Annotated in this window: 57 protein-coding genes and 1 other RNA gene (1 of these 58 only partly in view); 25 read left to right on the top strand and 33 right to left on the bottom strand. The window is 65.2% G+C overall.

Annotated features, from left to right (window positions below):
• The 3 genes in view from AC3WOS_RS14065 to AC3WOS_RS14055 are tightly spaced (at most 50 nt apart) and all read right to left on the bottom strand, a layout consistent with a single transcriptional unit that may run on beyond the window.
• Positions 1–472: the 5' end (the start) of an efflux transporter outer membrane subunit gene (locus tag AC3WOS_RS14065; RefSeq protein WP_492716637.1), read on the bottom strand. 1001 nt of this gene lie to the left of the window's left edge; 472 of the gene's 1473 nt are visible here — the first part of the coding sequence; it begins with the start codon at positions 470–472; its stop codon lies off the left edge, out of view.
• 50 nt (positions 473–522) lie between these two features.
• Positions 523–2136 (bottom strand): DHA2 family efflux MFS transporter permease subunit, encoded by a 1614-nt coding sequence (locus AC3WOS_RS14060; protein ID WP_492716635.1) that lies wholly within the window; start codon positions 2134–2136, stop codon positions 523–525.
• Positions 2137–2148: 12 nt separating this feature from the next.
• A complete protein-coding gene (locus AC3WOS_RS14055) occupies positions 2149–3300 on the bottom strand; it encodes an HlyD family secretion protein (RefSeq protein WP_492716634.1) in 1152 nt (383 codons plus the stop codon).
• Between the two features lie 128 nt (positions 3301–3428).
• Between AC3WOS_RS14055 and AC3WOS_RS14050 the strand changes: the two genes are divergently transcribed.
• The 4 genes from AC3WOS_RS14050 to AC3WOS_RS14035 all read left to right on the top strand — a co-directional run bounded on the left by AC3WOS_RS14050 (position 3429) and on the right by AC3WOS_RS14035 (position 8770).
• Positions 3429–4151, top strand: coding sequence for a TetR/AcrR family transcriptional regulator (locus tag AC3WOS_RS14050; protein WP_492716633.1), 723 nt, complete (start codon positions 3429–3431; stop codon positions 4149–4151).
• Between the two features lie 84 nt (positions 4152–4235).
• Positions 4236–4418, top strand: a complete 183-nt coding sequence (locus AC3WOS_RS14045) for a hypothetical protein (RefSeq protein ID WP_492716631.1) — start codon at positions 4236–4238, stop codon at positions 4416–4418.
• 243 nt (positions 4419–4661) lie between these two features.
• Complete coding sequence (locus AC3WOS_RS14040; protein WP_492716629.1) at positions 4662–6578, top strand: methyl-accepting chemotaxis protein; 1917 nt, start codon at positions 4662–4664, stop codon at positions 6576–6578.
• Positions 6579–6925: 347 nt separating this feature from the next.
• Positions 6926–8770 (top strand): methyl-accepting chemotaxis protein, encoded by a 1845-nt coding sequence (locus AC3WOS_RS14035; protein ID WP_492716627.1) that lies wholly within the window; start codon positions 6926–6928, stop codon positions 8768–8770.
• 66 nt (positions 8771–8836) lie between these two features.
• Here AC3WOS_RS14035 and lpdA read toward each other — a convergent pair whose 3' ends face one another.
• From lpdA to aceE, 3 genes are read right to left on the bottom strand one after another with little or no spacing between them, the layout of a single operon-like run.
• Positions 8837–10627, bottom strand: a complete 1791-nt coding sequence (gene lpdA / locus AC3WOS_RS14030) for a dihydrolipoyl dehydrogenase (RefSeq protein ID WP_492716626.1) — start codon at positions 10625–10627, stop codon at positions 8837–8839.
• A 12-nt stretch (positions 10628–10639) separates the two neighbouring features.
• Positions 10640–12298, bottom strand: a complete 1659-nt coding sequence (aceF, locus tag AC3WOS_RS14025) for a dihydrolipoyllysine-residue acetyltransferase (RefSeq protein ID WP_492716624.1) — start codon at positions 12296–12298, stop codon at positions 10640–10642.
• 21 nt (positions 12299–12319) lie between these two features.
• On the bottom strand, positions 12320–15016 hold the full coding sequence (aceE, locus tag AC3WOS_RS14020) for a pyruvate dehydrogenase (acetyl-transferring), homodimeric type (protein WP_492716622.1): 2697 nt from the start codon (positions 15014–15016) through the stop codon (positions 12320–12322).
• 345 nt (positions 15017–15361) lie between these two features.
• On the opposite strand from aceE, the gene AC3WOS_RS14015 reads away from it, so the two are divergent.
• The 8 genes from AC3WOS_RS14015 (at position 15362) to AC3WOS_RS13980 (ending at position 22237) form a co-directional block, all read left to right on the top strand.
• Entirely contained in the window at positions 15362–15640 is a 279-nt protein-coding gene (locus AC3WOS_RS14015; protein ID WP_492716621.1) for a type II toxin-antitoxin system Phd/YefM family antitoxin, read from the top strand.
• Positions 15637–16056: a type II toxin-antitoxin system VapC family toxin gene (locus AC3WOS_RS14010; RefSeq protein ID WP_492716619.1), complete on the top strand. Its 420-nt coding sequence runs from the start codon at positions 15637–15639 to the stop codon at positions 16054–16056. Before AC3WOS_RS14015 ends, AC3WOS_RS14010 begins: the two co-directional genes overlap by 4 nt.
• Positions 16057–16195: 139 nt before the next feature.
• Positions 16196–17041 (top strand): bifunctional methylenetetrahydrofolate dehydrogenase/methenyltetrahydrofolate cyclohydrolase FolD, encoded by an 846-nt coding sequence (gene folD / locus AC3WOS_RS14005; protein ID WP_492716617.1) that lies wholly within the window; start codon positions 16196–16198, stop codon positions 17039–17041.
• A gap of 123 nt (positions 17042–17164) precedes the next feature.
• Positions 17165–19249, top strand: a complete 2085-nt coding sequence (locus AC3WOS_RS14000) for a M3 family metallopeptidase (RefSeq protein ID WP_492716615.1) — start codon at positions 17165–17167, stop codon at positions 19247–19249.
• Positions 19250–19276: 27 nt separating this feature from the next.
• A complete protein-coding gene (locus tag AC3WOS_RS13995) occupies positions 19277–19957 on the top strand; it encodes a DUF4124 domain-containing protein (RefSeq protein ID WP_492716614.1) in 681 nt (226 codons plus the stop codon).
• A 62-nt stretch (positions 19958–20019) separates the two neighbouring features.
• Entirely contained in the window at positions 20020–20445 is a 426-nt protein-coding gene (locus AC3WOS_RS13990) for a DNA polymerase III subunit chi (protein ID WP_492716612.1), read from the top strand.
• Complete coding sequence (locus AC3WOS_RS13985; protein ID WP_492716611.1) at positions 20442–20822, top strand: DUF2486 family protein; 381 nt, start codon at positions 20442–20444, stop codon at positions 20820–20822. The genes AC3WOS_RS13990 and AC3WOS_RS13985 overlap by 4 nt, the downstream gene beginning before the upstream one ends.
• 272 nt (positions 20823–21094) lie before the next feature.
• Complete coding sequence (locus AC3WOS_RS13980; RefSeq protein ID WP_492716609.1) at positions 21095–22237, top strand: branched-chain amino acid ABC transporter substrate-binding protein; 1143 nt, start codon at positions 21095–21097, stop codon at positions 22235–22237.
• A 120-nt stretch (positions 22238–22357) separates the two neighbouring features.
• On the opposite strand, the gene AC3WOS_RS13975 is transcribed toward AC3WOS_RS13980, so the two are convergent.
• Entirely contained in the window at positions 22358–22678 is a 321-nt protein-coding gene (locus AC3WOS_RS13975) for a c-type cytochrome (protein ID WP_492716607.1), read from the bottom strand.
• Between the two features lie 167 nt (positions 22679–22845).
• On the opposite strand from AC3WOS_RS13975, the gene AC3WOS_RS13970 reads away from it, so the two are divergent.
• Positions 22846–23073 (top strand): TIGR04438 family Trp-rich protein, encoded by a 228-nt coding sequence (locus tag AC3WOS_RS13970; protein WP_492716606.1) that lies wholly within the window; start codon positions 22846–22848, stop codon positions 23071–23073.
• A 143-nt stretch (positions 23074–23216) separates the two neighbouring features.
• Here the strand turns inward: AC3WOS_RS13970 and ilvD are convergent, their stop codons facing one another.
• Positions 23217–25079, bottom strand: a complete 1863-nt coding sequence (ilvD, locus tag AC3WOS_RS13965; RefSeq protein WP_492716605.1) for a dihydroxy-acid dehydratase — start codon at positions 25077–25079, stop codon at positions 23217–23219.
• Positions 25080–25301: 222 nt separating this feature from the next.
• On the opposite strand from ilvD, the gene AC3WOS_RS13960 reads away from it, so the two are divergent.
• Entirely contained in the window at positions 25302–26204 is a 903-nt protein-coding gene (locus tag AC3WOS_RS13960; RefSeq protein ID WP_492716604.1) for a LysR substrate-binding domain-containing protein, read from the top strand.
• Complete coding sequence (gene lgt / locus AC3WOS_RS13955; RefSeq protein WP_492716602.1) at positions 26198–27058, top strand: prolipoprotein diacylglyceryl transferase; 861 nt, start codon at positions 26198–26200, stop codon at positions 27056–27058. Before AC3WOS_RS13960 ends, lgt begins: the two co-directional genes overlap by 7 nt.
• 70 nt (positions 27059–27128) lie before the next feature.
• Here the strand turns inward: lgt and AC3WOS_RS13950 are convergent, their stop codons facing one another.
• The 21 genes from AC3WOS_RS13950 to AC3WOS_RS13850 all read right to left on the bottom strand — a co-directional run bounded on the left by AC3WOS_RS13950 (position 27129) and on the right by AC3WOS_RS13850 (position 43359).
• Positions 27129–27932, bottom strand: a complete 804-nt coding sequence (locus AC3WOS_RS13950; protein WP_492716654.1) for a sulfite exporter TauE/SafE family protein — start codon at positions 27930–27932, stop codon at positions 27129–27131.
• On the bottom strand, positions 27932–28399 hold the full coding sequence (locus AC3WOS_RS13945; protein WP_492716601.1) for an EVE domain-containing protein: 468 nt from the start codon (positions 28397–28399) through the stop codon (positions 27932–27934). Before AC3WOS_RS13945 ends, AC3WOS_RS13950 begins: the two co-directional genes overlap by 1 nt.
• Positions 28400–28476: 77 nt before the next feature.
• Positions 28477–28656, bottom strand: a non-coding RNA gene (gene ssrS, locus AC3WOS_RS13940) — 6S RNA.
• Positions 28657–28702: 46 nt separating this feature from the next.
• Positions 28703–29014 carry a cell division protein ZapA gene (locus AC3WOS_RS13935; protein ID WP_492716600.1) on the bottom strand — a complete coding sequence of 104 codons (312 nt, stop codon included), beginning with the start codon at positions 29012–29014 and terminating at the stop codon, positions 28703–28705.
• Entirely contained in the window at positions 29011–29250 is a 240-nt protein-coding gene (locus AC3WOS_RS13930; RefSeq protein WP_492716599.1) for a hypothetical protein, read from the bottom strand. The genes AC3WOS_RS13935 and AC3WOS_RS13930 overlap by 4 nt, the downstream gene beginning before the upstream one ends.
• Positions 29251–29582: 332 nt before the next feature.
• On the bottom strand, positions 29583–30521 hold the full coding sequence (locus AC3WOS_RS13925) for an alpha/beta fold hydrolase (protein WP_492716598.1): 939 nt from the start codon (positions 30519–30521) through the stop codon (positions 29583–29585).
• Between the two features lie 138 nt (positions 30522–30659).
• Positions 30660–31622: a helix-turn-helix domain-containing protein gene (locus tag AC3WOS_RS13920; RefSeq protein WP_492716597.1), complete on the bottom strand. Its 963-nt coding sequence runs from the start codon at positions 31620–31622 to the stop codon at positions 30660–30662.
• Positions 31623–31625: 3 nt separating this feature from the next.
• On the bottom strand, positions 31626–32093 hold the full coding sequence (locus AC3WOS_RS13915; RefSeq protein WP_492716596.1) for a cache domain-containing protein: 468 nt from the start codon (positions 32091–32093) through the stop codon (positions 31626–31628).
• Positions 32094–32105: 12 nt separating this feature from the next.
• Positions 32106–33206, bottom strand: coding sequence for a porin (locus AC3WOS_RS13910; protein ID WP_492716594.1), 1101 nt, complete (start codon positions 33204–33206; stop codon positions 32106–32108).
• Between the two features lie 48 nt (positions 33207–33254).
• Positions 33255–33920 (bottom strand): maleylacetoacetate isomerase, encoded by a 666-nt coding sequence (gene maiA, locus AC3WOS_RS13905; protein WP_492716592.1) that lies wholly within the window; start codon positions 33918–33920, stop codon positions 33255–33257.
• Positions 33920–34642 carry an ABC transporter ATP-binding protein gene (locus AC3WOS_RS13900; RefSeq protein WP_492716591.1) on the bottom strand — a complete coding sequence of 241 codons (723 nt, stop codon included), beginning with the start codon at positions 34640–34642 and terminating at the stop codon, positions 33920–33922. Before AC3WOS_RS13900 ends, maiA begins: the two co-directional genes overlap by 1 nt.
• Positions 34639–35391, bottom strand: a complete 753-nt coding sequence (locus AC3WOS_RS13895) for an ABC transporter ATP-binding protein (protein WP_492716590.1) — start codon at positions 35389–35391, stop codon at positions 34639–34641. Before AC3WOS_RS13895 ends, AC3WOS_RS13900 begins: the two co-directional genes overlap by 4 nt.
• On the bottom strand, positions 35388–36401 hold the full coding sequence (locus AC3WOS_RS13890; protein WP_492716589.1) for a branched-chain amino acid ABC transporter permease: 1014 nt from the start codon (positions 36399–36401) through the stop codon (positions 35388–35390). Before AC3WOS_RS13890 ends, AC3WOS_RS13895 begins: the two co-directional genes overlap by 4 nt.
• Entirely contained in the window at positions 36398–37321 is a 924-nt protein-coding gene (locus AC3WOS_RS13885) for a branched-chain amino acid ABC transporter permease (protein WP_492716588.1), read from the bottom strand. The genes AC3WOS_RS13890 and AC3WOS_RS13885 overlap by 4 nt, the downstream gene beginning before the upstream one ends.
• Positions 37322–37332: 11 nt before the next feature.
• Positions 37333–38493: an ABC transporter substrate-binding protein gene (locus tag AC3WOS_RS13880; RefSeq protein ID WP_492716587.1), complete on the bottom strand. Its 1161-nt coding sequence runs from the start codon at positions 38491–38493 to the stop codon at positions 37333–37335.
• A gap of 24 nt (positions 38494–38517) precedes the next feature.
• Positions 38518–38832, bottom strand: coding sequence for a non-heme iron oxygenase ferredoxin subunit (locus tag AC3WOS_RS13875; RefSeq protein ID WP_492716586.1), 315 nt, complete (start codon positions 38830–38832; stop codon positions 38518–38520).
• Positions 38833–38842: 10 nt separating this feature from the next.
• Entirely contained in the window at positions 38843–39334 is a 492-nt protein-coding gene (locus AC3WOS_RS13870) for an aromatic-ring-hydroxylating dioxygenase subunit beta (RefSeq protein WP_492716585.1), read from the bottom strand.
• Entirely contained in the window at positions 39331–40584 is a 1254-nt protein-coding gene (locus tag AC3WOS_RS13865) for an aromatic ring-hydroxylating dioxygenase subunit alpha (RefSeq protein WP_492716583.1), read from the bottom strand. The genes AC3WOS_RS13870 and AC3WOS_RS13865 overlap by 4 nt, the downstream gene beginning before the upstream one ends.
• Before the next feature lie 2 nt (positions 40585–40586).
• Positions 40587–41288 (bottom strand): fumarylacetoacetate hydrolase family protein, encoded by a 702-nt coding sequence (locus tag AC3WOS_RS13860; RefSeq protein ID WP_492716582.1) that lies wholly within the window; start codon positions 41286–41288, stop codon positions 40587–40589.
• Positions 41289–41320: 32 nt separating this feature from the next.
• A complete protein-coding gene (gene gtdA, locus AC3WOS_RS13855) occupies positions 41321–42349 on the bottom strand; it encodes a gentisate 1,2-dioxygenase (RefSeq protein ID WP_492716581.1) in 1029 nt (342 codons plus the stop codon).
• A gap of 23 nt (positions 42350–42372) precedes the next feature.
• Complete coding sequence (locus AC3WOS_RS13850) at positions 42373–43359, bottom strand: 2Fe-2S iron-sulfur cluster-binding protein (protein WP_492716580.1); 987 nt, start codon at positions 43357–43359, stop codon at positions 42373–42375.
• A 116-nt stretch (positions 43360–43475) separates the two neighbouring features.
• Here AC3WOS_RS13850 and AC3WOS_RS13845 point away from each other — a divergent pair, with 116 nt between their 5' ends.
• The 5 genes from AC3WOS_RS13845 (at position 43476) to AC3WOS_RS13825 (ending at position 47264) form a co-directional block, all read left to right on the top strand.
• On the top strand, positions 43476–44399 hold the full coding sequence (locus tag AC3WOS_RS13845; RefSeq protein ID WP_492716653.1) for a LysR family transcriptional regulator: 924 nt from the start codon (positions 43476–43478) through the stop codon (positions 44397–44399).
• On the top strand, positions 44399–44668 hold the full coding sequence (locus AC3WOS_RS13840; RefSeq protein ID WP_492716579.1) for a hypothetical protein: 270 nt from the start codon (positions 44399–44401) through the stop codon (positions 44666–44668). The genes AC3WOS_RS13845 and AC3WOS_RS13840 overlap by 1 nt, the downstream gene beginning before the upstream one ends.
• Positions 44669–44834: 166 nt before the next feature.
• Positions 44835–45125: a co-chaperone GroES gene (gene groES / locus AC3WOS_RS13835; protein ID WP_026637491.1), complete on the top strand. Its 291-nt coding sequence runs from the start codon at positions 44835–44837 to the stop codon at positions 45123–45125.
• Positions 45126–45170: 45 nt separating this feature from the next.
• A complete protein-coding gene (groL, locus tag AC3WOS_RS13830) occupies positions 45171–46817 on the top strand; it encodes a chaperonin GroEL (RefSeq protein WP_492716578.1) in 1647 nt (548 codons plus the stop codon).
• 210 nt (positions 46818–47027) lie between these two features.
• Positions 47028–47264 carry a hypothetical protein gene (locus AC3WOS_RS13825; protein ID WP_492716577.1) on the top strand — a complete coding sequence of 79 codons (237 nt, stop codon included), beginning with the start codon at positions 47028–47030 and terminating at the stop codon, positions 47262–47264.
• 13 nt (positions 47265–47277) lie between these two features.
• Here AC3WOS_RS13825 and AC3WOS_RS13820 read toward each other — a convergent pair whose 3' ends face one another.
• Positions 47278–47754 carry a MarR family winged helix-turn-helix transcriptional regulator gene (locus tag AC3WOS_RS13820; protein ID WP_492716576.1) on the bottom strand — a complete coding sequence of 159 codons (477 nt, stop codon included), beginning with the start codon at positions 47752–47754 and terminating at the stop codon, positions 47278–47280.
• Between the two features lie 157 nt (positions 47755–47911).
• On the opposite strand from AC3WOS_RS13820, the gene AC3WOS_RS13815 reads away from it, so the two are divergent.
• The 4 genes from AC3WOS_RS13815 (at position 47912) to AC3WOS_RS13800 (ending at position 52018) form a co-directional block, all read left to right on the top strand.
• Positions 47912–48961, top strand: a complete 1050-nt coding sequence (locus tag AC3WOS_RS13815) for an alpha/beta fold hydrolase (RefSeq protein WP_492716575.1) — start codon at positions 47912–47914, stop codon at positions 48959–48961.
• Positions 48962–49027: 66 nt separating this feature from the next.
• On the top strand, positions 49028–49840 hold the full coding sequence (locus AC3WOS_RS13810) for an alpha/beta fold hydrolase (RefSeq protein ID WP_492716574.1): 813 nt from the start codon (positions 49028–49030) through the stop codon (positions 49838–49840).
• Between the two features lie 148 nt (positions 49841–49988).
• Positions 49989–51107, top strand: a complete 1119-nt coding sequence (locus AC3WOS_RS13805; RefSeq protein WP_492716573.1) for a thioredoxin family protein — start codon at positions 49989–49991, stop codon at positions 51105–51107.
• A 95-nt stretch (positions 51108–51202) separates the two neighbouring features.
• The gene (locus AC3WOS_RS13800; RefSeq protein WP_492716572.1) at positions 51203–52018 is read left to right on the top strand and encodes a class I SAM-dependent methyltransferase; all 816 of its coding nucleotides are present in this window, start codon (positions 51203–51205) and stop codon (positions 52016–52018) included.
• A gap of 157 nt (positions 52019–52175) precedes the next feature.
• On the opposite strand, the gene AC3WOS_RS13795 is transcribed toward AC3WOS_RS13800, so the two are convergent.
• Positions 52176–52361 carry a hypothetical protein gene (locus AC3WOS_RS13795; RefSeq protein ID WP_492716571.1) on the bottom strand — a complete coding sequence of 62 codons (186 nt, stop codon included), beginning with the start codon at positions 52359–52361 and terminating at the stop codon, positions 52176–52178.
• Between AC3WOS_RS13795 and AC3WOS_RS13790 the strand changes: the two genes are divergently transcribed.
• Complete coding sequence (locus AC3WOS_RS13790) at positions 52339–52698, top strand: hypothetical protein (RefSeq protein ID WP_492716570.1); 360 nt, start codon at positions 52339–52341, stop codon at positions 52696–52698. The two genes, AC3WOS_RS13795 and AC3WOS_RS13790, sit on opposite strands and share 23 nt — an antisense overlap.
• A 130-nt stretch (positions 52699–52828) precedes the next feature.
• Here AC3WOS_RS13790 and AC3WOS_RS13785 read toward each other — a convergent pair whose 3' ends face one another.
• Both AC3WOS_RS13785 and AC3WOS_RS13780 read right to left on the bottom strand, forming a co-directional pair.
• Positions 52829–54058: an MFS transporter gene (locus tag AC3WOS_RS13785; protein WP_492716569.1), complete on the bottom strand. Its 1230-nt coding sequence runs from the start codon at positions 54056–54058 to the stop codon at positions 52829–52831.
• A 47-nt stretch (positions 54059–54105) separates the two neighbouring features.
• Positions 54106–54633 carry a PadR family transcriptional regulator gene (locus AC3WOS_RS13780; RefSeq protein ID WP_492716568.1) on the bottom strand — a complete coding sequence of 176 codons (528 nt, stop codon included), beginning with the start codon at positions 54631–54633 and terminating at the stop codon, positions 54106–54108.
• Positions 54634–54750 lie beyond the last annotated feature (117 nt).

Here is a 54750-nt window from a genome sequence, read left to right as displayed (position 1 = left end):
ACGCTTCCACCAGGCGCCGCACGCGGCCCAGCAAGTCCACTTCATACGACAGCGAAGCGCCTACCGTGTACTGGTTGCCCTTGATGGCGCGCCCGCCCAGCGCCAGCGCCTGCGACGTTTCAGCCGAGGTGCGCGAGTTGGCGGCCGAGGTGCTCAGGTTGACCGACGGCGACTGGTTGGCGCGCGTCACATCCGACTGCGCCTGCACCTGCAGCAGGCGCTGGGCGGCGGCCTTCACGCCGGGGTTGTCGCGCAGGGCCGTCTGCTCCAGGCGGTCGAGCGTGGCGTCGCCGAACACGGTCCACCACTGGGCCGGCAGGTGCGCTTCGCTGGCGCTGCCGGCGGCCTGGTGGCGGAAGCTGCTGTCGGCCACGTTCTTCGGCGCGGCGAAGTCGCTGCCCACGGTGGCGCAGCCGGTTACTGCCAGCGCAACGGATGCGGCCAGGGTCAGGCGTTTGAATGCTGTGTACATGGCATTACCTCGGAATCAGTATAAATAGTATGGTTTGTTCTTGATTGTTCTTAATGCGCGCCGCCGCCACCGCCGCTGGACGGGGCCTTGACCTTGTCGGAGAACCACAGCACGAAGATGCAGCCGATCAGCACCGCGCCGACCAGGAAGAAGCCGTCGTTGTAGGCCATCACGTAGGCTTCGCGCCGCACGATGCCGTCCACCGCCTTGAGCGCCATGTCGGACGCCGTATTGGCATCGAAACCCTTGCCGATGAAGGACTGGGTCAGCTGGTCCAGGCGCAGCTGGGTGGCGCTCGAGAAGCTGTTGACCGCTTCGCCCAGGCGCTGCGAGTGGAAGTGCTCGCGCGCGCTGAGCGCCGTGGCCAGCAGGGCGATGCCGATCGAGCCACCCAGGTTGCGGGTCATGTTGATCAGGCTCGAGGCGGACGGCGTGTCCTTGGGCGAGATGCCGTTCATGGCGAAATTCGACAGCGTCAGCATCACGAACGGCTGGCCCGCGGCGCGCACGATCTGCGAGATCAGCAGCTGGTCGTAGCCGGTGGTGGCGTCCATGTAGGCGTTCATCAGGCACGAGCCGCCGAACAGCAGCAGGCCGAAGGTGCACAGGATGCGGTTGTCGACCTTGGACGACAGCTTGGCCACGAACGGCATGATGAACAGTTGCGGCAGGCCGGCCCACATGATCACTTCACCGATCTGCATCGGCGAATAGCCGGCGATCTGGCCCAGGTACAGCGGCAGCAGGAACGAGGAACCGTACAGGCCCATGCCCATGCAGGCCGACAGCGCCGTGGCGGCCACGAAGTTGCGCTGGCCGTACAGACCCAGGTTGACGAAGGGCTGGGCGCGCATGGTGCTGGTGACCACCCAGCCCAGCAGGCCGATGATGGCCAGCGCGGCGAAGGTGACGATGAAGGCCGAATCGAACCAGTCCTTGGAGTTGCCCTCTTCCAGGAACACGGTCAGGCTGCCCAGGCCCACGGCCATGAAGGCGATGCCCAGCCAGTCGGCGTTGAACAGCTGGTCGAGCCGGACCGGTTCGCGGTCCAGGCCATAGGAGATGCCGGCGATCAGCAGCAGGCCGGGCACCCAGTTGATGTAGAAGATGGAAGGCCAGCCGTAGATTTCGCTCAGGTAGCCGCCCAGGGTCGGGCCCATGGACGGGGCCAGCGTGGCCGTCAGGCCGAAGATGGCCATGCCGGTGGCGCGCTTGGAGGCGGGCAGCTTGGCCATCACCAGCGTCATGGCCATGGGGATCAGGGCGCCGCCCGTGAAGCCCTGCAGCATGCGGAAGCCGATCATGCTGGGCAGGTTCCAGGCCGAGCCGCACAGGGTGGAGAACACCAGGAACAATGCCGTGGTGCCCATCATGTAGGCGCGCATGCCGAACACGCGCACCAGCAGCGCCGTCATGGGAATGATGATGATTTCCGCCACCAGGTAGGCGGTGGAAATCCACGAGCCCTCTTCCTGGGTGGCCGACAGCGTGCCGAGGATGTCCTTGAGCGAGGAGTTGGTGATCTGGATGTCGAGCACGGCCATGAAGGCGCCCAGCATGCCGGCCGCGACGGCCATCCAGGTGCGCGCCGAAACGTGCTCGCCCACCATGGGCGGGCCGAGCGGCTTGGCGCCGGGCGGCAGGGTTTGCGTGCTGCTCGTCATGGCCAGTGCTCCTTATTGCTGCGCGACTTTGACGGCCTTGGCGGGCTCGCCCTGGTTCACTTCCACTTCCGCCAGGGCCGACATGCCCGGCACCAGGCGGCCGCTGAGGGCCTTGATGTCTTCCGGCTTGAGCACGATCTTGACCGGCACCCGCTGCACGATCTTGGTGAAGTTGCCGGTGGCGTTATCGGCCGGCAGCAGCGCGAACTGGGCGCCGGAGGCAGGCGAGAAGCTTTCCACCTGGCCCACCAGGCGCTTGCCGGGGATGGCGTCGATGGTGACCTTGACGGGCTGGCCGGCGCGCAGCTCGGCCAGCTGGGTTTCCTTGAAGTTGGCCGTGATCCACACGTTGTCTTGCACGATGGCCGTCAGCTGCTGGCCGGGCTGGACCCGCTGGCCCACTTCCACGGCGCGCTTGCCGATGCGGCCCGTGACGGGCGCCACGATGGTGTTGTAGGCCAGCTGCTGCTGGGCGTCCTTGAGCTGCACGCGCAGCACCTTGACCTGGGCCTTGAGCACGTCGCGCGCGGCCGTGGCGGCGCCGATCTGGGCCTTGGCGGCGGCGGCGCTGTCGCGGCGCGCGGCCAGGTCGGCCACGGCGCTGGAACGGCCGGCGTTGGCCGCGTCCAGTTCGGCCTTGGAGACGGCCTTCATCTGGCTGTTATAGAGCTGGCCGTAACGCTCGGCGTCCTGTTTGGCGCGCAGCAGCTGGGCTTCCGACTGGGCCACCTGGGCCGTGGCGGCGCTGGCCTGGGCTTGCACCTGGGCGATCTGGGCTTCCGACTGGGCCACTTGCTGCTCGGCCGTGTCGATCTGGGCCTGGATCTGCTCGGCCTTGACGCGCTGGTCGAACGGATCGAGTTCGGCGATCACGTCGCCCTCGTGCACCAGCTGGTTGTCCTCGATCAGCACGCGGCTGACCACGCCCGAAATACGGGACGACACCGGGTGCACATGCCCCGTCACATAGGCGTTTTCCGTTTCGACGAAATAATGGCTGCGATACCACATGCGGCCGCCGGCCAGCAAGGCGGCCAGGGCGACCACACCGGCCACCACCAGCACGCGGCGGTTGGGCTGGGGAGCGGCCGGGGTAACGGCCGGGGTAGCACCGGGTATGGCGCTGAGCACTTTTTGTTCTGCTTCGCTGTGCAAGTTGGACATGTGATGCTCCAGAAATGAAATTGGGTAGGAGCATTATTGGCCAGCTTTTCGGCAAAGTCAAGAAATGAAACGATTGCATTTCATTTTAATTTGGACTACATTACAGGCATCGACTACCATAACGCCCCATGAAGATCTCAGCCCCCACCGCCCTGGAACCGGACAGCGTCCAGCCCGACCGTGCCGCCAACGACGCCACCGATGCGCCCTGCGGCGGCAAGGCCGCCGGCCGGCCGCGCGCGGCCGACAAGGAAGCGCGCCTGAAAAGCCTGCTGCAAACGGCCGCCTGCCTGTTCCTGGAAAAAGGTTACAGCAAGGTCAGCCTGGAAATGATCGCCCGCGAAGCCCACGTGGCCGTGCGCACCATTTACGTCAAGTTCGGCGGCAAGGCCGGGCTGCTGAACGCCATCATCGCCGAGGGCCGGGCCCGCTTCTTCGCCGGCATGAGCAGCATGGACACGGACACCCGGCCCATGGAGGAAGTGCTGACCGATTTCTGCCTGCGCTTCCTGGACCTGGTGTCGGCCCCCGCCTTCATCAAGCTGCACCGCATGGTGATCGCGGAAGCGAAGACCACGCCGGAACTGGCCATCACCTTCAACCAGGCCGGGCCGAAGCAGACCCGCGAACAGCTGTCGCGCTTTTTCGCCCGTCCCGAAATCAAGGCCCAGCTGCGCACGCAAGTACCGCACGACGCGCTGGCCGTGCACCTGATTAACTGCCTGCTGGGCGACCAGCTGAGCCGCGCCCTGTTCGGCACCGACGAGCAGCCCACGGCCGAGGAGAACCTGCGCCGCGTGCAACAGGGGCTGGACCTGTTCTTCCATGGCGTGCTGCGTCCGCGCAACTGATACGCGCCCGCCGCGCGCTTGACACAATCCGCTGCACAACATTGCAATTTAGGCCATACTATCTCTTTACCGACAGGAGGCAGCATGAGCAAGTCGAATCGTCTTGAGTGGAGCAGGCAGGTGGCGCAATTGAACGAGCGCATCAAGGGATTCCAGGCCAACCCCGGCCAGGAGCAACTGGAAGCGGCCATCGCCGAACTGCGTGCCTACGCCGAGGCCGCCCGCAGCGGCGGCATCGAGATCCCCACCCGCTTCGTCGCCAACTGACATCCCCCCAACGGCAGTGCCCGCCTTACCCCGCCCCGCGCGGGGTGGGGGCGTTGCCGCGCGCTAAAAACAACACCGCCCCCGCTTCCCCGACCGCCGCACCACCCTAAACTTCAAGCAGTGTAAAAGCGGCCAACGACATATTGAAGACCGTCAAATATGAGCGTATAAAAGTAACATTCACACCGCCTACCCGGTTGTCCGGGGCGCCCCGGCAACCATTTCCCCCGGAAGGACCAGTACATGTATTTCTTGCAGCGTATGCGTCTGTGGCAACGGTTTGCCCTGCTCGGTATCATCGGTATCCTGCTGGTGGCGCCGCCGCTCTACCTCTACCTGCAAGGCGCCAACAAGGACATCGCCTTTTCCGGCACCGAGCAGGAGGGCTTGCAGCCGGGCAGCGCCGTGCTGGCGCTGCTGCAAAAGACCCAGCAGCACCGGGGCCTGTCGGCCGCCTACCTGGGCAACGGCCAGCTGGCAGGCGAACGCGGCAGCAAGGAGGCGGAAGTGAACGCGGCGCTGGCCGCCGTCGTCAAGGCGCTCAAGGGCAGCGACCACGACATCGACGCTGCGCTGGCCGGCGTCAGCCAGGCCTGGGACAGCCTGGCCAAGGGCGTGGCCGCGCGCAGCATCACGCCGGCGGAAAGCCTGCAGCGCCACGCCGCCCAGTCCGACCGCCTGCTGCTGCTGATCGAGCAGGTGGCCGACCGCTACGGCCTGTCACTCGACCCCGACCCCGATACCTACTACCTGATGCGGGCCGTCTACTTCGACCTGCCGCAGGTGACCGAATACCTGGGCCGCATCCGCGCCAAGGCCACCAGCCACCTGGCCGCGCGCCAGATCGACACGGAAGGCCGCTCCACCCTGTACAGCCTGATGGGGCAAAGCGAGCTCTACACCAGCAACACCGGCCGCACCCTGGGCAAGGCCTATGCCGCCAACCAGGCGCTGCGCCAGGCGCTGGACCAGGACGTGACGGCCGCCAGCAGCATGGCCAGCAGCGCCCTCGCCCTCACGCGGACCAAGGTGGCGGCGGCCGATCCGCTCACGCTGGCGCCGGCCGAATACCTCGACACCATGACGCGCACCATCGACCAGCAGTTCAAGGCCGCGTTCGCCGCCAAGCACCAGCTCGACGCGCTGGTGGCGGCCCGCGGCGCCCAGCTGCGCAGCACCCGCAACCTGCTGGCCGGCGTGGTGGCGGCCATCGCCGTGCTGGCCGCCTTGGCCGGCTGGGCCGTCAGCTTCAGCCTGATCCGCCAGCTGGGCGGCGAGCCGGCCTATGTGGCCGACATGCTGGCCCAGGTGGCCGGCGGCGACCTGCGCGCGCAGATCCACGTCAAGCAGCACGACCGCGACAGCGTCGTCCATTGCCTGAAGACCATGGTCGACCGGCTGTCGGCCGTGGTGACGGAAGTGCGCGGCGGGGCCGAGCAGCTGGCCAACGCCTCCAACCAGGTCAGCAGCACGGCCCAGGCCCTGTCGCAATCGACCAGCGAGCAGGCGGCCGGGGTGGAACAGACCAGCGCCTCGGTGGAACAGATGACAGCCTCCATCGCCCAGAACACGGAAAACGCCAAGGTCACGGACGCCATCGCGGCCCAGGCGGCCACCGAGGCTGGTGAAGGGGGCGCGGCCGTGCGGTCGACGGTGACGGCCATGCAGCAGATCGCCAGGAAGATCGCCATCATCGACGACATCGCCTACCAGACCAATCTGCTGGCCTTGAACGCGGCCATCGAAGCGGCCCGTGCCGGCAGCCATGGCAAGGGCTTTGCCGTGGTGGCGGCCGAGGTGCGCAAGCTGGCCGAGCGCAGCCAGGTGGCGGCGCAGGAGATCGAGCAAGTGGCCAGCGGCAGCGTGGCCCTGGCGGAACGGGCCGGCGGCCTGCTGAACCGGATCGTGCCCAACATCAGCAAGACGTCCGAATTGGTGCAGCAGATCACCATGGCCTCGGCCGAGCAGAGTTCGGGCGTACGCCAGATCAACGTGGCCATCAGCCAGCTGAGCCAGACCACCCAGCAGAATTCGGCCAGCTCCGAGGAACTGGCTTCCACGGCCGAGGAAATGAGCAGCCAGGCCGAGGAATTGCAGCAGACCATGTCGTTCTTCAAGGTGATGCCGGAGGCGCACCAGGGACGGCAGGCGGCCGGCTGAGGCGCCGCGGCCGGCCGCGGGCCGGCACTGCCTTGCGCCGAAGGCAACACTGTGCCCGCGGCACAACAGCGCCCCTGCGCGCCCGCCCCATCCGGACCGGCTGGCAGTGAAAATGCGCGACAAGATATATTGAATGCCGTCAAGTTTAAGCGTATAAAAGTGATAGTCACCTCGCCCAACGGGATGGCTGATGGATGACCGGGCAGCCCGCTACTCGGAAGGACTTGCCCCTGTTTCGATTACCGCGCATGGGTCTGCGGCAACGGTCCGCCCCGCTGGCGGCACGGGCCGCGGGCCTTGAGCGACAGCGGGCCCTGCCCTGGCCCACGCATCATCGGGAGAGCATCATGCGCAGCACATTGTCCATCAAGCAGATCTTCGCCGGCTTCTTCATCATTACCCTGACCTTGTCCGCCCTCAGCCTGTGGGCCCTGTTCCAGATCGCGACGCGCCAGGCCGAGTCGACGCGCGCCAGCGAGGCGCGCTACCACTCCTACCTGCTGGCCGACGAACTGCGCCAGAGTTCGGACGACCTGACCCGGCTGGCGCGCACCTACGTAGTGTCGGGCGATCCCCGCTATGAGCAGCAATACATGGACATCCTGGCCATCCGCAACGGCGCCAAGCCGCGCCCCCAGCACTACGAGCGCATTTACTGGGACTTCATCGCGGCCGGCATGGACAAGCCCACGCCCGACGGCGAAACGGTGCCGCTGGCCGACCTGATGCGCAAGGCCGGCTTCACGGACACGGAATTTGACAAGCTCAAGCAAGCGCAAGCCAATTCGGACGGCCTGGTCAAGACCGAAGTGATCGCCATGAACGCCGTCAAGGGCCTGTTCGACGACGGCAGCGGCAAGTTCACCAAGCACGGCGACCCGGACCCGGAACTGGCGCGGCGCATCATGCACGACGCCGAGTATCACAAGAACAAGGCCAAGATCATGCAGCCGGTGAATGAATTCCTCACCATCCTGGACCAGCGCACGGGCGAGGCGGTGACGGCGGCGGCGGCCGGCGCGCGCAACGCCTACCTGCTGGCCATCAGCCTGCTGGTGCTGTCGGTGGTGGCCTCGCTGGTGGGCCTGTACTTCGTGTACCGCCACATCCGCGACAGTATCCGCAACGCCGTGGGCTGCGCGGAAATGATCGCCGCCGGCGACCTGACGGGCCATATCGAAGTCCATGACGGCGACGAGGTGGGCCTGCTGATGCGGGCCATGGACACCATCAACACCAACCTGGCGCGCATGATCGGCAACATCCGCAGCAGCACGGACGAGATGACGACGGCCACCCATGAAATCGCCATGGGCAACGCCGACCTGTCGGCCCGCACCGAGTCGCAGGCCAGTTCGCTCGAGGAGACGGCCAGTTCGATGGAGGCGCTGACGGGCACCGTGGCGCAGAACGCCGGCCACGCGCGCGAAGCGAACCAGCTGGCCGCCAGCGCCTCGAACGTAGCGGCCCAGGGCGGCGAAGTGGTGGCCCAAGTGGTGCAGACGATGGGGGCCATCAAGGACAGTTCAGGCAAGATCGTCGACATCATCGGCGTGATCGACGGCATCGCGTTCCAGACCAATATCCTGGCCTTGAACGCGGCGGTGGAAGCGGCGCGCGCCGGCGAGCAGGGGCGCGGCTTTGCCGTGGTGGCGTCCGAAGTGCGCAACCTGGCCCAGCGCAGCGCGGCGGCGGCCAAGGAAATCAAAGCCCTGATCAACGACTCGGTGGAGCGGGTGGACACGGGCAGCAAGCTGGTCAACGACGCCGGCCAGACCATGGACCAGATCGTGCAATCGGTGCGCCAGGTGGCCGACATCCTGGTCGAGATCACGGCCGCCAGCCAGGAGCAGAGTACCGGCATCACGGAAGTGAACGCGGCCATCACGCAGATGGATGCCATCACCCAGCAGAACGCGGCCCTGGTGGAACAGGCGGCGGCGGCGGCCGAGAGCTTGCAGGAACAGGCGCAGGCGCTGGCCCAGGCGGTCAGCATCTTCCATGTACCGGACGCCTACCATGCGGCGCCGGCCAGGGCGCCGGCGGCCAGGGTCGCCCCGCCCAGCCCCGCGCCGCGCCCGGCCGCGCGTCCCGTGCTGAAGGCGGTCCCGCGCGCCGTCGCGCAGCAGCTGGCTGCCAAGCCGGCCAAGGCGGCCGAGAAAGTGAGCGCGGACCAGTGGGAGGAGTTCTGACCCAATTCCAATAAAAAAACCGGGAACAAGTCCCGGTTTTGTGCCGATACTGCTGGCGCCTGATGCTTAGCGCTTGCGCGGCGGCGGCAGGTCGGTGCAGACGCCTTCGTACACTTCGGCGGCCATGCCGATCGACTCGCCCAGCGTCGGGTGCGGGTGGATGGTCTTGCCGATGTCGGTGCCGTCACAACCCATCTCGATCGCCAGCGCGATCTCGCCGATCATGTCGCCGGCGTGCGTGCCGACCATGGTGCCGCCGATGATGCGGTGCGTCTCGGCGTCGAACAGCAGCTTGGTGAAGCCTTCGGCGCGGCCATTGGCCACGGCGCGCCCGCTCGCGGCCCACGGGAAGTGGCCCTTCTCGACCTTGATGCCCTTGGCTTTCGCTTCGTCTTCGGTGATGCCGGCCCATGCCACTTCCGGATCGGTGTAGGCCACCGATGGAATCACCTTGACGTCGAAGTGCGACTTCTGGCCGGCGGCAGCTTCCGCCGCCACATGGCCTTCATGCACCGCCTTGTGCGCCAGCATGGGCTGGCCCACCAGGTCGCCGATGGCGAAGATGTTGGGCACGTTGGTGCGCATCTGGCTGTCGACCGGAATGAAACCGCGGTCGCTCACCACCACGCCGGCCTTGTCGGCGGCGATCTTCTTGCCGTTCGGGCTGCGGCCCACGGCCACCAGCACCAGGTCGTAGACCTGCGGCGCAGGCGCGGCAGCGCCGGCTTCGGCCGCTTCGAAGGTGACCTTGATCCCTTCCGGCAGCGCTTCCACACCCACCGTCTTGGTCTTGGTCATGATGTTGTCGAAGCGCGCTTCGTTGTACTTCTGCCAGACCTTGACCGCATCGCGGTCGGCGCCCTGCATCAGGCCGTCCATCATTTCGACCACGTCGATGCGCGCGCCGAACGTCGAGTAGACGGTCGCCATTTCCAGGCCGATGATGCCGCCGCCAATGACCAGCATGCGTTTCGGGATCTGGCGCAGTTCCAGCGCGCCGGTCGAGTCGACGATGCGCGGATCTTCCGGCACGAACGGCAGCTTCACCACCGACGAACCGGCGGCGATGATGGCCTGCTTGAACTGCACCACCTTCTTGCTGCCATCCTTGGCCGTCACTTCGATATGGTTCGCGCTCAGGAACTGGCCGACGCCGACCACCACCTGCGTCTTGCGGGCCTTGGCCATGCCGGCCAGGCCGCCGGTCATGTTCTTGATCACGCCTTCCTTGTACTTGCGCACTTCATCGATGTCGATGGTCGGCTTGGCGAAGGTGACGCCGGTCTTGGCCATGTGCGCCGTCTCGTCGATCACCGACGCCACATGCAGCAGCGCCTTGGACGGGATGCAGCCCACGTTCAGGCACACGCCGCCCAGCGTTTCGTAACGCTCGACGATCACGGTGTTCAGGCCCAGATCGGCGGCGCGGAAGGCGGCCGAGTAGCCGCCAGGGCCGCCGCCCAGCACCATCATGTCGCAGTCGATGTCGACGGCGCCGCTGTAGCTGCCGCCGATCGGCGCCACGGCCGGGGTGGCGCTCGGCACTGGTGCTGGTGCCGGCGCTGCCGCTGCCGCTGCCGCGGGTGCAGGTGCGGCTGCGACAGGCGCAGCGGCCGCGCCGCTCGCTTCCACCACCAGCAGCAGGCTGCCTTCCTTGACCTTGTCGCCCACCTTGACCTTGAGTTCCTTGACCACGCCGGCGTGGGTCGAAGGGATCTCCATGCTGGCCTTGTCCGATTCCACCGTCACCAGCGACTGGTCGACCTTGATGGTATCGCCCACCTTGACCATCACCTCGATCACTTCCACTTCGCTGAAGTCGCCGATGTTCGGTACTTTCACTTCCACTGTGCTCATAGATCGCTCCTCTTACAGCAGAATTTTGCGCATGTCGGCCAGCACTTCGCCCAGGTACACGGCAAAGCGCGCACCCATGGCGCCGTCGATCACGCGGTGATCGTAGGACAGCGAGGTACCCATCATCAGGCGCGGCTGGAAGGCCTTGCCGTCCCACACCGGCTTGATCGACGCCTTGGACAGGCCCAGGATCGCCACTTCCGGCGCGTTCACGATAGGCGTGAAGTGCGTGCCGCCGATGCCGCCCAGCGAGGAGATGGTGAAGCTGGCGCCCTGCATGTCGGTCGGTTTGAGCTTGCCTTCGCGCGCCTGTGCCGACAGTTCGCCCATTTCCTTGGCGATCTGCGCCACGCCCTTCTTGTCGGCGTCCTTGATCACGGGGACCACCAGGCCGTTCGGCGTGTCGGCGGCGAAGCCGATGTTGTAGTACTGCTTGAGGATCAGGTTCTCGCCCTTCGCATCCAGCGAAGCGTTAAAGGCCGGGAACTTCTTCAGCGCGGCGACCGACGCCTTGATGACGAAGGCCAGCATGGTCAGCTTGACCGCGTCCTTGTTCTTGGCGTTGGCGGCGTTGGAGTCGACGCGGAATGCTTCCAGGTCGGTCACGTCGGCTTCGTCGAACTGCGTCACGTGCGGGATCATCACCCAGTTGCGGTGCAGGTTGGGACCGCTGATCTTCTTGATGCGCGACAGCGGCAGCAGTTCGGTGGCGCCGAATTTGCTGAAGTCGAGCGACGGCCATGGCAGCAGGTCCAGGCCCACGCCGGTGCCGGCAGGCTTGGCGGCGCCGGCCGGAGCGGCCACGGTGCCGGCCATCACGCCCTTGACGTAGTTCTGCACGTCGAGCTGGGTGATGCGGCCCTTGGGACCGGAGCCGGGCACCAGGCCCAGGTCCACGCCCAGTTCGCGGGCGAACTTGCGGATCGACGGCGAGGCGTGCGACAGCTTGCCGGTCGCGACCGAGCCGGCCGATGCGGCAGGCGCGGCGGCGGCAGCGGACGTTGCAGCGGCGGCGGCAGGTGCGCTGGCGGCCGGCGCGGCAGCGGCGGCAGGAGCCGATGCTGGTGCCGATGCGGCAGGCGCCGCGCCGCCGGTCGCTTCGACCACCAGCACCAGCGAGCCTTCAGCGACCTTGTCGCCGACCTTGACCTTGATTTCCTTGACCACGCCGGCGTGGCTGGACGGGATCTCCATGCTGGCCTTGTCCGATTCGACGGTGATCAGCGACTGGTCGACCTTGACGGTATCGCCCACCTTGACCATCACTTCGATCACTTCCACTTCCTTGAAGTCGCCGATATCGGGCACCTTCACGTCGACCGGGCCGGCCGATGCGGCAGGGGCGGCGGCAGCGGCGGGCGCCGGGGCAGCAGCTGCGGCGGGCGCAGGTGCGGCAGCGGCGGCCGGGGCCGCGGCGGGTGCGGCGGCGGCGCCTTCGGCCTCCACCAGCAACAGCAGTGTACCTTCAGCCACCTTGTCGCCTACCTTGACCTTGATTTCCTTGACCACGCCGGCGTGGCTGGACGGAATCTCCATGCTGGCCTTGTCCGATTCCACGGTGATCAGCGACTGATCCACCTTGATCGTATCGCCGACCTTGACCATCAGTTCGATGACTTCGACTTCCTTGAAATCGCCGATATCCGGGACTTTAACTTCCACAATGCTCATAGCGTTTGCTCCGTATTCTGTTTATTGGGTCACCGGATTTGGCTTGTTGGCGTCGATGCCGTACTTGGCAATCGCCTGCTCCACCACGGACACGTCGATCTTGCCTTCTTCGCTCAGCGACTTCAGGGCGGCGACCGTGATGTAGTAACGGTTCACCTCGAAGAACTCACGCAGCTTGGCGCGGCTGTCCGAGCGGCCGAAACCGTCGGTGCCCAGCACGCGGTAGGTGCGGTTCTTCGGCACGAAGGCGCGGATCTGTTCCGCAAAAGCGCGCATGTAGTCGGTGGTGGCGATGATCGGACCTTCGGTGCCCTGCAGGCAGGAGGTGGCGTACGGTACGCGCTGTTCCTTGCCAGGGTTGACCAGGTTCCAGCGTTCGCAATCCTGGCCGTCGCGGGCCACCAGCGTCAGCGACGGAGCGGACCACACGTCGGCGGCGATGTTCCAGTCGTTCTTGAGCAGTTCGGCGGCGAAGATCGATTCGCGCAGGATGGTGCCCGAGCCGATCAGCTGCACGCGCTGCTTGGCCTTCTTGTCGCCTTCCTGCAGCAGGTACATGCCCTTCAGGATGCCCGCTTCCTGGCCGGCCTTCAGGCCTGGGTGCGGATAGTTCTCGTTCATGATGGTGATGTAGTAGAACACGTCTTCCTGTTCCGCCACCATGCGGCGCAGGCCGTCCTGGATGATGACCGCCACTTCATGCGAGAAGGTCGGATCGTACGGCACGCAGTTCGGAATGGTGGCAGCGATGATGTGGCTGTGGCCATCTTCGTGCTGCAGGCCTTCGCCGTTCAGCGTGGTGCGGCCGGCGGTACCTGCCATCAGGAAGCCGCGGGCGCGCATGTCGCCTGCCGCCCAGGCCAGGTCGCCGATACGCTGCATGCCGAACATCGAGTAGAAGGTGTAGAACGGCACCATCACGCGGTTGTTGGTCGAGTACGACGTGGCCGCCGCGATCCACGAGCTCATGCCGCCCGCTTCGTTGATACCTTCTTGCAGGATCTGGCCGGCCTTGTCTTCGCGGTAGTACATCACCTGGTCCTTGTCGACCGGCTCGTACAACTGGCCCTGCTGGTTGAAGATACCGATCTGGCGAAACAGGCCTTCCATACCGAAGGTACGGGATTCATCGACCAGGATAGGCACCACGCGCTGGCCCAGGTTAGGGTCTTTCAGCAGCGCGGTGATGATGCGCACGTAGGCCTGGGTGGTCGAGATCTCGCGGCCTTCCGGCGTTGCGTCGAGCACGTTCTGGAACGAAGCCAGTGCCGGCACCGGCAGCGATTCCTCCGCCTTTTCGCGGCGCTGCGGCAGGTAGCCGCCCAGCGCGGCGCGGCGCTCGTGCAGGTATTTCATTTCCGGCGAATCGTCGGCCGGCTTGAAGAACGGGATCTCGGCCAGCTTGTCGTCCGGGATAGGCAGGGCGAAGCGGTCGCGCATTTCGCGGATCGCCTCGTCGTCCAGCTTCTTGGTCTGGTGCGCGGTATTGCGCGCCTCGCCCGACTTGCCCATGCCGAAGCCCTTGACGGTCTTCACCAGCAGCACGGTCGGCTGACCCTTGTGTTCCTGCGCGACCTTGAAGGCGGCGTAGATCTTGTGCGGATCATGGCCGCCGCGGGTCAGGCGCCAGATGTCGTCGTCGGTCATGTTGGCGACCATTTCCAGCAGCTTGGGGTGCTTGCCGAAGAAGTGCTTGCGCACGAAGGCGCCGTCCTTGGCCTTGTAGTTCTGGTATTCCCCGTCCACGGTTTCCATCATCACGCGCTGCAGGATGCCGTCCTTGTCCTTGGCCAGCAGCTCGTCCCAGCCCGGGCCCCAGATGACCTTGACCACGTTCCAGCCGGCGCCGCGGAAGTCCGCTTCCAGTTCCTGGATGATCTTGCCGTTGCCGCGCACCGGACCGTCCAGGCGCTGCAGGTTGCAGTTGACGACGATGACCAGGTTGTCCAGGCGTTCGCGCGCGGCCATGCCGATCGCGCCCATCGATTCCGGCTCGTCCATCTCGCCGTCGCCGCAGAAGGCCCACACCTTGCGGTTGGCCGTGTCGGCGATCGAGCGCGCGTGCAGGTACTTCAGGAAGCGCGCCTGGTAGATCGCCATCAGCGGGCCCAGGCCCATGGACACGGTGGGGAACTGCCAGAACTTCGGCATCAGTTTCGGGTGCGGGTAGGACGACAGGCCCTTGCCGTCGACTTCGCGGCGGAAGTTGAGCAGCTGCTCTTCCGACAGCCGACCTTCCAGGAAGGCGCGCGCGTACACGCCGGGCGAGGAGTGGCCCTGGATGTACAGCAGGTCGCCGCCATGGCCGTCGGTGGGCGCGTGCCAGAAGTGGTTGAAGCCGATGCCCAGCATGTTGGCCAGCGAGGCGAAGCTCGACAGGTGGCCGCCCAGGTCGCCGTCGGCGCGGTTGGCCTTGACCACCATGGCCATCGCGTTCCAGCGCATGTAGGAGCGCAGGCGCTCTTCCAGTTCCAGGTTGCCGGGGCAGTGCGCTTCCTGGTGTTGCGGGATGGTGTTGACGTAGGCCGTGTTGCTGGAAAACGGAATCTGGGCGCCGCGGCGGCGTGCCAGGTCAACCAGACGTTCCATCAGGTAGTGCGCCCGGTCAGGACCCTCTTGTTCCAGCACCGATTCCAGTGCATCAAGCCATTCTTTGGTTTCTTGCGAATCAGGGTCGATGGCGGTGAGCGCCGTTACCTGGTCAAGTTGAGCTGACATGTATTAAGTCTCCTGTGTGAATGCCTTGATCCAGGGATCCGGGCGGACGGTGCTGCGCTGATTATTTACCAATACGACAATTTAGTGGGTAGATTCTAACAGCACTTTTCGGCTTTTTCAAATTGCGATATGAGTTTTTATAATGTGAAATGCGATGTCTCTTTTTTTCACGACGGGTGCTGCGTCGCAGCATGCGCGACGAATGGAAAATCAGCGAAAATGAGGAAATAATGCCCGCCGCTAAAGGAAGAAGAGCAAAATCGCCGGTTGTATAGTCTGCCCTTGACAGACACGATCGCGAGGAATAGTGCAGCCACGTGGTCATTTTCAGAGCAACGGATTACAATGAACCAGCTCATGAACCAGTTTAGGAATGTCATGTTCCAGGAAATCGGCGCCTTCGATGCCAAAGCCAAACTGTCGGAACTGCTGCGCGCAGTAGGACAAGGGCAGCGCTATACGATCACGGTCCGGGGAAAACCTGTCGCCGATCTCGTTCCAAGCAAAAAGACAACCGCACAGGCCGATGTGCATGCGGCGGTCGCCGCCATGCGGGCATTCAAGAAAATTCAGGGAGTTACCACATCGGAAGTGGAAGCAATGATAGGGGAAGGCCGTCGATGACCTTGGTCATCGATGCTTCCATGGCGTTGGCGTGGATATTCGCGCGTGAAAAGCCGGAAGAAGCCGTCTGCGCCGACCTGGCCTTGCAGGCAACAGCTGAAATGGCAACGATAGTCCCTTCGCTTTGGCACACGGAAGTCGCGAACGCCCTGCTGGTTGGCGAGCGACGCAAGATCATCACGGAGGCGCAGTCGATTGACTTTCTGGCGCGCCTCGCTCGCCTGCCTGTCACGGTTGACAACTTGCCGACGTTCTCGCGCCGCGATCAGGTCATGGCGTTCGCCAGGCAATATGAACTGACCGCGTATGACGCCACCTACCTCGAATTGGCGCTGAGGGAAGGTGCGACACTGGCGACGTTCGACAACAGGCTCGCGACAGCAATGCGGCGCGCGGGCGGCGCCTTGTTCGCTTAATCGGGCTGAGCTGATGTCACCGCAATAATTGCCTTCATAAGAGGAATATGAGCGAGCGCTTGCCCACTTCGCACGCGGATTGGTCTCCCTCCCCTGCGCGGCTTTATAATCTTGGTTTTCCCTCCAACCTGCCAAAATCATGCCTGCTCAACTGATCGACGGAATCGCCCTCTCCCAAAAACTGCGTGGTGAAATAGCCACGCGCGCCGCCGCGCTCACGGCCAAGGGCAAGCAGCCCGGCCTGGCCGTGATCCTGGTCGGCGAAGACCCGGCCAGCCAGGTCTACGTGCGCAACAAGGTCAAGGCTTGCGGCGACGTGGGCTTCCACTCGGTGCTGGAAAAGTACGAGGCCGACCTGTCCGAGGCGGCCCTGCTGGCCCGCATCGCCAAGCTCAACGCCGACCCGGCCATCCACGGCATCCTGGTGCAGATGCCGCTGCCCAAGCACATCAACCCGCACAAGGTGATCGAAGCGATCTCCACCACCAAGGACGTGGACGGCTATTCCGTGCTGAGCGCCGGCGAACTGATGACGGGCCTGGAAGGCTTCCGCCCCTGCACGCCGTACGGCTGCATGAAGCTGATCGAATCGACCGGCATCGACCTGCGCGGCAAGCACGCCGTCGTGATCGGGCGCAGCAACACGGTGGGCAAGCCGATGGGCCTGCTGCTCTTGCAAGCCAACGCCACCGTCACCATCTGCCATAGCGCCACGCCGGACCTGGGTGTGCATACCCGCCAGGCGGACGTGGTGGTGGCCGCCGTGGGCCGCCGCAACACGCTGACGGCCGACATGGTCAAGCCGGGCGCCATCGTGATCGACGTGGGCATGAACCGCGACGACGCGGGCAAGCTGTGCGGCGACGTCGACTTCGCCGGCGTCAAGGAAGTGGCATCGCACATCACGCCCGTGCCGGGCGGCGTGGGTCCGATGACCATCACCATGCTGCTGATGAACACGGTGGAAGCGGCCGAGCGCCTGTAATCAGTACGTTGTTCCCGCCAGTACGGCGGGAACCCATGCCCAGCCTGCTACTCACGGTGGCAAACTGGGCATGGAGCCCCGCCAACCGCGGGGACGACGCCGAACGATCACATTGGAACCGACATGACTACTGACGTACAAAATCCCCTGCTGGACTTTAGCGGCCTGCCCCGCTTCGATGCGATCAAGCCCGAGCACGTCACGCCCGCCATCGACACGCTGCTGGAACGCAGCCGCGCCGTGGTCGCCCAACTGGAAGCGGATGCCGGCGCCGTGAGCTGGGACAGCTTCGTGGCCCCGCTGGAGAATGCCACGGAACTGCTGGGCCGCGCCTGGGGCATCGTCAGCCACCTCAACAACGTGGTCGACACGCCCGAACTGCGCGCCACCTACAACGAGAACCAGCCCAAGGTGACGGAGTTCTGGACCGCCCTGGCCCAGAACGAAGCGCTGTTCGGCAAATACAAGGCGCTGCGCGCCAGCGCTGAATTCGCCAGCCTGTCGCCGGCCCGCCAGCGCATCATCGACAACGCCGTGCGCGACTTCCGCATGGGCGGCGCCGAACTGCCGGCCGAGCAGAAGGAACGCTTCGCCGCGATCCAGGAAGAACACGCGGCCGTCTCCACCCGCTTCTCCGAGAACGTGCTCGACGCCACCAACGACTACAAGCTGCTGGTGGCCGACGAGGCCGACCTGGCCGGCGTGCCGGACGACGTCAAGCAGGCCGCCCGCGCCGCGGCGGAAAAGGAAGGCAAGGCCGGCTACGAATTCTCGCTGCACTTCCCGTCCTACTTCCCCATCCTGCAATTTGCCGACAAGCGCGAACTGCGCGAGATGGTGTACCGCGCCAACGCCACCAAGGCGTCCGACCAGGGCACCGTGTTCAGCGAGCGTGACAAGTGGGACAACACCCAGAACATCGTCACCCTGCTCAAGCTGCGCGACGAGGAAGCCAAGCTGCTGGGCTACCGCAACTTCGCCGAAGTGTCGCTGGTGCCCAAGATGGCGCAAAGCCCGGAGCAGGTGATCGCCTTCCTGGAAGACCTGGCCAAGCGCGCCCGTCCGTTCGCGGAACAGGACCTGGCCGAACTGCGCCAGTTCGCCAAGGACGAGCTGGGCCTGGACCAGCTGGCCGCATGGGACTTGCCGTACGCATCGGAAAAGCTGCAGGAGCGCCGCTACGCCTTCTCGGCCCAGGAAGTGAAGCAGTACTTCCCCGAGCACAAGGTGATCGACGGCCTGTTCCGCCTGGTGCAGAACCTGTTCAGCGTCACCATACTGCCGGACACGGCCACCACCTGGCACAAGGATGTGCGCTTCTTCCGCATTGAGCGCAACGGCAAGCTGGTGGGCCAGTTCTACCTGGACCTGTATGCGCGCGCCGGCAAGAGCGGCGGCGCCTGGATGGACGACGCCCGCGGCCGCCGCATCGAAAGCACGGGCGCGCTGCAAACGCCGGTGGCCTACCTGACCTGCAACTTCACGGAACCGGCCGTGGTGGACGGCAAGGTCCAGCCGTCGCTGTTCACGCACGATGAAGTGATCACCCTGTTCCACGAATTCGGCCATGGCCTGCACCACATGCTGACCCAGGTGGACGAGATCGGCGTGTCCGGCATATCCGGCGTGGAGTGGGATGCGGTGGAACTGCCGTCCCAGTTCATGGAAAACTTCTGCTGGGAATGGGAAGTGCTGGAACACATGACGGCCCACGTGCAGACGGGCGCACCGCTGCCGCGCGCCCTGTACGACAAGATGCTGGCCGCCAAGAACTTCCAGTCCGGCCTGCAGACGCTGCGCCAGGTGGAGTTCTCGCTGCTCGACATGCACCTGCACCACGACTACGACCCGAACGGCGCCAAGTCCGTGCAGCAGCTGATCGACGAAGTGCGCAGCCAGTTCGCCGTCATCGTCCCGCCCGCCTTCAACCGCTTCCAGAACTCGTTCGGCCACATCTTCGCCGGCGGCTACGCGGCCGGCTACTACAGCTACAAGTGGGCGGAAGTGCTGTCGGCCGACGCCTACGCGGCCTTCGAGGAAGCCAAGGCCCTGGGCGGCGGCGCACTGACGTCGGAGACGGGCAAGCGCTTCCAGCAAGAGATCCTGGCCGTGGGCGGCTCGCGCCCAGCGCTGGAATCGTTCACGGCCTTCCGCGGCCGCGAGCCCAGCATCGACGCCCTGCTGCGCCACAGCGGCATGGCGGCCTGAGCAGGTCAACACCTCAAGGAGAGCAGCATGATACGCACGCAGACCGCAGGGACGGCCCCGGGGCAGCCCACTTGGCCGGTCACGCCGCTGGCGGCCACGCTGGCCGTGTTGCTGCTGCTCGGCGCCGGCCCCGCCGGCGCGCAAGTGTACAAATGGGTGGACGGCAAGGGCGTCACGCACTACAGCGATACGCCGCCGCCGCCGACCGCGCCGGCCGGCACCAAGGTGGAGATCAAGTCCTTCGACACCGGGCCGCAAGCCGAGCTGCCGCAGGAACTGGCCGAGGCGGTACGCCACCGCCCCGTCACCCTGTACAGCACCAGCCCGTGCGACATCTGCGACCAGGCCCGCGCCATGCTGCGCGCGCGCGGCATTCCCTACACGGAAAAAACCGTCACCACGCCCGAAGACCGGGCCGTGCTGAACCGGGCTGGCGGCAACGGCCACTTACCGCTGCTGCTGGTGGGCCGCACCAAACAGATAGGCTACGAGCAGAACAGCTGGGACGTCCTGCTGAGCGATGCCGGCTATCCCACGCAAAACATGCTGCCGCCCGACTACCGCCAGGCGCCCCCCGTGCCGGCCGCGCCGCCGCCCCAGCCCAGCGCCAAGGAGCAGGCGGCCGCGGCCGCCAAGGCCGCGGCGGACGAGGCGGCAAGGCTGAAGAAATTGCCGCCGATCAATGCGACGCCCGATTTTCAGTTTTAACATGACGCAGATACAATGCGGTTTCGGCCAGCATTGCCCGCCCCACACCTGACGACCCGACCATGACCCGCATCGATTTCCACAGCAACGTTCCCGACAAGCTCGCCTATGCCTGCCGGCTGGCCCGCAAGGCTTATGCGGCCGGCAGCCGCATCGTGCTGATGACGGACGATGCGGCGCAGCTGGCCGAACTTGACGGCATGATGTGGACTTTTTCGGCCACCGACTTCCTGCCGCACGTTCCGGCCGGCGATGCGCTGGCGTCCGCCACGCCCATCATCCTGGCCGACAGCGACGGCGCCGAACTGCCTCACCGCGACCTGCTGGTGAACCTGTCGCGCCGCATTCCCGCTGGCGTGGACAGTTTCCAGCGCGTCATCGAAGTCATTTCCGCCGACGAAGCGGACGCGGCCGCCGGGCGCCAGCGCTACGTCGCCTACAAGCAGCAGAACTATCCGCTCACCCACTTTGTCGCGAACAAATCATGAGTCCAGCCCAACCGTTTGACGCCAGCATCCCCATCCTGACCGAAGTCCTGCGCGACGATCCGGCGCCAGCCGCCAACGGCGCCGCCATGCAGCCCGCCGACCTGGGCGCCCAGCTGGAAGCGCGGGCGCTGGACGGCTGGAGCGAGCGGGAATGGGACATGCTGGAACGGCGCCTGTCCACCCGCATCCTGCAGCAGCTGCAGAGCCGGGTCGACTTCGTGCTGGAACAGCGCATCAAGGACAGCATGGCCGACGTGCTGAGCCACGCATTGCGCGACCTGACGGGCGAGATCCGCAACGGTTTGCAGGACACGATAGAAAAGATCGTGGCGCGCGCCGTGGCCCAGGAACTGACCCACCTGCAGGCCAAGCGCTGAGGCGTCGGCGCCAGGATGGCCAGGGCAACACAGGCCCCGCCTGCAAGCCAGGCGCCGAGGCCAGGCAGGCCAGGGCGGCACCGCCCCGCCAGCCGGCACGGTGCACCATTTGCGCTCTCGCCACGTTAAATAGCCTGGCTGGCGCGGCAAATCGGCGGCCCTGACAAATCGCCCTTTGCTAACCAGTTAATTTGTTGTACCTTTTGCCCTTGTACAAAAATCCGCCCGGCGACCCCAAGGCGCCGCCGTGAGCTATCCATTGGAGAATGTTTATGCTGTTCAAGACTAAGTTCATTCCACTCGCCATCGCCCTCGCCTTTGCCGGCAGCGCCGGCGCGCAAGAAGTGGTCAAGATCGGCCATGTGGGTCCCGTGTCGGGCGCTTCCGCCCACCTGGGCAAGGACAATGAGAACGCGGCCAAGATGGCGATCGACGACTTGAACGCCAAAGGCTTCAAGATCAACGGCAAAGCCGTCAAATGGGTGCTGGTGCCGGAAGATGACGGCGCCGATCCGAAACAGGGCACGGCCGTGGCGCAAAAGCTGGTGGACGCCAAGGTCAACGGCGTGATCGGCCACCTGAACTCGGGCACCACCGTGCCCGCCTCCAAGATCTACTTCGACGCCGGCATCCCGCAAATCTCCCCGGCCGCCACCACGCCGCAGTACACCAAGCAGAACTTCAACACGGCGTTCCGCGTGGTCGCCAACGACAACAAGCTGGGCGGCACGCTGGGCGCCTACGCGGTGCAGAAACTGAGCGCCAAGAAGATCGCCATCATCGACGACCGCACGGCCTACGGCCAGGGCGTGGCGGAAGAATTCGTCAAGGGCGCCAAGAAGGCGCTGCCGGGCGTGCAAATCGTCGGCAAGGAATTCACCAACGCCAACGCCACCGACTTCAACGCCATCCTGACCAGCATCAAGTCCAAGAATCCCGACCTGGTGTTCTTCGGCGGCATGGATTCCGTGGGTGGCCCCATGCTGCGCCAGATGAAGGCACTGGGCATCAAGGCCAAGTTCATGGCCGGCGACGGCGTCTGCACGGAAGCGCTGCCCAAGCTGGCCGGCGACGGCATCGGCGAAGGCCAGGTCACCTGCGCCGAAGCGGGCGGCGTGACGGCCGACCAGCAGAAAGGCATGGACGACTTCCGCGCCCGTTACAAGCAGAAGTTCAACATGGACGTGCAACTGTACGCGCCGTACGTGTACGACGCCGTGATGACCATGGCCACCGCGATGGCCGACGCCAAGTCGGCCGAGCCGGCCAAGTACCTGCCTTACCTGGCCAAGGTCAAGTACCAGGGCGTGACGGGCCAGATCGCCTTCGACCCCAAGGGCGACATCAAGGATGGCGCGCTGACCCTGTTCACCTACAAGGGCGGTAAGAAGACCAAGATGGAAGTGGTCAAGTAAGTACCCGCTAGCGGCAGGCCGGGCCATGCGCCCGGCTCCTGTCTTTCCCGCTGGCGCCAGGCCGCGGGGACGAAAAAAAACGCGCCGTTACCGGCGCGTTTGCTTTTGGATCTGGACAGATTACTTCTGCGCCAGCACCCACTTCACCAGGGTGTGGGCTTCCGCCTCGGTCACCTGTGGATTGGCTGGCATGGGGATCGCGCCCCAGGTGCCCGAACCGCCCTTCAAGATTTTCTGGACCAGCTTGCCTTCGGCATCCTTCTGGCCTGCGTATTTCGCGGCCACATCCTTGTAGGCAGGACCGACCAGCTTGCTGCTCACGGCGTGGCAAGCCAGGCAGTTTTTCGACTTGGCCAAATCCAGACCTGCATCGGCCATCGCGGCCTGCGAAGCGAATGCCGACACGGCAACCATACCAACCATCATCAAAGTGCGTTTCATCGTTATCTCCATAGTAAAACCAGCGGCAATTCTACCGTGTTTTGCGCTAGCGCACGGCAGCGAACGAGAATACAACGCAGCGCACAGGCCAGGCGTTGACGTGCGCGCGAATATTGCTCCCCGTTAAGCCCATTTCTTTGTAAGATGGAGGTCTACAAGGAGTTGCCATGCCACTGATATTGTTAATAGTTGCCCTATGCGGGCTGCGGTATTTCGAAGTCTGGCGCTTCGCCCAGCTGTCGTGGTGGTGGATCGTCGGCGTGATGGTGTTTGCCTTCATCTGGTTCGAGTTCCTTGAACCACTGCTGGGTCTGGACAAGCGCAAGGCCCACAACGTGGACGAGCAGCGCCGCAAGGACCGCGTCAAGCAAAGCTTCGACAAGAAAAAGAAGTAAGCCCTCCATCAAGAAAATGGGGACGTACCCCGATTTGAGCATTATCAAATCGGGGTACGTCCCCATTTTTTCGTCCCCAATTTTGAGGAAACCGTGTTACGTCCCGGGTTTTTCGGCCCGGGACGGTTGGCGGCGGTGGCGGCTTAGCGCTTGAGCTGCGACAGGTCGCGCACGGCGCCGCGGTCGGCGGAGGTGGTCAGCGCGGCGTACGCTTGCAGCGCTTGCGAGACGTAACGGTCACGGTTGACGGGCTGCCAGGCCTGGTCGCCCTTCGCTTCCATCGCGGCACGGCGCGCGGCCAGGTCGGCGTCGCTGATGCGCAGGCTGATCTTGCGCTCGGGGATGTCGATGTCGATCATGTCGCCCTCTTCCACCAGGCCAATCGCGCCTCCTTCCGCCGCTTCCGGCGAGGCGTGGCCGATCACCAGGCCCGACGAGCCGCCCGAGAAGCGGCCGTCCGTCAGCAGCGCGCAGGCCTTGCCCAGGCCCTTGGACTTGATGTACGAGGTCGGGTACAGCATTTCCTGCATGCCGGGGCCGCCCTTCGGTCCTTCATAGCGGATGATGACGACGTCGCCTTCATGCACGGTGTCGCCCAGGATGCCTTCCACCGCCGCGTCCTGGCTTTCGAACACGCGCGCCTTGCCGCTGAATTTCAAAATGCTTTCATCGACGCCGGCCGTCTTCACGATGCAGCCGTTTTCCGCCAGGTTACCGTACAGCACGGCCAGGCCGCCGTCCTGCGAATAGGCGTGGGCCTTGTCGCGGATGCAGCCGGTGCTGCGGTCCGTGTCCAGCGCGTCGTAGCGCTCGGACTGCGAGAACGCGACCTGGGTCGGCACGCCGCCTGGTGCGGCGCGGAACAGCTGGTGCACGGCCGGGTCGTCGCTGGTCTTGATGTCGTTGCGCGCGATCGCATCGCCCAGGGTGGGCGCGTGGATGGTGGGCAGCGAGGTGTCGAGCAGGCCGGCGCGGGCCAGCTCGCCCAGGATGGCGACGATGCCGCCGGCGCGGTGCACGTCTTCGATGTGAAACTTGTCCGTCATCGGCGCGACCTTGCACAGGCAGGGCACCTTGCGCGAGATGCGGTCGATGTCGGCCATGTCGAAATCGACGCCCGCCTCGTGTGCGGCGGCCAGCAGGTGCAGCACGGTGTTGGTGGAGCCGCCCATCGACACGTCGAGCGCCATGGCGTTCTCGAACGCGGCCTTGGTGGCGATGGAGCGCGGCAGCACGGACGCGTCGTCCTGCTCGTAGTAGCGCTTGGCCAGTTCCACCACCAGGCGGCCGGCGCGCAGGAACAGTTCCTTGCGGTCGGCGTGGGTGGCGACGATGGTGCCGTTGCCCGGCAGGGCCAGGCCCAGCGCTTCGGTCAGGCAGTTCATCGAGTTGGCGGTAAACATGCCCGAGCAGGAACCGCAGGTGGGGCAGGCGGAACGCTCGATCTCGGCCACGTCGGCGTCGCTGACGGTGCTGTCGCCGGCCTTGATCATGGCGTCGACCAGGTCCAGCTTGATGATCTTCTGGGCGCCGTCCACCACCTTCAGCACCTTGCCCGCTTCCATCGGGCCGCCCGAGATGAAGACCACGGGGATGTTCAGGCGCATGGCGGCCATCAGCATGCCGGGGGTGATCTTGTCGCAGTTGGAGATGCAGACCATGGCGTCGGCGCAGTGGGCGTTGACCATGTATTCGACCGAGTCGGCGATCAGGTCGCGCGAAGGCAGCGAGTACAGCATGCCGCCGTGGCCCATGGCGATGCCGTCGTCGACGGCGATGGTGTTGAATTCCTTGGCCACGCCGCCGGCCGCTTCGATCTCGCGCGCCACCAACTGGCCCAGGTCCTTCAGGTGCACGTGGCCGGGCACGAACTGGGTGAAGGAGTTGACCACGGCCACGATAGGCTTGTCGAAGTCGCCATCCTTCATGCCCGTGGCGCGCCACAGGGCGCGTGCGCCTGCCATGTTGCGTCCGTGGGTGGTGGTGCGTGAGCGGTATTGCGGCATGATGTGTCTCCAGGTTGCGTCGATAAGGCAGCGGTGGTTTCAACATGCCCATGGGCGTGGCGCCGAAGACAGCGCATGTTGCAACAACCGCTAAGGGCTTTCTAAGCCCACGGTAATACCATCAGGGTGCCTTGCGCTGGGGGCCCTGTCAAATATATGATTTGCCTGTCTGTGAGTCGCAGAATATATCACTGAAATGAAATTGAATAGAAACGCATATCAATGAACCTGGAACTGCGGCAATTGCGCTATTTCGTCACCGTGGCCGAGGAACTGCACTTCGGCAAGGCGGCGCTGCGCCTGCACATGACCCAGCCGCCCCTGTCGCAGACCATCCAGGCACTGGAGGAGCTGCTGGGCGCCGCCCTGTTCGAGCGCAACCGGCGCGGCGTGACGCTGACGGCGGCCGGCGCCGCCCTGCTGCCCGAGGCGCGCCGCATGCTGGCCCAGTCGCTGGAACTGCCGCAACTGGTGCAGCGGGCCGCCGCCGGCGAGGTGGGCCGGCTGTCGCTGGCCTTCGTCTCGTCGGCCGACTACAGCGTGCTGCCGCCCTTCCTGCGCGCCTACCGGGCCGCCTATCCGCAAGTGCAGATCAGCCTGCAGGAAGCGACTTCCGACCTGCAGCTGGACGACCTGCTGCACGGCCGCATCGACGCCGGCCTCTTGATCCCGCCCCTGCCCGACAAGAGCCGGGCCGAACTCGATTACCTGCCCGTGCTGAACGAACCGCTGATCCTGGCCGCGCCGGCCGGCCTCGATGCGCTCAAGACGCCGGGCCCGGTGGCGCTGGCCGCGCTGCCGCCGCTGCCGCTCATCATCTTCCCCCGCGCCATCGCACCGGCCCTGTACGACGCCGTGCTGTCCGTGTTCGGCGCGGCCGGCATCACGCCCGAGATCGGCCAGCAGGCGATCCAGATGCAGACCATCGTCAGCCTGGTCTCGGCCGGCATGGGCCTGGCGCTGGTGCCGCAATCGGTCTCTAACCTGATGCGGCCCGGGGTAGAATACCGCTCGCTGCGCGACCCCACGCCGCTGGTCGAAACGGGCCTGGCCTGGCGCCGCGAGCACGTCACGCCCGTGCTGCAAGGCTTTTTGGATTTACTACGAAAGAACACACCATGCTGATACACCCCATGCCCGATCCGGTCGCCGTTCATCTGGGCCCGGTCGCCGTCCACTGGTACGGCCTGATGTACGTGCTGGCGTTCGCCCTGTTCATCGCGCTGGGCCGGGTGCGCATCAAGCAGCCGCACATCGCCGCGCAGGGCTGGAAGAACGAAGACCTGGACGACATGCTGTTCTACGGCATGCTGGGCGTGGTGCTGGGCGGGCGCCTGGGCGAAGTGCTGTTCTACCGGCCCGGCTTCTTCTTCGCCAACCCGATCGAAATCCTGGAGGTGTGGCATGGCGGCATGTCGTTCCACGGCGGCTTCCTCGGCGTGATGGTGGCCATGTGGCTGTGGTCGCGCAAGGCCGGACGCAACCTGCTGGATGTGTACGACTTCATCGCGCCCATGGTGCCGCTCGGCTACGCGGCCGGCCGCCTGGGCAACTTCATCAACGCCGAACTGCCGGGCCGCGTGGTCAGCGATCCGTCGCTGCCGTGGGCCATGCTGTGGCCGGACACCAGCTACCCGCTGCTGCCGCAGCCCGTGTTCCTGCAAGGCTTGCGCCATCCGTCGCCGCTGTACCAGATGCTGATCGACGGCATCCTGGTGTTCGTCATCCTGTGGCCCTACGCGCGCAAGGCCCGGCCGCGGCTGGCCGTGGGCGCCATGTACACGCTGCTGTATGGTTGCGCGCGTTTCTTCACCGAGTATTTCCGCACCCCGGACTGGGAAGTGAACTGGGCCGGCATCCCCATCACGTCAGGCCAGATGCTGTCGATCCCGATGATCGTCGGCGCCCTGATCCTGCTCGTGTGGTCCTACAAGCGCAACGTGGTGGCGGGCGTGACGCCGGCCACCAAGCCGGCATGACGCAGCCGCCGGCACGGCGCGCAACGGCGCGGACGCCAGTTCCGCCCCCGCACCCGCCACGCGCCATTCTTTAGCGCAGCCCCTTCCACAGCATGTAGGCGGCCAGGCAGTACAGCACGGTCGCGAACACCTTCTTGAGCGACTGCACCGGCAGCCGGTGCGCCGTACGCGCCCCCAGCGGCGCCAGCGTCACGCTGGCCGTGGCGATCACGGCCAGCGCGGGCAGGTAGATATAGCCCAGCGAATACGGCGGCAGTCCCGGCGCGTTCCAGCCGAAATAGATGTTCGACAGCGTACCGGCCAGTGCGATGGGAAAGCCCAGCGCGGCGCTGGTGGCCACGGCGTGATGGACCTTCACATTACACCAGCTCATGAACGGCACGGAGATGAAGCCGCCGCCCGCGCCCAGCAGGCCGGCCAGCACCCCGATCACGCCGCCGGCGGCGAACATGCCGGCGCTGCCGGGCAGTTCGCGGCCGGCCGCCGGTTTGCGGTTGAACAGCATCTGCGTGGCCGAGAACGAAATGAAACCGGCGAACACCAGCGCCAGCGTGGCCGACGGCAGTTGCTTGCCTATCCACGGCCCCACCCAGGAGCCGAGCAGGATGCCCGGCGCCAGCAGGAACACGATGGGCCAGCGCACGGCCCCGTGCAAGTGGTGGGCCCGCACCGACGATAACGAGGTAAACAATATCGTGCCGAGCGAGGTGGCAATCGCCATGTGGACGATGATGTCGGGCGGGAAGCCCTTGGCGCTGAAGATCATCGTGATGAAGGGCACCAGTATCATGCCGCCGCCTATGCCCAGCAGGCCGGCGCTGAAGCCGCCGAAGGCACCCATGGCCAGCAGGGCCGCAATCAGGCTCCAGTCCATCACGCGCCCTTGCCGAGCAGGGCGACGATGGTCTTCCACTGGCCCGGCGTGACGGGCGTGATGGACAGTCGGCTGCCCTTCTGCAGCAGCACCATGTCTTCCAGCGCGGGGATGGCGCGCAGTTCGGCCAGCGGCAGCAGCCGTGTCTTTTTCGTCGCGCGCACGTCGATGGAAATCCAGCGCGGCTGCTCCTGGGTGGCCTTGGGGTCGTAGTATTTACTGTCCGCGTCGAACTGGGTGGCGTCCGGATACGGCGTGCCCACCACTTCGGCCAGGCCGGCGATACCCGGCTGCGGGCAGCTGGAATGGTAGAACAGCACACCATCGCCGGGACGCATGGCGTCGCGCATGAAGTTGCGGGCCTGGTAGTTGCGCACGCCGAACCACGCCACCGTGTGCGCGGGCGCGGCCAGCACGTCGTCGATACTGACTTCGTCCGGTTCGGATTTCATCAACCAGTATTGCATCGGACATTCCCTTTCAAAACGTACGGACGTAAAAAAGCGGCTGCGCATGGAACATGCTCGCAACCGCTTTTTTGGAATGAAACCCCGCCTGTGCCGCTATGCCGGCATCCCGAACCAAACGGTTCAAGGTGGTCACAGTTAGTTCAATTTCGGGTTCGTCGGACTAGCGACGCTCACGCCCATCAAACAAAATCCCGCGACCGATGCGCATAAATGGTTCAAGGAATATATGGCAATCGCGAACACTGCAGGGTGACACGGAGTTTACTCTCTTGCCCCGTTTTGGGGAAGGCGTTTTATCGACTAAAACAGAGTTTCTTGCGGTGTCAGCGCATTGTCGAGCACCTGGTTCATGGCGGCGATCTTCTGCTGCACTTCCAGTATAGACAAGTCGGACAGCGGTCCCTGTGGCGCTTTCACGGACAGGAATTCGGCCGCCACGCCCAGCGCCGCCATCACGGCGATGCGGTCGTTGCCCTTGACCTTGCCCGCGTCGCGGATCGCGCACATCTTCTTGTCCAGGAAGGCGGCCGCCTCGCGCAGCGCGCGCTCCTCGTCCATCTTGCACATCAGGCGATAGGGCTGGCCCATGATGGTAACGTCCAGCTGCTTCATTGCGTCTGCTCCTGGTCGGGCGTGGCGCCGCCGGCTTCGCCGTCGAGCGCGGGAATCTGTTCCAGCAGGGCCGAGACGCGGCTGTGCGCTTCGCTCAGGCGTCTCTGGTAGCCGATGTTCTCCACCACCAGCGCGGCGTTGGCTTGACGCAACTGGGCATTCTCGCGGCGCAGGGCCTGGGTCATCTCGGCCAGCTGGTCGATTTTGTCGGAAAGTTCTTGGAATTCGGAAATCATCCCGTCACAATAAATGGCTTGCAAAGGCGCGTCAACCGCTACACGGTACGGAATGCGCATATTTTTGTGGCAAGCCCACAATGGGGGCCGGCCAGGCGGACGGGCCGGGCGCGGCGTCGCTGGCGCGCGCCGGCCCGGCCCGGAAAGTTGCAGTTTCAACCAGTGCGCAGCATCAGGCGGCGCTGCTCACCCCCACCAGTTGCACACCGGCGCTGCCGCCCGTGATGGAAGCCGTCAACCGGTCGCGAAGGCGCGTATGCGATCGGCCGTCCAGGTGGCCGCCATGTCGTACGGGCTGCCGCCCTGGCCGGCATGGGCCATCGCGCACCCGATCAGAGCATGGAAATGAGCGTCTCCACCACTGCCGCGGGATTCGAGATAAACGCCGAATGGCTCGTACTCAAGGTCTTCTGCACGAATTTATTACTCGGAGTGAAAGCGTCGGCGTCGGCGATCATCTTGTCCTGGACAGCAATGGGAATCGCGTGGTCGTCGGCACAGCGGATGAAGGAACGCGGAACACTCCCCCAGTTCGACACCGTCGCGCCGACCTTGGTGGTAAATGCCTGGATCGGTTCATCGGGCGTGAGCAGGTTCGCGACGGCGGGAAAGACCGCGCTGCTCACGTCGCCGTAAAACGCGCTTTTCAATTTAGCGGCATAAGCGCCATCGGCCGAATTATGGTTGATGCGCGCAGCGCCAACGACGCCGGGATCGGCCACAAACAGGGGAGGAACCTCGGAAGTGGCGAAGTCAGGCTGCTGCAAATACTCCAGCACCGTTTGAAATGCGACCGGCACGAACGCCGTCAAATAGACGAGGCGGCGGACCACCGCCGGCGCCGCCTCGGCCACCGCGCTGAGGGTGGCGCCCCCCAAGCTGTGCCCAACCAGGATCACCGGGCCGCTCCCGTCATTCATCAAGCCGCGGATCACCTTCAACGTATGGTCGCGATAATCGTTGAGCGTGAGCGCGGCCAGTGGCGAGGCCTCGGTGGACAAGGCCACACGATCTTGCGGCTGTGCGAGATACGATGCCGGAAACTGTGCCGTGATGCCGTGCCCGGGCAAATCCAGGACGATCGCGGGATAGCCCCGCTCGGCCAGGAGCCGGACCACCTCGGACCAGCACCAGCTGCCATGCCAGGCGCCGTGAACGAACACAAAAGTCGGCTTGGTGCCGGTACCGCCGGCAAGACTACCGCCGCATGCCGCCACACTGGCGCCGGCCACGGCGGCCGACAATTGATTGATAAAATTTCTGCGCTTCATTGCTGTCCCCTTCGTAGGAATTCGGCCCCGGTTCTCCAGGGCTCGATCGCCAGAATAGGGGCGAAACGAAGGGCCTGCTGGCTTGTCCGTGCCAGTGACATAGGCTGGAAGCGCCATTGCTACGGCACATTCCCGGCTTCAGTCGGCATTGGCGCTCTTACGCCAGCGTGCCGGCGTTACGCCGAAGACCTGATAGAACTCGCGGCCAAAGTGGGAGGCGTCCGCAAAGCCACAGCGCCGCCCCACTTCGGCGACCGTCAGATTTTCCAGCCGGGGCTGGGCCAGCATTTGCCGCGCCTGTTCCAGCCTGAGCCTGCGCAGCGTCCCGGCAAAACTGGCCTGTTCCGCGGCAAAACCACGATGCAGCGTACGTACCGAGATGCCGAGTGCCTGGGCCACGGTCTCGGCGGTAAGCCCGGTTTGCGCGAGCCGCTCACGCAGCACCTGCCGCGCGCGCGCAACCAGGTCGCGACGGGGCGGATCGCTGCCTCGCGGCTGCGGTTCCAGCGCGGCCGCCAGCATAGCGCCGAGCTGGTCCGACAACAGCGCCGGGGGATAGCTCGCCGCCAGCGCCGGATCTTGTGCAAATTGAAGGCACAAGCCTGACAAGGCTTGTCCCCAACCGCGGTCACGCGTCGCCACCCTGGGCACGCCGCTGTCCCATTGGGCCAGCCAGCCTCCGACCCATGGCCTGGGCAGCTCGATGGAGATGAGCTCCAGGGATGCCGGGAAATGCAGTTCGTAGGGCTGGGCCGAATCGACCAACACGGCGTCGCCGGGACGCATGCATATCCGGTGCCCGTGCTGGCGGATATGCCATGCGCTGTCGCGTTGCGCAATCAGATAGAACGGCTGCTTGTTACCGCGCGCGATATTCGCGGAAGTGCGATACACGTCTTGCGTGCACGCGACCACCTGGTTGAACGACAGGACATCGACTGCCACGCTGGTTAGCCGGCCTTCGAATGTCGCCGCCTGGCTTGAGCTGCAATGCATTTCCAGGAAGGCGGCACAGATCGCGTCCGTCCAATAGTCGAGGCGGCGCCCGGATTCGACTGCATCCGTACTCCATAGACGCGTCGATAAGCTTTCGGGGTTCAAAGCCTATTTCCTGTACACGCCGCTCAGGACGAAATAGTCGTCGACCCGTTCCAGATAGGTGGAGCGCCGCTCCATCTTCTGGCTGACCGGATTGACCCATTCGAATTCGACCCAGCCGCCGCCCTTGGTCCTGGCCAGTTCGATCTGCTCGCGCACGAAGGCTTTGCCGTTGACATCCTTGATGTCGAGCAGCATCTTGCCTATCAGTTTGGGATTGGCGCCGTGTGCCAGCATCACGCCATTCAAGTCCAGCGCGGCGATGTACAGTTCGCGGTCGACGAACTGGCCCTGCGGCCGGCTGAATTCGGCCAGCGCCGCGTCCTTGCCGTTCTGCCTGATGTACCTGACGGCCTTCTTGACCATGGCCACCGCCTCCTCTTTCGACGCGGCCTGCTGATCGGCCGCAAGCGCGACCAGGCAGGAGGACATGAACAAGAGCGCGAGGATGAATTTATACGTGTATGCACGCATCTGGCCTCCCGATCAGAACGAGTGGCGGATGCCGGCCGAAACGCCGGACTGGTTCAAGCCCGTGCCCACCGTGCCGCCCGCATCGAGCGCAATCGCGGCCTGGCCGGCGTTCTTCATGTGGCCGATCGAACTATAGACCGCCGTGCGCTTGGACAGATAATACGTCAGGCGCAGTACCACCAGCGTGGAGTCGTTGCCGCTGTCCTTGACGTCGTGACGCGCCACCTGGCCGTCCAGCGTCATCAAAGGCAGCAACGGGTAACTGGCGCCCACGTAGATCAGCTTGGACTCCAGGTTATTGGCCTGCGTGGCCGCCGCCTTCTTGCGCGCCATGATGCCGGCGCCTATGCGCACGTCGCCGGCCATGGCGTAGCCGTTCAGCGTGGTGCGCCGGTCATTGCTGTCGATGGTGCTCAGCCCCGCGGCCGCGCCGGTATTGCCGTACATGATGTCGTAGCTGGCGGTGACGCCAAAGCGCTTGTTGTCATACCCCAGCAAGGCCGTCACCTGGCGGCAGGCCTTGGCGTTGCCGGCCACCTCGCCCGCGCAGTTGGTGGCGGCCGGCCCGCCAGCGCTGGCGGCGTCGCGCCCGAAGCTGTAGGTCGCGCCCAGGGTGAAATCCGAGAACGTGCCGAGGTAACCGAGAGCGTTGTCGCTGCGGGCATTCGGGATGTACGGGTCGATGCTGGAGATGCTGAACAGGTTGGGTCCCATCACGTCCGACTTGAGCGTGGCCAGGAAGGTCATGTTGTTCTGGCGGCCCAGCGTCAGCGTGCCGTAGCTGCCTTTCAGGCCGACGTTGGCCTGGCGGCCGAACAGGCGATTGCCCTGCCCCATGGTGCCGGTGTCCATGCCGATGCCGCTTTCCAGCACAAACAGCGCCTGCAAGCCATCGCCCAGGTCTTCCGTGCCACGGAAGCCAATACGCGAGGGGAAGCTGCCGGTCAGGCTGGGCACCTTGACGACGGAATTGCCGGCCGCATTGGTGTTGTTGGTGTAGACCACGCCGCTGTCCACGATACCGTAGATCGTCACGTTGCTCTGCGCCGTAGCGCCGTGGGCCGCCAGGAAGCCGATCATTGCGATGGCGCCACCGAGTGCTGTTTTCTTCATTACTATGTCTCCAGGTTTTTTTAGTGAGGTACTACGGGGTGAAACGGTTTATTCGCTGTCGGGCTGACGCCCCGGATGCGCCAGCTGGAACGCCGGCAACTGCTGGCACGCCGCGTCGATGGCCCGCAAGGTCGGGAACGGCGCCAGGTCCATGCCGAAGCGGCGCGCCGCGAACAATTGCGGCACCAGGCAGCAGTCGGCCATGGTTGGCGTGTCGCCGACGCAGTAGCGGCCTCGCCGCCCGTCGCGTACCAGGTCCGCCTCCAGCGCGGCCAGGCCGATGCCGTGCCAGTGGCTGATCCAGGCGTTCTTCGCCGCCTCGTCCTGGCCCATGGTCCCGGTGATGTACTTCAGCACGCGCAGGTTGTTGAGCGGATGGATGTCGCAGGCCATCGACAACGACAGTTGGCGCACGCGGGCGCGCTCGCCCGGCGCGGCCGGCAGCAGCGGCGCCGCCGGACAGGTGTCGTCCAGATATTCGATGATGGCGAGCGACTGGCTGATGTCCAACGCACCGTCGCTCAGCACCGGCACCAGCTGCTGCGGATTGCGGGCGCTGAACACGGGCTGGAACTGCTCGCCGCCGTCGCGGTTCAGGTGCACCGACAGGTACTGGTACGGCAGTCCTTTCAAACCCAGCGCGATGCGCACGCGATAGGCGGAGGAACTGCGAAAATAATTGTGCAGCACCAGCTGCGTTGCGCTTTTTTGCATCACGACACTCCCATGTATTGTTGAACGATGTGCGGCTCGGTACGCAGCGCGTCGGAACTGCCCTGCCAGACCACCTTGCCTTTCTCCAGCACGAAATGGCGGTCGGCGAACTTGAGCAGGGCGCCAACGTTCTTGTCGATGACGATCTGCGACAGCCCCTCCGCCTTCAATGCCGCCAGCGCGGCCCAGATCTCGGCGCGGATGATGGGCGCCAGGCCTTCGGTGGCCTCATCCAGCACCAGCAGCTGTGGGTTGGTCATCAGCGCCCTGCCAATGGCCAGCATCTGCTGCTCGCCGCCCGACAGCTGCCAGCCGTGGTTGCCGCGCCGCTCCTCCAGGCGCGGGAAGAAACGGTAGACCCGCTCCAGGTCCCAAGGCTGCAGGCCGCGCCGCCCATGGCGCGGCGCGCGCGCGGTGGCCACCAGGTTCTCTTCCACCGACAAATTGGCGAACACCTGCCGCCCTTCCGGCACCAGCCCCAGTCCCAGCCGCGCGATGTGGTGCGACGCCAGGCTGGCCAGCGGTTGGCCGTCGAATGCGATCGCGCCGGACTTCAACGGCAGCATGCCGAACAGGCATTTGATGGTGGTGGAACGCCCCATGCCGTTGCGGCCCAGCAGCGTAACTACTTCGCCGGCGCGCACCTCGAAGCTCACGCCGAACAGCGCCTGCGCGTGGCCGTACGATGCGTGCACGTCGTGCACTTCCAGTAACTTCGTCATACCTCACCCTCCTCTTCGCCGAGGTATACGGCCCGTACCTCGGGGTGGTTGCGGATCTGGTCCGGCGTGCCGCTGAACAGCACCTTGCCGTAGACCAAGACCGTGATGCGGTCGGCCAGCGCGAACACCGCGTCCATGTCGTGTTCGATCAGCAGGATCGAATAGCGCCCCTTGAGGCGGGCCAGCATGGCCACCACCGCCGCCGACTCCTGCACGCTCATGCCGGCCATGGGCTCGTCGAGCAGCAGGAATTTGGGCTGGGCAGCCAGCGCCATCGCCAGTTCCAGCTGGCGGCGCTCGCCGTATCCCAGCTCGGCGGCCGGCATCTGCGCCAGCGCAGCCAGGCCGCAGTCGCGCAGCGCCGCGTCGGCCGCCCGCGCCTGGGCGGTACGCGACATCATCGGCTGCCAGAAGCGCCAACCGTGTTCGCGCGCGCCCACAGCCGCCAGCACGGCGTTTTCGCGCACCGTGAAGTCCTCGAAAATGGAGGTGATCTGGTAGGAGCGCAGCAGCCCGCGCCGCGCCCGTGCGTGGATCGGCAGGCCGGTCACGTCCTCGCCGTCGTACCAGACCTTGCCCTCGTTGCAGGCCAGTTCGCCGGACAGCTGGTTGATCAGCGTGGTCTTGCCGGCGCCATTGGGGCCGATGATGGCGTGCAGCTCGCCGCAGCGGATGTCGAGCGACACCGAGTCCGTGACCAGGATGCCGCCATAGCGCTTGACCAGCGATTCGGTTCTCAGGATGCTCATGCGTGCTCCCCCACGGCGTGGACGGGCACCGGCGCCGGCACGGAAACCGGCGTGGCTTTACGCCGCGCCAGCCTCTCCAGCAACCCCACCAGGCCGGCACTGCGCAGCAGCGCGACCAGGAAGATCGCCAGGCCGAAGATCGCGGCCCAGGATTCGGTGGCCATCTTCAGCAACTCCTCGGCCCCCATGAACACCACCGCACCAAGCAAGGGGCCGAACACCGTCCCCAGGCCGCCCAGCACGATCATCACGATCAGGTCACCGGAAACCATCCAGCTCAGCGTGGCGGGCGAGGCGAACGCGGTCAGGTTAGCCAGCAGCATGCCGGCCACGCCGCACAGCACCGCCGACATCACGTAGGCCGCCAGCTGATAACGCTTGCCGCGCAGCCCAATCGCGTTGACGCGGCGCGGATTCTGGCGTGCCCCGCGCAGCACCATGCCGAACGGCGCCACCCGCAGCCGCGCCGACCACCAGATCACCAGGCACAGCAGGACGAAGGCCACGGTGTAGGCGACCAACGGCTGGCCCAGGTCCAGGCCGAAGAAGCGGCTGGTGGCGCTGATCGGCGTGCCGTCGTCGCCGCCGTACTGCTTCAGGCTGACGAAAACGAAATACCCCATCTGCGCGAATGCCAGCGTGATCATGATGAAGCCGATGCCGGTGGTGCGCAGGCTGATGGCACCCGTCAGCAGCCCAACCAGGCCGCAGGACACCACGCAGAGTGCCAGATGCACCCAGCCATTATCGATGCCGTGGTAGGCGGGGATCGCCACGCTGTAGGCGCCGATACCGAGGAACAGCGCATGGCCCAGGCTGACCAGGCCGCCGAAGCCCAGCGCCAGGTTCAGCGCGCAGGCGGCGATCGCGTAGATCAGGATACGGGCAAAGAAGACCACGTAGAAAGGCTGGTCTGCGACGCCGGCGGCCCAGGGCACCAATGCCAGGGCGCCCAGCAGCAGCAGGGGTACCACGGCGGCCGGCTGGCGCATGGAGTGAAATGGATTCATCGGGTCCTCTCGGTGGGAAACAGGCCTTGCGGGCGCAGTGCCAGCACAAGCGCCATCAACAGATACACCAGCATCGATGCCAATGCCGGTCCGGCGGCATTGGCGACGTCGCGGCTGGCCAGCTCGCGCAGCAGCGTTGGCAGGAAGGCACGGCCCAACGTGTCGGTGATGCCAACGATCAGCGCCGCATACAGCGCCCCGCTGACCGATCCGATGCCGCCGATGACGATCACCACCAGCGCGGTGATCAGCACCGGCTCGCCCATGCCGGCCTGGATCGACATGATGGGACCGGCCATCACGCCGGCCAGTCCGGCCAGGGCCGCGCCCAGCGAGAACAGCACCGCGTTGAGCAGCTTGATGTCGACACCCAGCGCCGACACCATGGCAGGATTGACCGCGCCGGCGCGGATCAGCATGCCCAGCCGCGTCTTGTGCATCAGCAGATGGGCGCCGACCGCCACCGCCAGCCCGACCACGATGATCGCGAAGCGGTAGCTTGGGTAGCTGATGCCGAGCAGGTCGACGGTGTTCTCCAAAAAACCCGGCAGCGGCAGAAAATACGGCTGCGGTCCCCAGATCATGCGCGTGGCTTCATTAAAGAACAGCACCAGGCCGAAGGTGGCCAGTACATGGTCCAAGTGGTCGCGTCCGTACAGGCGCGCGATCGCGGCCCGTTCCAGCGCGAAGCCCAGCGCCATGCAGCCCGCGACGGCGGCCAGCAGCGCCAGCCCGAAGGAGCCGGTGTGCTGCCAGGCGGCGGCCGCGAAATAGGCGCCCAGCATGTACAGCGAGCCGTGCGCCAGGTTCACGAAGCTCATAATGCCGAACACCAGCGTGAGCCCGGCGGCCAGCAGGAACAGCAGCACGCCGTATTGCAGCCCGTTGAGCAGCTGCGTCAATAGCAGTTGGATAGTCATGCCGTGCTACCTCAAGGCAGGCTGCATTTGGACTGGTAGCTGTCGGCATGGGCCGTCAGCGGCGTCCCCAGCAGCTTGACCGTCGGTTTGCCTGCTTCGCTGGCGACCTGGAAGGCGTAGTAGTTCTGTACCGGCATGTTGTTCTTGTTGAAGCGGAACGGGCCGCGCACCGACTTGAACTCGGCACCGGCCGCCTTCACCGCGGCGGCCAGCGCGCGCTTGTCGCCGGCCTGGGCGCCGGCTTTGCGCAGCGCCACGTCCAGCAGACGGGCCGCGTCGTAACCCGTGGCCGCATATTCGCTCGGCAGGCGCTTGTATTTGGCGTTGAAGGCGCTGACGAAGGCGCGGTTTTCCGTCGTGTCCAGCGCCGCGTCCCACATGGCGCCGAACGTGGTGCCGACGGCGGCCTCGCGCAACGCCGGCATGGTGGTACCGTCCACCGTGAAGACCGAATAGTTGGGCAGCCTGGCCAGCATGCCGGCCTGGCTCAGTTGGCGGATGTAGTTGACTCCCATGCCGCCCGGGTAGAAGGCGAATACCGCGTCCGGCCGGGCTGACTGCAGCTGCGCGATCTCGGCCGAGTAGTCGGTCTGGCCGACCTGGGTGTAGACCTCGTCCACAATCTCGCCCTTGAAGTAGCGCTTGAAGCCCTGCAGCATGTCCTTGCCGGCCTGGTAGTTGGGCGCCATCAGGTAGACCCGCTTGTAGCCCTTCTCCTGCATGAACTTGCCCATGCCTTCGGCCGAGCCGTCGTTCTGCCAGGCGATGGAAAACACGTTCGCCGCGCACGAGGCGCCGGCCACCGGCGACGGACCGGCGTTGGTGGCGATGGCCACCGTGCCGGCATCGACAATCAGCTTGTGGCTGCCCATCACGACGTTGGAGAAGCCCAGGCCGACGATGGCGTTGACGTGTTCCTTGTCGATGAACTTGCGCACGATCTGGTTGCCCACTTCCGGCTTGAGCTGATCGTCTTCCTTCAGCACCGTGACGGCCTGGCCGCCAAGTTTGCCGCCGCCCTGCTCCAGCGCCAGCATGAAGCCGTCGTACTGGTCCTGGCCAACCACTGCCACCGGGCCTGACAACGGCGCCGAGAAGCCGATCTTGATCTGGGCCTGTGCGGCGCCGGCGAGCAACATGGCGATCCCCGCGGCGATGAATTTGTTGTTCATTTCTGTCTCCTGGTTTTTATTTGGTCAGCCCAGATCCACGTAGACCCGGCCGTTTTCGATCTTGACGGGATAGCAGCGCACCGCCTCGGTGGCGGGCTCGCAGCTGGCGCGCCCGTTGCGGATATCGAACTTTCCCTGGTGCAGAGGGCATTCGATCTCGTGCCCGTCAAGGAAGCCGTCGCACAGGCGCGCATTGCCGTGGGTGCAGAGGTTGGCGGTGGCATAGACCTCGCCGTTCACGCTGTACAGGGCCAGCTCGGTGCCACCCGCCGCCACCGAAGTGACGTCGTCCTCCGGCACGTCCGCCTCGGCGGCCGCGTCGATCCAGTTGTTTGCCATGGTGCTCTCCTCAGATTGGATAGATCAGCGAGTTGGCGATCATCTCGGTGTCGTAAATGCAGTGGCGCTGCTCGAATCGCAGCCCCTGCGGCGTGATGCGGATACGGTCCAGATAGCGGCCCACATTGAACACCGTGCTCTCCTGCGACAGCTTGGTGCGGAACACGGCGTAATTGGCCTGCGCCACGATCACGCCGTCCGCCACCTGCTCCACCAGCGGCGCGCCGGTGACGTGGCGCTGGTAATAGGGATCGTGGAACAGCGTCTCCTTGATGCCGTAGGCCCGGTCGCGCAGCATGCCCTTGCTCAGCAGCGCCAGCGTGGCCAGCGGGAAGCCGCGTTCGTGGTTCTCGCGCGGCTGCACGCGGTAGTCGCACTCGTCGACGAACAGGTCGATCCACTTGTCCCACTCGCCGTTGTCGAGCGCCGCCGCGTACTCTGCGTACAGGCGGTTCAGCGCCAGGAAGGTGTCGATGTCGATCGCGCTTGCTGTCGTATTCATACCTCCATCACCTTTCGCCAGTAGTTGTACATGCCGCGTATCAGGGTCTCGGTGACCATGTGGTCGGTGTTCCCGGCGCCGTAGCCGCCCAGTTCGGCCACCGTGCGGTGATTCGGCTTTTGCTCGAAGCCGTTCTGCGACAGCTCGATCACTTCGCCGTCGTCGGCCGACACGAAGCCGGCGGGGCCGAACAGGTTGGCCTGGATCAGGCGGCGCTGGGTCATCTCCGGCGTGTCGTCCTCGAAGCCGAAATGGGTCCAGACGAAATCGAACGATCCCTTGCCGTTGGGCTGGATGTGGCGCGTCGAGACACTGTTCACCTGCTGCTGGAAGATCACGCTGGGGAACACGGTCATCATCACGGCGGTCGGCCCCTTCCACCACGGCTCCGGCACGATGTCGAGCAGGCGCTTGTCGTTCACTTCCATGCCGGCCTTGAAACTGGTGACGCCGGCCGTCACCTCGCTGGTCGCGGCCTGCTGGCTGCGGGTCGAGATCATGGCGGCGTGGCGGTAGTGCGCGTCCATCTTCAATTCGGACTTGTTATCGGCGCGCCACAGGCCATAGGTGACGAACCAGGTATGCAGCAGGCCCGGATGGTAAGGGTCCTTGATGTTTTCCTGCATCAGTTTCCAGTTGCCCGGAATGCGCTGGCGGTTGTAGCCCAGGATGGTCAGCTTGCGACCGTTGAACAGGCGGTCGAAGTAACCGCACATGTCGGGCCCGAGGAAGTCCTCCAGCGATTCCACTTCATGGTCGAACGAGGCGAACACCACGCCGCCGCGTACCGCCACCTTGAGCCGGGTCAGGCCGTGTTCGGCGGTGTCGAACTCCTTCGGCATGCCGCCATTGACCTTGCCGTCCTGCTTGACGCCGCGCCGGAACGGCACGCCCTGCAGCTCGCCCTTGAGGGTGTAGCTCCACTGGTGGTAGGGGCACACGAATTCCTTCTTGTTGCCGTGGCGCTCGCGGCAGAACTGCATGCCGCGGTGGGCGCACACGTTCTCCACCACGTTCACGCTGCCGTCGGAGGCGCGCGTCAGGATCACGGAACGCTCGCCGATCACCGAGCGCTTGAAATCGCCCGGGTTGGGAATCTCGGCCTCCAGGCCGACGTAGCACCAGTGGCCCTGGTAGAACAGGCGTTCCAGTTCGCGCTTGTAGAGCGATTCGTCGGTGTAGGCCCAGAACGGGATGCGGCTCGATCCCGGCTGGTCCCATACCGGTTTGATGGGGAACACGGCGGCCATGATCAGGCTCCTTCGACGCGCACGGTGATGGGCGCCAGGCCCGCCACTTCGCCGAACATCACGTCGCCGGCCACCACGCTGTTCACGCCTTCCGGAGTGCCGGTCATGATGACGTCGCCCGGCTCCAGCGCTTCGTACTCGGACAGGTAGGCGATCGATTCGGCCACCGACCAGATCAGCATGGAGATGTCGGAGTCCTGGCGCGGCTGGCCGTTGACGGTGACCGCAATGCGGCCCCGCTCCAGGTGGCCCACCTGCGCCACCGTGGAGATGGTGCCGATCGGCGCCGACCTCGCGAAGGACTTGCCGAACTCCCAGGGACGGCCCTTGTCGCGCGCATCGAGCTGGATGTCGCGGCGGGTCATGTCCAGCCCGACGGCGTAGCCATACACATGCTCCTGCGCCTGCTCGAGCGCGATGTTGGCGCCGCCCTTGCCGATCACGGCCACCAGCTCGATCTCGTGGTGGAAGTTGCCGGTCTTGGGCGGATACGGAATCGTCACTTCGGCGGCGCCGGCCGGCACGGCGGCGTTGGCCGGCTTCATGAAGAAGAACGGCTTTTCGCGATCCGGATCGCGGCCCATTTCGCGCGCATGGGCCGCGTAGTTGCGGCCAACGCAGAAGATGCGGTTGACCGGAAAGCGCTCTTCGCTGCCGGAAATGGCCAGGCTGTAGACAGGTGCGGGCGGGACTGCGTATTTCATCATGGTCTCCAGATTTTGTGGGGAAGGTGGAATCAGCGCGCCAGCTTTTCTTCGCGCCACAGGCCCAGCACTTGCTGGATGGGGCGGTCCGAGAAGCTGAACAGGATGGTGTTGCCGCCGGCGCGCAGGCGCAGCGTTTGCCAGGACGGCACCACGAAGACGTCGTTGAGCGCGAAGTCGAACGGCACGCCGCCGATATCGGCGCTGCCTTCGCCTTCCAGGCAGACGTAGATCGTGCTGTCGGTGCAGCGATACGGCAGCGTTTCGAAGCCGGCCGGCAGGCGCTGGGCGAAGGCGCCGATGGTCGGCATCGGCGAGGCGCCGGTGGCCGGGTTCACGTAGCGCAGCTTGTGGCCGAAGTGGACGTCGATGGCGCCGCGCGCTATGCCAAGCAGGGACTCGCGCGTTTTCGCGAACGGATAGACGAACACCTTGGTCGGCTGCGCCGCCGTCTGCGTAAAATCGACCGGCAGCATGTTGTTGCCGTAGCGGGCTAGCGCATCGCCTTCCGGCCGCGATGCTTGCTGCACCGCTTGCGCGCCATGCTCGGCAAAGCCGGCGTCGAAGAAACGCACGGTCGGGATGTCCAGCCCGTCCAGCCACACCACCGGTTCCTCGCCCAGGTTGCCGTGGTCGTGCCAGGTCCAGGACGGGGTGATGATGAAATCGCCGCGCCGCATGGTGGTGCGTTCGCCGTCGACGGCGGTGTAGGCGCCCTCGCCGTCGAGCACCAGCCGCAGCGCGGACTGGCTATGGCGGTGGGCCGGCGCCACCTCGCCCGGCATGATCAGCTGCAGGCCGGCGTATAGCGACTGCGTGATCGACGAGTTACCGCGCAAGGCTGGATTTTCCAGGATCAGCACGCGGCGCTCCGCTTCGGCGGCGGTGATCAGGCGGCCCGCTTCCATCACGTGCTGGCGCACGTCGGCGTAGCGCCACAGTGCTGCCTGCAGCGGCGATGCGGGTTGCCTGGGCACCAGCGCGCCCAGCACCTCCCACAAAGGGGTCATGCAGTGCAGGTCGATGCGCCGGTAGAAATCCTGGCGGGCAGTGTCGGTCATGTCTTGTCTCCGGTTGATGGTGTTCAGATGCCGCTGGCGTAGAAAGCGTCCGCATAAACGTGCTCGGGCAGCACCCCTTTTTTCTTGGCCAGCATGGCCGCCGCCTCCACCATGGGCGGCGCGCCGCACAGATAGGCGCGCCAGCCGGCCAGGCTGGCCCAGTCGTGGTTGAAGGCGTCGGTCACCAGGCCGCTGCGCCATTGCGGCTCGTGCGCGCCGGTGCTGACGATGATGTGCAGATGCAGGTTGGCGTGACGCTCGCGCAGCTGTTCCAGCCATCGCAGGCCGTAGATATCGCGCTCGGTGCGCACGCCGAAGTACAGGTGTATGGGCTGGCTCATGCCATCGGCCAGCGCGGCGCGCACGATGGACAGCACCGGCGCCAGCCCGGTGCCGCCGGCCACGCACAGCATCGGCCCCTGGTGCTTGCGGCGCAGGTAGGCGGTGCCCAGCGGGCCGCTGACGCGCACCGGGTCGCCCACCGCCAGCGTGGTCTCGACGTGGCCGGTCACGCGGCCGGCCGGCACCAGGCGCAGGTGGAATTCAAGCTCCTCGCCGCCGGGGGCGTTGGCCATCGAATACGGGCGCGCCAGACCGGGACCGAACTGCAGCGTGGCGTACTGGCCGGGCGAAAACGCCAGCGGCTTGGCTGGCTTCAGGCGCAGACGGCGGATGTCGTGGGTCATCGGTTCGATGGCCAGCACGGTGGCCTTGATGATGCGCGCCGGGTGAATCACCACTTCATCGGGCTCCGGCACTTCGAGCACGCAATTGCTACTCACGCTGCTCATGCAGGCCAGCACGTAGCCCTCGTCGTCCGGGTGGGTGATCTTGGCTTCGCGGCCCGCTTCCAGCACTTCGCCCTGCAGCACCTTGCAGCGGCAGGTGCCGCAACGGCCGGCGGCGCAGCTGTAGGAGATGGGTATCTGGTGCTCGCGCAGCGCCGTCAGCAAATTGGTACCGGCCTCCACGTGCAGGGTGCGCCCCAGCGGTTGCACGACTAGTTCCATGACTCCCGTCCCCATCTGTTGTATTGATTGATGGGCAAAGTATAGAAAGCGGAGTAATATAAATAAATAGCATCTCGCGAATGCATCAAATCACTGCCAGCAATACTACTCAAGCCATGGAACTGAAAGACGTCGATCTCAATCTGCTGCTCGTGTTTAAGCAATTACTCGCCGAACGGCGGGTCTCGAAGGTGGCAGAGGCGCTGGGCATGACGCAACCGGGCGTCAGCAACGCGCTCAAGCGCCTGCGCCTGTTATTGGGGGACGAGGTGTTCGTGCGCACCGCGCGCGGCATGGAGCCCACGCCGTACGCGCTGCAGTTGGCCGAGCCTGTCGGCTATGCGCTGTCGACCATCCACGATGCGCTGAATGAGGTCTCGCACTTCGACCCGGCCAGCAGCAAGCGCAGGTTCACGCTTGGCATGACCGATATCGGCGAGGTCTACTTCCTGCCGCGCCTGATGCAGGTGCTGCGCCAGCATGCGCCCGGGGTGACGGTCAGCACGGTGCGCAATACGGCGGTCAACCTGCAGGATGAAATGGAAGCGGGCCACGTGGACCTGGCGATCGGCTTGCTGCCGCAGCTGAAGTCCGGCTATTTCCAACGGCGCCTGTTCCACCAGCGCTATGTGTGCATGTTCCGCAAGGGGCACCCGCTCGACAACAAGGTGCTGACGGTGGAGGACTTCCGCGACGCGGACCACGTCACGGTGGTCTCCACCGGCACCGGCCACGCCATCGCCGACCAGGCCATCGAACGGCACGGCATCAAGCGCAACATCGGCCTGACCGTGCCCCACTTTGTCGCGGTCGGCCACATCCTGTCCAACAGCACGATGATCGCCACTGTGCCGGAACGCTACGCGATGGCGTGCGTGGAGCCGTTCGGCTTACGCTATGTGGCGCATCCGTTGTCACTGCCCGAGATTAATATCAACGTGTTCTGGCACGCCAAGTACAACAAGGACCCTGCCAACAAATGGCTGCGCGGCCTGATCTTCGATCACTTCGCCGATGGACGGGAAAGCCGGGGCGCTTGATGCCGGCCCCGGGGCCGGCGGCCCGCCGCCAAGGCCGGCACAGGTGCATCGCGCTGGCCGGCGCGTCGGCCGGTATTTCTCCCGAGCACTGGCACCGCCGGTTCGACCGTTTTTACCTGGCCGACCAGGCCCGGCAGCGCCGCGTGCCGGGCGTGGGGCCGGCATTGTCGCTGGCGCGCGACATCGCCAAGGCCCACGGCGGCACCTTGGCCTTGATCGGGCCTGGCCCGGGCCAGGTGTGCTTGCGCCTCCCCCTGCCGGCCGCCTGAGCCGGCCCGCGTCGATAGTTTGACAAGTTTGTCTTGAAATAGCCCAACACCGTCCCTATAATTGGCACTCGTTAGCGAGGAGTGCTAACAACGATTTCCCGCTGTTGCAACGATAAAAACAGCCTTTGTGACTCATTTAGCAACAATCCATTGATAGGAGTTTTGTATGAACCTTCGCCCCTTGAACGATCGCGTCATCGTCAAACGCCTGGACCAGGAAACCAAAACGGCGTCCGGCCTGATCATCCCTGATGCGGCTGCAGAAAAGCCGGATCAAGGCGAAGTGCTCGCCGTCGGCAACGGCAAGATTCTCGAAGACGGCAAAGTGCGTCCGCTGGACGTCAAAGTAGGCGACCGCGTCCTGTTCGGCAAATACGCCGGCCAGACCGTCAAGATCGACGGCCAGGAACTGATGGTCATGCGCGAAGAAGACATCATGGCGATCGTCACCAAGTAATTGGTCCGCGTCCCTACTTAATCCACGAAATTCAGGAGAAACAACATGGCAGCTAAAGAAGTAATCTTCGGCGACGCAGCGCGCGCCAAAATGGTTGAAGGCGTCAACATCCTCGCCAATGCAGTCAAAGTCACCCTGGGCCCGAAAGGCCGCAACGTGGTGCTGGAGCGCTCGTTCGGCGCCCCTACCGTGACCAAGGACGGCGTATCCGTTGCCAAGGAAATCGAACTGAAAGACAAGCTGCAGAACATGGGCGCGCAAATGGTCAAGGAAGTTGCTTCCCGCACCAGCGACAACGCCGGCGACGGCACCACCACCGCGACCGTGCTGGCCCAGGCCATCGTGCGCGAAGGCATGAAGTTCGTGGCCGCCGGCATGAACCCGATGGACCTGAAGCGCGGCATCGACAAGGCCGTTGCCGCCACCGTCGAGCAGATCGCCGTCATCGCCCGTCCATGCACCACCACCAAGGAAATCGCCCAGGTTGGCGCGATCTCGGCCAACTCCGACTACTCGATCGGCGAGCGCATCGCTGAAGCGATGGAAAAAGTGGGCAAGGAAGGCGTCATCACCGTGGAAGACGGCAAGTCGCTGAACGACGAGCTGGACATCGTGGAAGGTATGCAGTTCGACCGCGGCTACCTGTCGCCATACTTCATCAACAACCAGGAAAAGCAAGTCGCCATCCTGGAAAACCCGTTCGTGCTGCTGTGCGACAAGAAGATCTCCAACATCCGTGACCTGCTGCCGGTACTGGAACAAGTCGCTAAAGCCGGCCGTCCACTGCTGATCATCGCTGAAGACATCGAAGGCGAAGCACTGGCGACCCTGGTGGTCAACAACATCCGCGGCATCCTGAAGACCTGCGCCGTCAAGGCCCCAGGCTTCGGCGACCGTCGCAAGGCCATGCTGGAAGACATCGCCATCCTGACCGGCGGCCAGGTCGTGGCTGAAGAAGTCGGCCTGACGCTGGAAAAAATCTCGCTGGCCGAACTGGGCCAGGCCAAGCGCATCGAAGTGGGCAAGGAAAACACCATCGTCATCGACGGCGCTGGCGAAGCTGCCGGCATCGAAGGCCGCGTCAAGCAGATCCGCGTGCAGATCGAAGAAGCGACCTCGGACTACGACCGTGAGAAGCTGCAAGAGCGCGTGGCCAAGCTGGCCGGCGGTGTTGCCGTGATCAAGGTTGGCGCTGCCACCGAAGTCGAGATGAAAGAGAAGAAAGCCCGCGTGGAAGACGCCCTGCACGCTACCCGCGCTGCCGTGGAAGAAGGCATTGTGCCAGGCGGCGGCGTAGCCCTGCTGCGTGCCCGCGCTGCCCTGAACGTCAAAGGCGACAACCCGGACCAGGAAGCGGGCATCAAGATCGTGCTGCGCGCCATGGAAGAGCCACTGCGCATGATCGTGCAGAACGCCGGCGAAGAAGCTTCGGTGGTCGTGGCAGCCGTTCTGGCTGGCAAGGGCAACTACGGCTACAACGCTGCCAACGGCACCTATGGCGACATGGTCGAAATGGGCGTGCTGGATCCAGCCAAGGTCACCCGCTCGGCACTGCAGAACGCAGCGTCGATCGCCGGCCTGATGTTGACCACCGACTGCATGGTCGCTGAAGTTGCCGAAGACAAGCCAGCCGGCGGCATGGGCGGCATGGGTGGTATGGGCGGCATGGGCGGCATGGACGGCATGATGTAATTGCTAGCCCCCGGCTTGCCGGGGGCGCCGCAGCCCGCTGCACAAGAGGCCAGCTTCTCCGGAAGCTGGCCTTTTCTTTTGTGCGGCCGGAATAGGCCGAGCCGGTTCAGGGTTGAACTGACAACAACGGCCAGATGGGGTAGAGTCGTCCTGGCGCCGCTGCCGGCCGCCGACGGACCGGTACACCATTTCCCCACTTGGAGCAGGACGATGCCTACCAAAAACGTTGATGGCTATGAAGTCGAGTTCACGGGCGAATTGCTGGAGGGTACAGGGTTGTGGGGCGCGTACGTGTCGATCTATGCCCCGTCCAATAACCCCATGCATTTGAACAACATCTATCCCAAGCGGCGCGTCTCGGCCGACCTGAAACTGGCGGACCAGCACGCCGCCGAGGCGGAGGCGGAGCGGGCCGCGTCCGCGATCCTGGACGAACTACGGGCGTAGCGCGGCACGCCGCTCACGCGGCATCATCGTTCCGGCCGGCCGCGCTCATCAGGTTGGTGCGCAAGTTGACGATGGCTTTTTGCAGCACGCGGAATTCCTCCGGCGCCAGGCCGGACGCCTTGGCCGTCACTTCGCGGAATGCGAAGGCCCTTTCCCGCAGTTCCCGTCCCGTGGTGGTGAGCGAGACGCGCACGCTGCGCTCGTCCTCGCTGTCGCGCTCGCGGCGCACGTAGCCCATCGCTTCCAGGCGCTTCAACATGGGCGTCATCGTACTCGGTTCCAGAAACAGCTTTTCGCTCAGGCCCTTGACGGTCTGGCTGTCCTCTTCCCACAGGCAGACGATGGTGACGTATTGCGGATAGGTCAGGCCCAGCTGCTCCAGCACAGGCTTGTAGACGCGCGAATAGGCCAGGTTGGTCGAATAGACGGCAAAGCACATGAAGTCGCCGAGCCTGGCGATTTCCTTGCTGGCCTCAGTTTTATTGCTCATTCGGCATCCCCTACAAATTTATTTATCACGATAATGATTATCGTACTTGAACGCAACCAAAAACTCATCTACACTTCGCTTCATAATGATTATCGCAATAAGTAAATACTTGCTTGCAACCGCCGGACAACCACCCCACCACCACTGGAGAAAGTTCATGCACCAATACCTCAGCAACCATCGCCGCCGCGTCCTTGCCGCCGCCACCTTCGCCCTGGCCGGGGCGCAGTGGGCACTGCCGGGAGCTGCGCTGGCCCAATCGGCAAGCACCGCGCCGATGGCAACCGCGACGGCGAGCGCGGAACCGGCCGGCTTCCGGGCCATCCGCCAGATCGACGCCGGCGTGCTCAACGTGGGCTATGTGGACGCAGGCCCGGCCGAGGGCCCGGCCGTCATCCTGCTGCACGGCTGGCCGTACGACATCCACAGCTACATCGATGTGGTGCCCATGCTGACCAAGGCCGGCTACCGCGTGATCGTGCCGCACCTGCGCGGCTACGGCACGACCCGCTTCCTCGACGCCAAGGCCGTGCGCAACGGCGAGCCGGCGGCGCTGGCCGCCGACGTGGTGGCGCTGATGGATGCGCTGAAGATAGACCGCGCCATCCTCGCCGGTTACGACTGGGGCGCCCGTACCGCCGACATCGTGGCTGCCCTGTGGCCGCAACGGGTCAAGGGCCTGGTGTCCGTCAGCGGCTATCTGATCGGCAGCCAGCAAGCGGGCCAGCAAGCCTTGCCGCCGGGCGCCGAGCTGCAATGGTGGTATCAGTTCTATTTCGCCACCGAACGGGGCCGCGCCGGTTACGAGAAGTACCACCACGATTTCGCCAAGCTGATCTGGAAAACCGCGTCGCCCCAGTGGCGCTTCGACGATGCCACGTTCGAGCGCAGCGCGGCGGCCCTGGACAATCCGGACCATGTCGCCATCACCATCCACAACTATCGCTGGCGCCTCGGCCTGGCCGATGGCGAAGCCCAATACGCGGCGCTGGAAGCGCGGCTGGCCGGCTTCCCATCCATCACCGTGCCGACCATCACCATGGAAGGCGACGCCAACGGCGCGCCCCACCCCGAGCCGGCCGCGTATGCCCAGCGTTTCACGGGCAAGTACCGGCATGAACTCATCAGCGGCGGGACCGGCCACAACCTGCCGCAGGAAGCGCCGCGCGCCTTTGCCAACGCCGTGATCGCTGTCGATCACCTGTGAGCACCAACATCGCAATAAGTACCAGCCTCGCCTGAGGCAGCCAACCCAACCGAAAAGGAAACCAACATGCACGCCAAGAAACTGCTGGCCGCCATCGCCGCCACTCTGTCGTTTGTCACCGCCCTGCCGCCGGCGCTGGCAGCAGTGCCCATCACCGCGCTCCAGGGCACGGCCGCCAAGCCGACCATAGTGCTGATCCATGGCGCCTTCGCCGACTCGAGCAGCTGGGACGGGGTGGCGAAGTCGCTCATGGCCAAGGGCTATCCGGTGCTCAGCGTTGCCAATCCACTGCGCGGCATAGCAAACGACGCGCAATATGCCGCCAGCGTCATCGGCGCCATCAAGGGTCCGCTGGTTCTGGTCGGTCACTCCTACGGCGGCATGGTCATCTCCAAGGCTGCCGAGGGCAACCCCGATGTGAAGGCATTGGTCTACGTGGCCGCCTTCGCGCCCGAACAGGGGGAAACGGTGGCTGGCCTGGCAGGCAAATTCCCCGGCGGGACGCTGGGCGAGGCGCTGGCCGATCCCGTCGTGTTAGCCGATGGCGGCAAGGATCTGTACATCCGCCAGGACAAATTCGCCCAGCAATTCGCGGCCGATGTGGCGCCGCGACAGGCTGCGCTGATGGCGGCAGGCCAGCGTCCGGTGTCGGTCGCCACGCTCAACGAAGTGTCGGACGGTACTGCGTGGAAGCAGCTGCCATCCTATTTCGTGTACGGCACGGCGGACAGGAACATCCCCGTCGAAGCCTTGCGCTTCATGGCCAAGCGCGCCCACGCAAAGGATGTGGTCGAATTGCAAGGCGCATCGCATGTGCTCATGGTCTCCCGGCCCGACGCCGTGGCCAGTGTCATCGAGGAAGCGGCCGGCAACAGGTAATTCGTCCGTCACGCCACGCCTCCTTTTGCCTGCGCCTGCTGCGGTTGCGGGCGGCCAGGCAAAGCGGGAAAGGCTGAAAGGCCAGTCCCGTCACGGCCCCGCTATCGCAAGCCATCGTTGTTACCCGTTTCAATGGAAGGGAATTGTTATGCTGCGTTTTGTCACCAGCCTGTTGCGCGGGCACTGGCGTCGCTGGTACGCCTGGGGCGCGCTTGTTTCGCTCGGCCTTGGCGTTGCCGTGTCCACTAACCTGTCGGCCGCCGTGGCCGGCGACAAGCCATGGACAGCGCATGACGGCGCGCTGCCGGTGCTGGGCAACCTGCCCTCGCTCGGCGGCGCGTCGGCGTGGCTGAATTCGCCGCCGCTCGATGTCGCACAGCTGCGCGGCAAGGTGGTGCTGGTCGATTTCTGGACCTATTCCTGCATTAACTGCATCCGCACCCTGCCCCACGTGCGCGCCTGGGCCGAGAAGTACCGCGACCAGGGGCTGGTCGTGGTCGGCGTGCACACGCCGGAATTCGACTTCGAAAAGGACACGGCGAATATCAGCAAGGCGATCGCCCGTTTCAAGCTCGATTATCCGATCGCGGTCGACAGCGAACACCGGATCTGGAACGCCTTCCGCAACAATGGCTGGCCGGTGTTCTACTTCGCCGATGCGCAGGGCCGGGTGCGGGCGCGCCTGGTGGGCGAAGGCAACTACGACAAGGCGGAGACGATCATCCAGTCGCTGCTGGCCGAAGCCGGCAAGCCAGCTGCCACGGGCGCGCCGGCGACGCTCCAGGCCGGCGCCGAACAGGCGGCTCCCGATATCGCCCACCTGCGCTCCGGCGAAACCTATGTCGGCTACGAACAGGCGTCCAACTTCGCCTCGCGCGGCGGCTTGAAGCGGGACGTGGCATCTGACTACGCCAGCGATGTGGCGCATGTGAACGAATGGGCGCTGGCGGGCAACTGGACCGTCGGCGCGGAACATGCGCGCCTGAATCTGGCGGGCGGCGGTATTGCCTATCGTTTCAATGCGCGCGATCTGCATCTGGTCCTGGCGCCGCGCGCGGATGGCGGGCCGGTGCGTTTTCAAGTCAGGATTGACGGCCATGCACCGGGTGCGGATCACGGTTCCGATACCGATGCGCAAGGCAACGGCATCGTCACCGCAGCGCGCCTGTACCAGCTGGTGCGCCAGTCCGCCAAGGTGAGGGAATGTAGGTTTGAAATCCGCTTTCTCGATGCGGGCGTGGGTGCCTTTGCCTTTACTTTTGGCTGACGGCGGCACTTCCCCTTTGCGTCGCCACAAAGGCGCCGCGCCGACGCGCCCGTATAGTGGACCACTGCGGCATATGGGCGCCGCACGGAGGAACCATGGGAAACTTCGATGCGGAACGGCCTGCCGTCGCCTGCCAGCACAAGCAGCTGGCGTTCGATGCGCAGGCGCGCAAGATGGGCCTGCGGCCGCACGACCTGTGGGTGGGCGGCTATGTCGATTACGAATGGGACCATTTGCGGCTGGTGCTCGATCATCTGCCGCTGCGGCTGGAAGGCTTGCCCATGCTGGAGTTCGGCTGCAATGTGGGGGCCTCGGCCATCCTGTTCGCCTACCTGGGGGCGCGGGTGTGCGCCATCGATATCGCGGCCGACTGGGTGGCGCTGGCGCAGCTGAACGCGCAGCGCTACGGCATGGACGGCATCGATTTCGTGCACGTGCCCGATTCCTGCCGGCTGCCGTTCGCGGACGGGCAGTTCCAGCTGATCGCCTGCAACAGCGTGCTCGAATATGTGGCCGCCGGCCAGCAGGGCGCCGTGCAGCGCGAGCTGGACCGGGTGCTGGCGCCCGGCGGCGCCATCCTGCTGACGGGCACCAGCAATCGTCTGTGGCCACGCGAAGCGCACACGGGGCGCTGGCTGGTCAACTACCTGCCACGCGCGTGGGACCGGCTGTGGGGCAAGCCGTTGCAGCGCGGGGTGTGGCCGTGGACGGCGCGCCATGGTTTCGGCCCCCACTACCGCAACCTCGATACGGCCGATCCGGCCAACTACTTCGCCCGTTCGCGGCGCAGCATGGGTACGCCGCGACGCCTGCTGGGCCCTCTGCTGTGGACGGCCGCCACGCTGGGCGTGGGGCCGGGCTTGCTGGCCAAGCACATTTCCTGCCTGCTGGTGAAACAGCCACCGGCCTGAGCGCGGCGCATTGCCCAAGGGCAGGCTTTGGATTAGTATGGCCGCTTTCCACCACCACGCCACGCCGCTCCCTGCCCATGGTCTTACGCGCCCTGCCCTCCCGCCGTTCCGCTGTTGTCGCCGCCCTCGCGGGTGCGCTGGCCGCAGGCGTGGGCGCTTACTGGCTGTTGCCGGCCGAGGCGGGCACGCCGCCGGAGCAGGCGGCATCGGCTTCGGCTTCGGCTTCGACTTCGACTTCGACTTCGGCATCGGCATCGGCATCGGCATCGGCATCGGCATCGGCAGCATCGGCTGTGCCGGCGGCAAGCAGTGCCAGTACTGTGCCGGCATCATCCGCCGCCACGCAACACGCCCGCAGCAAGGAACAGGCCGCCGCCGCGCTGATGGCGCTGCCGGAACTGCAAGCCTGGTCGGCTTTATTGGCAAAGCAATCGGGCGGCAAGACGCATGGCGCGTTGATCGAATACGATCCCACGCTGCGCACCGTGCGCGGCAAGACCTATTGGCAATTCAGCTTTGTGGAAAACAGCCCGGAGGCGGCCATGCGCTGGGAAAGCTTTCTGCTGTCGACCAGCGACGATGAAATCCTGGTCGAAGACCTGGCCAGCGACGAGCTGCTGAGCCTGGAGCAGTGGCGCAAGCAAAAGCAGCCCGCCAAGCGCAGCAGCATCGACGGCTGACGCACGCCAGCCCGGCCGCCAGGCAGCGCCAACGGCTTGCCTGCGCCGGCCCAGCCGCCAAGTGTGGCTGATGGCGCACCCTGTCGACCTTACGACATTGCGGACGACCGCATCCGCGCTGGCCGTCCCGTCAAACGGCCGGGCGCGCGCTCGCCTGACCGGCGCTACTCACCTGCCCTATCCACGTCACCGTCAGCAGCGTGATGCCGGCCGCGATCCAGCCGTTGATGCCGTAGCCGGCGATGTGGCCGGCACTATCCGTCTGCAAGGTCAACCCGCCCAGCAACGCGCCCAGGCCGCTGCCCAGCTGCTGCAAGGCCGCGTTGACGCTGAGGAAGGCGCCGCGGCTGGCCGGTTCCGGTATCGTCGTCATCAGCGCCTGCAAGGGGATGTTGCGGCCCGAAACGGACATCATGAAGAACGGGAAGAACGCCATCACGGCCAGCAGCGGCAGCTGCGGCATGTGCGTCATGAACAGGAAGCACAGCACGGAGAACAGCGCCACATAGCGGTACACCTGCTGCTTGCCGGCCCGGTCCGACCACACGCCGATCAGGCGCGCGCTGAACAGCGTGGCGCAGCCGCCGGCCAGGTAGACGTAGGTGATCTGCGCCGGCTGTATGCCAAGGTTACCCACCAGCATGGGCGAGATGAAGGGAATGATCAGCATGCCCGCCATCATGTTCAGCACGGACAGCAGGAAGGCCCGCAAATGGCGCGGCACGCGGAACAGGCCGACGAGGTTGGGCAGCACGTCGGCCAGCGGCACCTTGTGGCCAAGATGGCCCCGCAGCGCCGGCAGCACGGCCCAGCCGGCCAGCCACACTAGCAGCGACAGCACCACCAGCAGGTAGAACGGCGAAGCCCAGCCGAAATGGGCCGCCAGCATGATGCCGGTGGGGACGCCGGCCACGGCCGCCAGGCTGAACGAGGTCATCACGATGCCCATGGCCGCGCCACGCCGCTGGGGCGGGATCAGGTCGCCGATGATGGCCTGGCCGATCGCGCCCAGCACGCCGCCCGTGAGGCCGGCGAAGGCGCGCGACCACACCAGGGTGGCAAAGTCCGGCGCCAGCGCGCACGCCAGATTGGACAGCGTGAACAGCAGGAACACCGTCAACAGCAGGCGCTTGCGGTCGAAGCGATCGATATAGGTGGCCGCCAGCAAGCCTGACAGCCCGGCGCACCAGGCATAGGCTGACACGGCGCCCGACACGGCCGCCGGCGAGATGGCAAAGGCCCGCATCAACTGGGGCGCCAGCGGCATCATCACCATGTAGTCCATGATGACGGTAAATTGCGTGAGGGCGAGCAGCCACAGCACGATGCGCTCACGCGCGGGAGTCAAGGTGGTTGGCACTTGTTATTGTCCTTGGAAAGTGATGGGCGCAAAAATGGACGGGCAAATCAGTCCAGCGCCTCGATGTCGGCAATGGCGCGGCGCAGGATGGCGCGCACCTGCTCCAGCCGCGCCGGCTCCGGATGGCCGTCACGGGCGCGCAGATGCACCAGGTTGCGCAGTTCGTGCATCAGGTTGCGGATATCGCCGCGCGCATCGCACGGCTCGCCCATGCGGGCAAGGATAGCATCAACGAACTGGCGGTGCTCGGCCAGGAAGGCTTCGCCTTCGGGCGTGATGGTGTGCAGCTTCTTGTTGCCATCGGCCACAGCCGACACATGGCCCATATCGAGCAGCATGGACAGCAACGGATAGATGGCGCCGGGGCTGGGCGTGTAGCCGCCGCCGGAGCGCTGCTCGAGCTCCTTGATGATTTCGTAGCCATGGCGGGGCTTTTCGGCGATCAGTTGCAATACGACATAGCGCATCGCGCCGGCGTCGAACATCTTCGGCCCGCGCCCGTGGCCCCGCCCGCCGCCATGGTGGCCGTGCATGAGGGAATGGAAGCGATGGGCGCCGTGCAGGAATCGGAACATGGGGAAACTCCTTAAGATATATCGGAATAAGATATATCGTAAACGTATTCCGGCAGAGTTCAAGCACAAATTTGTAACAGCAAAAAAAATGGGGACGTACCCCGATTTGCGAATTAG

The sequence above is a fragment of the Rugamonas sp. FW305-51 genome (assembly GCF_058786935.1).
This window is presented reverse-complemented; position numbering and strand designations above follow the sequence as displayed.

Excerpts from the sequence above, each read along its gene's own strand:
- AC3WOS_RS13850 (WP_492716580.1), bottom strand. The coding sequence starts at position 43,359 with ATGGAACTAGTCGTGCAACCGCTGGGGCGCACCCTGCACGTGGAGGCC.
- AC3WOS_RS13810 (WP_492716574.1), top strand. The coding sequence starts at position 49,028 with ATGCACGCCAAGAAACTGCTGGCCGCCATCGCCGCCACTCTGTCGTTT.
- AC3WOS_RS13845 (WP_492716653.1), top strand. The coding sequence starts at position 43,476 with ATGGAACTGAAAGACGTCGATCTCAATCTGCTGCTCGTGTTTAAGCAA.
- AC3WOS_RS13805 (WP_492716573.1), top strand. The coding sequence starts at position 49,989 with ATGCTGCGTTTTGTCACCAGCCTGTTGCGCGGGCACTGGCGTCGCTGG.
- AC3WOS_RS13975 (WP_492716607.1), bottom strand. The coding sequence starts at position 22,678 with ATGAAACGCACTTTGATGATGGTTGGTATGGTTGCCGTGTCGGCATTC.
- AC3WOS_RS13950 (WP_492716654.1), bottom strand. The coding sequence starts at position 27,932 with ATGGACTGGAGCCTGATTGCGGCCCTGCTGGCCATGGGTGCCTTCGGC.
- AC3WOS_RS13780 (WP_492716568.1), bottom strand. The coding sequence starts at position 54,633 with ATGTTCCGATTCCTGCACGGCGCCCATCGCTTCCATTCCCTCATGCAC.
- AC3WOS_RS14010 (WP_492716619.1), top strand. The coding sequence starts at position 15,637 with ATGACCTTGGTCATCGATGCTTCCATGGCGTTGGCGTGGATATTCGCG.
- AC3WOS_RS13995 (WP_492716614.1), top strand. The coding sequence starts at position 19,277 with ATGATACGCACGCAGACCGCAGGGACGGCCCCGGGGCAGCCCACTTGG.
- AC3WOS_RS14035 (WP_492716627.1), top strand. The coding sequence starts at position 6,926 with ATGCGCAGCACATTGTCCATCAAGCAGATCTTCGCCGGCTTCTTCATC.
- AC3WOS_RS14015 (WP_492716621.1), top strand. The coding sequence starts at position 15,362 with ATGAACCAGCTCATGAACCAGTTTAGGAATGTCATGTTCCAGGAAATC.
- AC3WOS_RS14045 (WP_492716631.1), top strand. The coding sequence starts at position 4,236 with ATGAGCAAGTCGAATCGTCTTGAGTGGAGCAGGCAGGTGGCGCAATTG.
- AC3WOS_RS13800 (WP_492716572.1), top strand. The coding sequence starts at position 51,203 with ATGGGAAACTTCGATGCGGAACGGCCTGCCGTCGCCTGCCAGCACAAG.
- AC3WOS_RS13815 (WP_492716575.1), top strand. The coding sequence starts at position 47,912 with ATGCACCAATACCTCAGCAACCATCGCCGCCGCGTCCTTGCCGCCGCC.
- folD (WP_492716617.1), top strand. The coding sequence starts at position 16,196 with ATGCCTGCTCAACTGATCGACGGAATCGCCCTCTCCCAAAAACTGCGT.
- groL (WP_492716578.1), top strand. The coding sequence starts at position 45,171 with ATGGCAGCTAAAGAAGTAATCTTCGGCGACGCAGCGCGCGCCAAAATG.
- gtdA (WP_492716581.1), bottom strand. The coding sequence starts at position 42,349 with ATGACCGACACTGCCCGCCAGGATTTCTACCGGCGCATCGACCTGCAC.
- lpdA (WP_492716626.1), bottom strand. The coding sequence starts at position 10,627 with ATGAGCACAGTGGAAGTGAAAGTACCGAACATCGGCGACTTCAGCGAA.
- AC3WOS_RS13870 (WP_492716585.1), bottom strand. The coding sequence starts at position 39,334 with ATGAATACGACAGCAAGCGCGATCGACATCGACACCTTCCTGGCGCTG.
- AC3WOS_RS13865 (WP_492716583.1), bottom strand. The coding sequence starts at position 40,584 with ATGGCCGCCGTGTTCCCCATCAAACCGGTATGGGACCAGCCGGGATCG.
- AC3WOS_RS13900 (WP_492716591.1), bottom strand. The coding sequence starts at position 34,642 with ATGACGAAGTTACTGGAAGTGCACGACGTGCACGCATCGTACGGCCAC.
- AC3WOS_RS13895 (WP_492716590.1), bottom strand. The coding sequence starts at position 35,391 with ATGAGCATCCTGAGAACCGAATCGCTGGTCAAGCGCTATGGCGGCATC.
- maiA (WP_492716592.1), bottom strand. The coding sequence starts at position 33,920 with ATGCAAAAAAGCGCAACGCAGCTGGTGCTGCACAATTATTTTCGCAGT.
- aceE (WP_492716622.1), bottom strand. The coding sequence starts at position 15,016 with ATGTCAGCTCAACTTGACCAGGTAACGGCGCTCACCGCCATCGACCCT.
- AC3WOS_RS13825 (WP_492716577.1), top strand. The coding sequence starts at position 47,028 with ATGCCTACCAAAAACGTTGATGGCTATGAAGTCGAGTTCACGGGCGAA.
- AC3WOS_RS13930 (WP_492716599.1), bottom strand. The coding sequence starts at position 29,250 with ATGATTTCCGAATTCCAAGAACTTTCCGACAAAATCGACCAGCTGGCC.
- AC3WOS_RS14040 (WP_492716629.1), top strand. The coding sequence starts at position 4,662 with ATGTATTTCTTGCAGCGTATGCGTCTGTGGCAACGGTTTGCCCTGCTC.
- AC3WOS_RS14060 (WP_492716635.1), bottom strand. The coding sequence starts at position 2,136 with ATGACGAGCAGCACGCAAACCCTGCCGCCCGGCGCCAAGCCGCTCGGC.
- AC3WOS_RS13910 (WP_492716594.1), bottom strand. The coding sequence starts at position 33,206 with ATGAAGAAAACAGCACTCGGTGGCGCCATCGCAATGATCGGCTTCCTG.
- AC3WOS_RS14055 (WP_492716634.1), bottom strand. The coding sequence starts at position 3,300 with ATGTCCAACTTGCACAGCGAAGCAGAACAAAAAGTGCTCAGCGCCATA.
- AC3WOS_RS14050 (WP_492716633.1), top strand. The coding sequence starts at position 3,429 with ATGAAGATCTCAGCCCCCACCGCCCTGGAACCGGACAGCGTCCAGCCC.
- AC3WOS_RS13990 (WP_492716612.1), top strand. The coding sequence starts at position 20,020 with ATGACCCGCATCGATTTCCACAGCAACGTTCCCGACAAGCTCGCCTAT.
- AC3WOS_RS14000 (WP_492716615.1), top strand. The coding sequence starts at position 17,165 with ATGACTACTGACGTACAAAATCCCCTGCTGGACTTTAGCGGCCTGCCC.
- AC3WOS_RS13915 (WP_492716596.1), bottom strand. The coding sequence starts at position 32,093 with ATGCGTGCATACACGTATAAATTCATCCTCGCGCTCTTGTTCATGTCC.
- ilvD (WP_492716605.1), bottom strand. The coding sequence starts at position 25,079 with ATGCCGCAATACCGCTCACGCACCACCACCCACGGACGCAACATGGCA.
- AC3WOS_RS13960 (WP_492716604.1), top strand. The coding sequence starts at position 25,302 with ATGAACCTGGAACTGCGGCAATTGCGCTATTTCGTCACCGTGGCCGAG.
- AC3WOS_RS13925 (WP_492716598.1), bottom strand. The coding sequence starts at position 30,521 with ATGAAGCGCAGAAATTTTATCAATCAATTGTCGGCCGCCGTGGCCGGC.
- AC3WOS_RS13985 (WP_492716611.1), top strand. The coding sequence starts at position 20,442 with ATGAGTCCAGCCCAACCGTTTGACGCCAGCATCCCCATCCTGACCGAA.
- AC3WOS_RS13945 (WP_492716601.1), bottom strand. The coding sequence starts at position 28,399 with ATGCAATACTGGTTGATGAAATCCGAACCGGACGAAGTCAGTATCGAC.
- AC3WOS_RS13970 (WP_492716606.1), top strand. The coding sequence starts at position 22,846 with ATGCCACTGATATTGTTAATAGTTGCCCTATGCGGGCTGCGGTATTTC.
- AC3WOS_RS13840 (WP_492716579.1), top strand. The coding sequence starts at position 44,399 with ATGCCGGCCCCGGGGCCGGCGGCCCGCCGCCAAGGCCGGCACAGGTGC.
- AC3WOS_RS13875 (WP_492716586.1), bottom strand. The coding sequence starts at position 38,832 with ATGGCAAACAACTGGATCGACGCGGCCGCCGAGGCGGACGTGCCGGAG.
- AC3WOS_RS13880 (WP_492716587.1), bottom strand. The coding sequence starts at position 38,493 with ATGAACAACAAATTCATCGCCGCGGGGATCGCCATGTTGCTCGCCGGC.
- aceF (WP_492716624.1), bottom strand. The coding sequence starts at position 12,298 with ATGAGCATTGTGGAAGTTAAAGTCCCGGATATCGGCGATTTCAAGGAA.
- AC3WOS_RS13820 (WP_492716576.1), bottom strand. The coding sequence starts at position 47,754 with ATGAGCAATAAAACTGAGGCCAGCAAGGAAATCGCCAGGCTCGGCGAC.
- AC3WOS_RS13935 (WP_492716600.1), bottom strand. The coding sequence starts at position 29,014 with ATGAAGCAGCTGGACGTTACCATCATGGGCCAGCCCTATCGCCTGATG.
- AC3WOS_RS13885 (WP_492716588.1), bottom strand. The coding sequence starts at position 37,321 with ATGACTATCCAACTGCTATTGACGCAGCTGCTCAACGGGCTGCAATAC.
- AC3WOS_RS13890 (WP_492716589.1), bottom strand. The coding sequence starts at position 36,401 with ATGAATCCATTTCACTCCATGCGCCAGCCGGCCGCCGTGGTACCCCTG.
- AC3WOS_RS13860 (WP_492716582.1), bottom strand. The coding sequence starts at position 41,288 with ATGAAATACGCAGTCCCGCCCGCACCTGTCTACAGCCTGGCCATTTCC.
- AC3WOS_RS13980 (WP_492716609.1), top strand. The coding sequence starts at position 21,095 with ATGCTGTTCAAGACTAAGTTCATTCCACTCGCCATCGCCCTCGCCTTT.
- lgt (WP_492716602.1), top strand. The coding sequence starts at position 26,198 with ATGCTGATACACCCCATGCCCGATCCGGTCGCCGTTCATCTGGGCCCG.
- groES (WP_026637491.1), top strand. The coding sequence starts at position 44,835 with ATGAACCTTCGCCCCTTGAACGATCGCGTCATCGTCAAACGCCTGGAC.